49 protein-coding genes and 1 pseudogene are annotated in these 53,268 nt (G+C 72.7%); 27 read left to right on the top strand and 23 right to left on the bottom strand.

All coding sequences use genetic code 11. The features are described from left to right. Window positions 1-277: 277 nt before the first annotated feature. A complete protein-coding gene (locus tag AC07AL_RS32145) occupies window positions 278-904 on the top strand; it encodes a class I SAM-dependent methyltransferase (RefSeq protein ID WP_363586902.1) in 627 nt (208 codons plus the stop codon). A 421-nt stretch (window positions 905-1,325) separates the two neighbouring features. On the opposite strand, the gene AC07AL_RS32140 is transcribed toward AC07AL_RS32145, so the two are convergent. Next, window positions 1,326-2,084, bottom strand: a complete 759-nt coding sequence (locus AC07AL_RS32140) for a DeoR/GlpR family DNA-binding transcription regulator (protein ID WP_363586944.1) — start codon at window positions 2,082-2,084, stop codon at window positions 1,326-1,328. A gap of 48 nt (window positions 2,085-2,132) precedes the next feature. On the opposite strand from AC07AL_RS32140, the gene AC07AL_RS32135 reads away from it, so the two are divergent. After that, a complete protein-coding gene (locus AC07AL_RS32135; RefSeq protein WP_478319125.1) occupies window positions 2,133-2,516 on the top strand; it encodes a DUF4406 domain-containing protein in 384 nt (127 codons plus the stop codon). Further along, window positions 2,513-3,187, top strand: coding sequence for an NUDIX domain-containing protein (locus AC07AL_RS32130; RefSeq protein WP_478319124.1), 675 nt, complete (start codon window positions 2,513-2,515; stop codon window positions 3,185-3,187). The genes AC07AL_RS32135 and AC07AL_RS32130 overlap by 4 nt, the downstream gene beginning before the upstream one ends. A 5-nt stretch (window positions 3,188-3,192) precedes the next feature. Here the strand turns inward: AC07AL_RS32130 and AC07AL_RS32125 are convergent. After that, window positions 3,193-3,336, bottom strand: a pseudogene (locus AC07AL_RS32125) (IS256 family transposase); the annotation flags it as partial. Window positions 3,337-3,448: 112 nt separating this feature from the next. Between AC07AL_RS32125 and AC07AL_RS32120 the strand changes: the two are divergent. The 3 genes from AC07AL_RS32120 to AC07AL_RS32110 all read left to right on the top strand — a co-directional run bounded on the left by AC07AL_RS32120 (window position 3,449) and on the right by AC07AL_RS32110 (window position 5,459). Next, window positions 3,449-3,823: a hypothetical protein gene (locus AC07AL_RS32120; RefSeq protein WP_478319122.1), complete on the top strand. Its 375-nt coding sequence runs from the start codon at window positions 3,449-3,451 to the stop codon at window positions 3,821-3,823. A 215-nt stretch (window positions 3,824-4,038) separates the two neighbouring features. Continuing rightward, window positions 4,039-4,512 carry a hypothetical protein gene (locus tag AC07AL_RS32115; RefSeq protein WP_363627652.1) on the top strand — a complete coding sequence of 158 codons (474 nt, stop codon included), beginning with the start codon at window positions 4,039-4,041 and terminating at the stop codon, window positions 4,510-4,512. 353 nt (window positions 4,513-4,865) lie between these two features. Next, on the top strand, window positions 4,866-5,459 hold the full coding sequence (locus AC07AL_RS32110; RefSeq protein ID WP_478319121.1) for a DUF4291 domain-containing protein: 594 nt from the start codon (window positions 4,866-4,868) through the stop codon (window positions 5,457-5,459). Between the two features lie 138 nt (window positions 5,460-5,597). Here the strand turns inward: AC07AL_RS32110 and AC07AL_RS32105 are convergent, their stop codons facing one another. Then, on the bottom strand, window positions 5,598-6,356 hold the full coding sequence (locus AC07AL_RS32105; RefSeq protein ID WP_400806604.1) for a TetR/AcrR family transcriptional regulator: 759 nt from the start codon (window positions 6,354-6,356) through the stop codon (window positions 5,598-5,600). 98 nt (window positions 6,357-6,454) lie between these two features. Here AC07AL_RS32105 and AC07AL_RS32100 point away from each other — a divergent pair, with 98 nt between their 5' ends. Beyond that, window positions 6,455-7,318 carry an NmrA family NAD(P)-binding protein gene (locus AC07AL_RS32100; RefSeq protein ID WP_400806607.1) on the top strand — a complete coding sequence of 288 codons (864 nt, stop codon included), beginning with the start codon at window positions 6,455-6,457 and terminating at the stop codon, window positions 7,316-7,318. A gap of 192 nt (window positions 7,319-7,510) precedes the next feature. On the opposite strand, the gene AC07AL_RS32095 is transcribed toward AC07AL_RS32100, so the two are convergent. Further along, window positions 7,511-7,876, bottom strand: a complete 366-nt coding sequence (locus tag AC07AL_RS32095) for a hypothetical protein (protein ID WP_363586909.1) — start codon at window positions 7,874-7,876, stop codon at window positions 7,511-7,513. 409 nt (window positions 7,877-8,285) lie between these two features. On the opposite strand from AC07AL_RS32095, the gene AC07AL_RS32090 reads away from it, so the two are divergent. Both AC07AL_RS32090 and AC07AL_RS32085 read left to right on the top strand, forming a co-directional pair. Continuing rightward, complete coding sequence (locus AC07AL_RS32090) at window positions 8,286-11,099, top strand: SdrD B-like domain-containing protein (RefSeq protein WP_478319120.1); 2,814 nt, start codon at window positions 8,286-8,288, stop codon at window positions 11,097-11,099. Between the two features lie 124 nt (window positions 11,100-11,223). Then, window positions 11,224-11,691, top strand: a complete 468-nt coding sequence (locus AC07AL_RS32085; protein ID WP_478319119.1) for a helix-turn-helix domain-containing protein — start codon at window positions 11,224-11,226, stop codon at window positions 11,689-11,691. 71 nt (window positions 11,692-11,762) lie between these two features. Here the strand turns inward: AC07AL_RS32085 and AC07AL_RS32080 are convergent, their stop codons facing one another. The 6 genes from AC07AL_RS32080 to AC07AL_RS32055 all read right to left on the bottom strand — a co-directional run bounded on the left by AC07AL_RS32080 (window position 11,763) and on the right by AC07AL_RS32055 (window position 20,132). Beyond that, window positions 11,763-12,365, bottom strand: a complete 603-nt coding sequence (locus AC07AL_RS32080) for a ClpP family protease (protein WP_331745151.1) — start codon at window positions 12,363-12,365, stop codon at window positions 11,763-11,765. A gap of 1 nt (window position 12,366) precedes the next feature. Further along, a complete protein-coding gene (locus tag AC07AL_RS32075) occupies window positions 12,367-13,005 on the bottom strand; it encodes an ATP-dependent Clp protease proteolytic subunit (RefSeq protein WP_363623848.1) in 639 nt (212 codons plus the stop codon). A 216-nt stretch (window positions 13,006-13,221) separates the two neighbouring features. Then, entirely contained in the window at window positions 13,222-15,156 is a 1,935-nt protein-coding gene (locus tag AC07AL_RS32070) for a DUF8189 domain-containing protein (RefSeq protein ID WP_478319118.1), read from the bottom strand. Window positions 15,157-15,524: 368 nt separating this feature from the next. Further along, window positions 15,525-16,826: a glycosyltransferase gene (locus tag AC07AL_RS32065; protein ID WP_363586914.1), complete on the bottom strand. Its 1,302-nt coding sequence runs from the start codon at window positions 16,824-16,826 to the stop codon at window positions 15,525-15,527. Window positions 16,827-17,104: 278 nt separating this feature from the next. Next, entirely contained in the window at window positions 17,105-19,162 is a 2,058-nt protein-coding gene (locus AC07AL_RS32060; RefSeq protein ID WP_363586915.1) for a glycoside hydrolase, read from the bottom strand. Between the two features lie 223 nt (window positions 19,163-19,385). Further along, complete coding sequence (locus AC07AL_RS32055; RefSeq protein WP_363586916.1) at window positions 19,386-20,132, bottom strand: tRNA-dependent cyclodipeptide synthase; 747 nt, start codon at window positions 20,130-20,132, stop codon at window positions 19,386-19,388. A gap of 454 nt (window positions 20,133-20,586) precedes the next feature. On the opposite strand from AC07AL_RS32055, the gene AC07AL_RS32050 reads away from it, so the two are divergent. The 9 genes from AC07AL_RS32050 (at window position 20,587) to AC07AL_RS32010 (ending at window position 31,592) form a co-directional block, all read left to right on the top strand. Beyond that, window positions 20,587-21,555, top strand: a complete 969-nt coding sequence (locus tag AC07AL_RS32050; protein ID WP_478319117.1) for a sensor domain-containing protein — start codon at window positions 20,587-20,589, stop codon at window positions 21,553-21,555. A 59-nt stretch (window positions 21,556-21,614) separates the two neighbouring features. Beyond that, window positions 21,615-23,492, top strand: coding sequence for a DNA/RNA non-specific endonuclease (locus AC07AL_RS32045; RefSeq protein WP_400806623.1), 1,878 nt, complete (start codon window positions 21,615-21,617; stop codon window positions 23,490-23,492). A 52-nt stretch (window positions 23,493-23,544) separates the two neighbouring features. After that, window positions 23,545-24,594: a hypothetical protein gene (locus AC07AL_RS32040; protein WP_363586918.1), complete on the top strand. Its 1,050-nt coding sequence runs from the start codon at window positions 23,545-23,547 to the stop codon at window positions 24,592-24,594. A gap of 230 nt (window positions 24,595-24,824) precedes the next feature. Beyond that, window positions 24,825-25,088, top strand: coding sequence for a co-chaperone GroES (locus AC07AL_RS32035; RefSeq protein ID WP_363586919.1), 264 nt, complete (start codon window positions 24,825-24,827; stop codon window positions 25,086-25,088). 70 nt (window positions 25,089-25,158) lie between these two features. Further along, window positions 25,159-26,604, top strand: coding sequence for an NADP-dependent phosphogluconate dehydrogenase (gndA, locus tag AC07AL_RS32030; RefSeq protein WP_363586920.1), 1,446 nt, complete (start codon window positions 25,159-25,161; stop codon window positions 26,602-26,604). 125 nt (window positions 26,605-26,729) lie between these two features. Further along, entirely contained in the window at window positions 26,730-28,481 is a 1,752-nt protein-coding gene (locus AC07AL_RS32025; protein ID WP_363586921.1) for an amidohydrolase, read from the top strand. Window positions 28,482-28,595: 114 nt separating this feature from the next. Further along, window positions 28,596-29,336 (top strand): SDR family NAD(P)-dependent oxidoreductase, encoded by a 741-nt coding sequence (locus AC07AL_RS32020; RefSeq protein WP_363586922.1) that lies wholly within the window; start codon window positions 28,596-28,598, stop codon window positions 29,334-29,336. Window positions 29,337-29,580: 244 nt separating this feature from the next. Continuing rightward, entirely contained in the window at window positions 29,581-30,144 is a 564-nt protein-coding gene (locus AC07AL_RS32015) for a hypothetical protein (protein WP_363586923.1), read from the top strand. 767 nt (window positions 30,145-30,911) lie between these two features. Then, the gene (locus AC07AL_RS32010) at window positions 30,912-31,592 is read left to right on the top strand and encodes a hypothetical protein (RefSeq protein WP_478319116.1); all 681 of its coding nucleotides are present in this window, start codon (window positions 30,912-30,914) and stop codon (window positions 31,590-31,592) included. Between the two features lie 428 nt (window positions 31,593-32,020). On the opposite strand, the gene AC07AL_RS32005 is transcribed toward AC07AL_RS32010, so the two are convergent. Further along, complete coding sequence (locus AC07AL_RS32005; RefSeq protein ID WP_363627665.1) at window positions 32,021-33,409, bottom strand: protoporphyrinogen/coproporphyrinogen oxidase; 1,389 nt, start codon at window positions 33,407-33,409, stop codon at window positions 32,021-32,023. Window positions 33,410-33,807: 398 nt separating this feature from the next. Between AC07AL_RS32005 and AC07AL_RS32000 the strand changes: the two genes are divergently transcribed. Genes AC07AL_RS32000 through AC07AL_RS31990 form a run of 3 tightly spaced genes read left to right on the top strand, consistent with a single transcriptional unit; the run spans window position 33,808 to window position 36,987 of the window. Further along, window positions 33,808-34,674, top strand: coding sequence for a methyltransferase domain-containing protein (locus AC07AL_RS32000; RefSeq protein WP_363586926.1), 867 nt, complete (start codon window positions 33,808-33,810; stop codon window positions 34,672-34,674). Beyond that, a complete protein-coding gene (locus AC07AL_RS31995) occupies window positions 34,671-35,684 on the top strand; it encodes a (-)-delta-cadinene synthase (protein WP_478319114.1) in 1,014 nt (337 codons plus the stop codon). Before AC07AL_RS32000 ends, AC07AL_RS31995 begins: the two co-directional genes overlap by 4 nt. Continuing rightward, a complete protein-coding gene (locus tag AC07AL_RS31990; RefSeq protein WP_363627667.1) occupies window positions 35,668-36,987 on the top strand; it encodes a cytochrome P450 in 1,320 nt (439 codons plus the stop codon). The genes AC07AL_RS31995 and AC07AL_RS31990 overlap by 17 nt, the downstream gene beginning before the upstream one ends. A 57-nt stretch (window positions 36,988-37,044) precedes the next feature. Here AC07AL_RS31990 and AC07AL_RS31985 read toward each other — a convergent pair whose 3' ends face one another. Then, complete coding sequence (locus tag AC07AL_RS31985) at window positions 37,045-37,695, bottom strand: dihydrofolate reductase family protein (protein ID WP_478319112.1); 651 nt, start codon at window positions 37,693-37,695, stop codon at window positions 37,045-37,047. Between the two features lie 144 nt (window positions 37,696-37,839). Then, the gene (locus AC07AL_RS31980; RefSeq protein WP_478319128.1) at window positions 37,840-38,652 is read right to left on the bottom strand and encodes an EamA family transporter; all 813 of its coding nucleotides are present in this window, start codon (window positions 38,650-38,652) and stop codon (window positions 37,840-37,842) included. A gap of 138 nt (window positions 38,653-38,790) precedes the next feature. On the opposite strand from AC07AL_RS31980, the gene AC07AL_RS31975 reads away from it, so the two are divergent. Continuing rightward, window positions 38,791-39,696 carry a LysR family transcriptional regulator gene (locus tag AC07AL_RS31975; RefSeq protein WP_478319111.1) on the top strand — a complete coding sequence of 302 codons (906 nt, stop codon included), beginning with the start codon at window positions 38,791-38,793 and terminating at the stop codon, window positions 39,694-39,696. Between the two features lie 58 nt (window positions 39,697-39,754). Here the strand turns inward: AC07AL_RS31975 and AC07AL_RS31970 are convergent, their stop codons facing one another. Further along, window positions 39,755-40,993 (bottom strand): SMI1/KNR4 family protein, encoded by a 1,239-nt coding sequence (locus AC07AL_RS31970; protein ID WP_478319109.1) that lies wholly within the window; start codon window positions 40,991-40,993, stop codon window positions 39,755-39,757. Here AC07AL_RS31970 and AC07AL_RS31965 point away from each other — a divergent pair. Further along, the gene (locus AC07AL_RS31965; RefSeq protein WP_478319107.1) at window positions 40,992-41,222 is read left to right on the top strand and encodes a hypothetical protein; all 231 of its coding nucleotides are present in this window, start codon (window positions 40,992-40,994) and stop codon (window positions 41,220-41,222) included. The genes AC07AL_RS31970 and AC07AL_RS31965 overlap by 2 nt on opposite strands. 72 nt (window positions 41,223-41,294) lie before the next feature. On the opposite strand, the gene AC07AL_RS31960 is transcribed toward AC07AL_RS31965, so the two are convergent. Further along, window positions 41,295-41,924 (bottom strand): TetR family transcriptional regulator, encoded by a 630-nt coding sequence (locus AC07AL_RS31960; RefSeq protein ID WP_363586931.1) that lies wholly within the window; start codon window positions 41,922-41,924, stop codon window positions 41,295-41,297. A gap of 68 nt (window positions 41,925-41,992) precedes the next feature. Between AC07AL_RS31960 and AC07AL_RS31955 the strand changes: the two genes are divergently transcribed. From AC07AL_RS31955 to AC07AL_RS31945, 3 genes are all read left to right on the top strand, one after another. Then, window positions 41,993-43,516, top strand: coding sequence for an FAD-dependent monooxygenase (locus AC07AL_RS31955; RefSeq protein ID WP_478319105.1), 1,524 nt, complete (start codon window positions 41,993-41,995; stop codon window positions 43,514-43,516). 173 nt (window positions 43,517-43,689) lie between these two features. Beyond that, window positions 43,690-44,268 (top strand): TetR/AcrR family transcriptional regulator, encoded by a 579-nt coding sequence (locus AC07AL_RS31950; RefSeq protein WP_478319104.1) that lies wholly within the window; start codon window positions 43,690-43,692, stop codon window positions 44,266-44,268. A gap of 143 nt (window positions 44,269-44,411) precedes the next feature. Continuing rightward, window positions 44,412-45,788, top strand: coding sequence for a hypothetical protein (locus AC07AL_RS31945; protein WP_400806652.1), 1,377 nt, complete (start codon window positions 44,412-44,414; stop codon window positions 45,786-45,788). A gap of 69 nt (window positions 45,789-45,857) precedes the next feature. Here the strand turns inward: AC07AL_RS31945 and AC07AL_RS31940 are convergent, their stop codons facing one another. The 8 genes from AC07AL_RS31940 to AC07AL_RS31905 form a co-directional block, all read right to left on the bottom strand. Next, a complete protein-coding gene (locus tag AC07AL_RS31940; RefSeq protein WP_400806654.1) occupies window positions 45,858-46,637 on the bottom strand; it encodes an SDR family NAD(P)-dependent oxidoreductase in 780 nt (259 codons plus the stop codon). Window positions 46,638-46,726: 89 nt separating this feature from the next. Continuing rightward, window positions 46,727-46,924: a hypothetical protein gene (locus AC07AL_RS31935; RefSeq protein ID WP_363586936.1), complete on the bottom strand. Its 198-nt coding sequence runs from the start codon at window positions 46,922-46,924 to the stop codon at window positions 46,727-46,729. 99 nt (window positions 46,925-47,023) lie between these two features. Continuing rightward, a complete protein-coding gene (locus AC07AL_RS31930; protein WP_400806658.1) occupies window positions 47,024-47,716 on the bottom strand; it encodes an SDR family NAD(P)-dependent oxidoreductase in 693 nt (230 codons plus the stop codon). A gap of 100 nt (window positions 47,717-47,816) precedes the next feature. Next, window positions 47,817-48,653, bottom strand: coding sequence for a helix-turn-helix transcriptional regulator (locus AC07AL_RS31925; RefSeq protein WP_363627676.1), 837 nt, complete (start codon window positions 48,651-48,653; stop codon window positions 47,817-47,819). A 191-nt stretch (window positions 48,654-48,844) separates the two neighbouring features. Then, entirely contained in the window at window positions 48,845-49,081 is a 237-nt protein-coding gene (locus AC07AL_RS31920; RefSeq protein WP_363586939.1) for a DUF6296 family protein, read from the bottom strand. 40 nt (window positions 49,082-49,121) lie between these two features. Then, entirely contained in the window at window positions 49,122-49,502 is a 381-nt protein-coding gene (locus tag AC07AL_RS31915) for an STAS domain-containing protein (RefSeq protein ID WP_363586940.1), read from the bottom strand. A gap of 324 nt (window positions 49,503-49,826) precedes the next feature. Next, window positions 49,827-50,156: a helix-turn-helix transcriptional regulator gene (locus tag AC07AL_RS31910; RefSeq protein ID WP_363586941.1), complete on the bottom strand. Its 330-nt coding sequence runs from the start codon at window positions 50,154-50,156 to the stop codon at window positions 49,827-49,829. Window positions 50,157-50,211: 55 nt separating this feature from the next. Then, window positions 50,212-50,730 (bottom strand): hemerythrin domain-containing protein, encoded by a 519-nt coding sequence (locus AC07AL_RS31905; RefSeq protein WP_400806662.1) that lies wholly within the window; start codon window positions 50,728-50,730, stop codon window positions 50,212-50,214. A 255-nt stretch (window positions 50,731-50,985) separates the two neighbouring features. On the opposite strand from AC07AL_RS31905, the gene AC07AL_RS31900 reads away from it, so the two are divergent. Then, window positions 50,986-53,157: a catalase gene (locus tag AC07AL_RS31900; protein WP_478319100.1), complete on the top strand. Its 2,172-nt coding sequence runs from the start codon at window positions 50,986-50,988 to the stop codon at window positions 53,155-53,157. Window positions 53,158-53,268 lie beyond the last annotated feature (111 nt).

The raw sequence follows: 53,268 nt of genomic DNA, 5'->3' as shown, positions 1-53,268 counted from the left end.
ATCCGCATATCGCATGCGAGACGGTCTACGCCGACAGGTGACCGTCCGTCAGTAAAACGGCAGATCCATCACCCCAAAGAGCAAATGTCAGTAAGTGCCTATTCCTAAAGATTCCAGCGACGTTTGCCCAGGTCAGAAATCGAACGCCGAAGTCAGGGGTTGTCGGCGAGCCGAACCCTCACCTTGATCTGTGGGGCCAGAGGTGGCCGCCGGACCCGGCCGGAGGCAGCCGGAATGGAGTCGCTCCGCCGGCCAGAGACCGTTACGGTGCGCCATTGTGGATGCTGAAGATCCGAAGGACTTGGTCCGGCGTGGGTACGATCTGCTGTCCGCGCATTACGAGCGGGTGTTCAACAGCGAGACGAAGTACGGATCGTGGATCGAGGAGTTGCTCGGGCGGCTCCCGGAGGCGGGCGTGGTTCTGGATGTGGGGTGCGGGACAGGAGTCCCCGTGGTCCGGTCGCTCGCCGCAGCGGGGCACCGTGTCACGGGCGTCGACATCAGCGACGTCCAGGTCCAACGGGCTCGGGAGCTGGCGCCGGAGGCCGAGTTCATTCGAGCGGACGCCACGACCCTGGCGTTCCCGTCGGGGACCTTCGACGCTGTGATCTGCTTGTACGCGCTGATCCACATTCCTGTCGAGGAACAGCCTGCCCTGCTGGGGCGGATCGCATCGTGGCTGCGGCCGGGAGGCTGGCTTGTGGTCACCACCGGGCATCAAACCTGGACCGGGACCGACGAGAACTGGCTCGGTGGCGGGGCTGCGATGTGGTGGAGTCAAGCGGACGCGGACACGAACCGGTCCTGGCTGCTGCAAGCCGGTTTGGAGGTATCGCACGAGGAGTTCGTCCCCGAGGGCGACAGCGGCCATATCCTGTTCTGGGCACGGCGACCCGGGAGCTGACGGGCCGTGCGGGGCCTGACAGAGTGGTCGCGGGGATGTGCGCCGCGGACGAGACCGGGCCCTGGTGGTGGACGTAACCGTGAGAACGATCAGTCCCGCTGGGCTTCGCGGGACGCCGGCTGGCCTGCCCGCCGGGGCAGAACCACGAAACCCTAGAACACGGCCCGGCCGGGATTCGAGCGGGGCAGGAGAGGGTCGGTTCATCCCGTCTGAGGCAGTGAGGCGATCCAGCGGCGAACAGGATGACATCCAGCGCCAGCAGACACGCCACCACGATCGACGTGCCGTTCGAACGATCCGACCGACCAGCCCGTCGAAGGAGTGATCGTCAATTCCTGTGGATCGCTGAGCCGTGGTGGTGGCGGGATGGTGCTCTGGACACGTGCCGGCCGGTCCGCGATCCCGTGTTGGCTCGTAGCTGTCAGTCGGCTGGCAGGACTTCCAGGCCGAGCGCTTTGAGTTGCTCGACGACCGCGTCGTGAGGGTCGGCGTCGGTGATCAGTCCGCTGACTTTCTCCCAGGGCAGGACGCGGAACCGCGAAGCGGTGCCGATCTTCTCGGAGGAGGCGAGGATGTAGGTGTCCGCGGCCCGTGCGGCCAGGGCGCGCTTCATTGCGGCCTCCTCTGCGTCTGCGGTGGTCAGTCCCGCTTCGGGGTGCACGCCGGTGACGCCGAGCAGGCAGAGGTCGGCGGAGATGTTCTGCGCGGCCTCGACCGCGGCGGCACCGCAGGCGACCGCCGAGTGCTTGAAGATCCGGCCTCCGAGCAGGAAGAGTTCCGCCTGCGGATGGTCGAGCAGGGCCGCGGCGATCGTCGGGCTGTGGGTGATCACGGTGCAGGCCAGGTGTTGCGGGAGTGCGTGGGCGACGGCGAGGGCGGTGGTGCCGCCGTCGAGGATCAGGGTGTTGCCCGGCCGCACCAGGGCGGCGGCCGCCGAGGCGACCTTCCGTTTGCCGTCTGGGGCCACGCTCTGTCGGGCGGCGTAGTCCACCACCGCCGGCGAGACAGGCAACGCGCCGCCGTAGACCCGCTGGCAGAGTCCTTCGGCGGCAAGATCGCGCAGGTCACGTCGCACACTGTCCTCGGAGATCCCCAGGTCGGCGGCGACGTCCTTGGCGACGATCTTGCCCTCGCGGGCGAGCAGACCGAGCAGGTGGTCGCGCCGTTCAGCAGCCAGCATTCGTAATCTCTCCTGTTCTTGCACGTTTCTGCATGTATCGTAGCGCGTATGCCCGACAAGCCCATGCTCATCCTCATCGCCGGCCCCTACCGCTCCGGCACCGACGGCGATCCGCAGGCCATGGCCGTCAACCTCGCCCGCCTCGAAGCCGCCGCCTGGCCCGTCTTCGCCGCCGGCCACCTGCCCGTGATCGGGGAGTGGATCGCCCTGCCCGTCCTGCGCTCAGCCGGCGCGGGCCCCACCGACCCCCTCGCCGACCAGGTCCTCTACCCGACCGCCGACCGCCTGCTCACACACTGCGACGCTGTACTGCGCCTGCCCGGCGACTCCGCCGGAGCCGACCAGGACGTCGCCACCGCCCGCCGCCTCGGCCTGCCCGTCTACCACGACGCGGCCGAGATCCCCCGCCGCACCCCGCGGGAGACCGCGTGAGCAGCCGCCCGGGCATCTACACCCCCGACCACCGCGGCCGCACCGGCCTCGACCAGGCCGGACGCGGCCTGGACCGCAACCCCGACATCCGGGTCCGCGACGTCGAGCTCACCTCCCAGGGCTGGCACGTCCTGCGGCGCACCACCTTCGACTACCGCCGCCGCGACGGACGCTGGGAGACCCAGCAGCGCGAGACCTACGACCGCGGCAACGGCGCCGTCGTCCTGCCCTACGACACCGAACGCGGCCGAGTCCTGCTCACCCGCCAGTTCCGCTACCCGGCCTACGTCAACGACCACCCCGACGGCATGCTCATCGAAGCCGCCGCAGGCCTGCTCGACGCGGACGACCCGCCCACAGCCATCCGCCGCGAGAGCGCCGAAGAACTCGGCGTCACCCTCGGACCGCTCACCCACATCCTCGACGCCTACATGAGTCCCGGCTCCGTCACCGAACGCCTCCACTTCTTCGCCGCCCCCTACACACCGGCCGACCGGACCGGAACCGGCGGCGGACTCGAGGAGGACGGCGAGGACATCGAGGTCCTCGAACTGCCCTTCGCCCAGGCCCTCGCCATGACCCGCGAGGGACGCATCACCGACGGAAAGACCATCCTGCTCCTGCAATGGGCAGCCCTGGACGGGCCCTTCGCCCCAACGAGCGAGCGCTGACAACGCCGCCACTGCCTGGCCAGCCGGGTCACGGTGGCCGGTGACAGGCCGGCCGCCGAGCCGAGGAACTGGTCCAGCGCAGGCACGAAGCCCCCCGAGGACAAACCGTGCAGGTAGAGCAGCGGCAGCACCTCGCTCACCTTCGGAGACGGCGGAGGCTCTGTCGCCGAGGATCTTGCACCGTGACGCGACCGCGGATAATGGCCGTGGCCGCGGGCCGGCGGCGCCGGCGGCCTCGATCGATGGAGAGGCAGAGGACGGATGACCCTGAAGGAAGGCCAGCGCGTCAGGTTGGCCGAGGACCTCGGGATCGGTGAGGCGGTCGCCGGGGAGCCCGGGGCCGTCGTCGGGTTCCTCTCACTGGGATCCGGGATGGAGGGCACCGTCGAGCGGGTGGACGGGGAACTCCCGGAGAGCCATGAGGTTCGCGAGTACCAGCGGCTCAAAGCGCTGTTCGAGGACTACGGGCACACCATGCCGGTGGCGAGCCGCGAGCGCCTGGAGGCGGAGATCGCCGCGCTGGAGCCGCAGTGGACCGCGCACCGGGAACGGGGGAACCGGGTGACGGTCCGGGTCCGGCTGGACAACGGCTTCGTCCTCGACAGGGCGGACCAGGACATCCTCACTCCACTGTGAGGGAGGACGTCTCCGGGGCCTTCGTCGGGACGGGCGGCCGCCCGGGTGCTCGTACGCCACGCCAACTGACAAACGATGGACGGGCGTTGCGAACGGTGCGGTGAACGGCGCGAGCCGCACCGTCCATCGTTTGTCTGTCGGCGCGGCGCATCGTTCACCACGGCGCGGGACACCGCCCGCGCCACCCACCGAAGGCACACGGAATCGAGGGAACCATGCGTACCTCCGCACGCTTCGCGGCGCTGGCTGCGGTAAGCGCCATCGGGCTCGGCACCATCGCCACCGGCACCGCCCAGGCCGCCCCGGCCACCACCCAGGCGGCCCGGAGCACCACGGTCCACCTGCACAACGGGACCGGCTGCTCGCTCTACCGGACCGGCTACGCTCTGGCCCACGGCATCTGGACGCAGGGCCAGGAGCCGCCGCAGACCCTGGGGAACACCGGCGACGCCACCTTCCAGTCGGAGAGCAACGGGTTCCTGACCGGCACCGAGGGCTGGGCGACGTTCAGCACGTACGGCTGCGAGGAAGGCTGGCGCAACAACAACACCGTCCAGCTGCACTGGGCCAACCCCTACACCGGTTCCAACAGCTACGACGAGAATGGCACCAGCAGCGTCTTCCGCACCACCCGTGAGAGCGGCTCCGGCGACAACGCCGACGTCTACTGGGGCGTGTGGAAGAACTGATCCCGGCCGTCGGGCACCGCCAGGGTCGCGCAAGCGCCGCCAGATAGTCCAGGATCTGTCCGGCCCCCGCCCCCCGGCGCCTGTATCGGGTGATCCGGCGCCTGTACCGCCGCACCGCTCGCCGCACGCCGCCGCATGAAAAGCATGAGAAGACGGTGCCCCGCCACTGGGTGCCGAACGGCCCGGGCCGTTCGGCACCCGCCGGCCGGCACCGCCGGGAAGCGGAGGAACCCGGGAACACCTCCACCACGCGCTCACCGCAGGTGCCGCAGCGACCGCCGAGCGCCGCACCAGCCCCCTCCGGCCCGGTAATTCGATGGCGCGCTGCGCGCCGAACCCCGAGCCTGGTCACCGTGTCAGAACCCAAGCATCGGATCCGCGCCCTCCACACGGCCACCACGGTGACCGTCTACCAGGCGTACCCTCCGGAGATCGGCCTGCCCGCCGCACAGGACGGCCTCTTCCCGGCTGCCTGGAAGAGGGACCGAATGACGTGGATCAAACCGTCGTTCCTGTGGATGATGTACCGCTGCGGATGGGCGGGCAAGGAGGGCCAGGAGACCGTCCTCGCGGTCGAGATCACCCGCGAGGGCTTCGAATGGGCCCTGGCGAACGCCTGCCTGGCCCACTACGAACACGGGCTGCACCCCGACCGCGCCACCTGGAAGCGCCAGCTGAAGCGGGCCCCGGCCCGGGTGCAGTGGGATCCCGAACGCGATCTGCACCTACAGCCGCTCCCCCACCGCTCCCTCCAACTCGGCCTCGCCGGCGAGGCCGCCGAGCGCTACGCGGAGCAGTGGATCGTCTCGATCGACGACGTCACCGCACTCGCGCACACGGTCCAGGCCCAGGTGAGGGACGGGGCTCTGGATGCCGCCCGGCAGCTCCTTCCCGTCGAGCGCCCCTATCCGGCGGACGACGCGCTGCTGAACCACCTGTGCGGTTGAGCCGGTCCCGAGCGCTCGGGGCCACGGGCTGCTCGTTCCGTCGCCGTCCACCAGGGCAGCTCGCGACGGTCCGAGACGTGGTGCACCATCAGTTGACACCGGGGCCGGGGTAGCGTTGCCCGGTCCAGCCGCCGGTGGTCAGCCGTCGGCGGCGAGGCGGTTCAGCCACTCCCCCAGCAGATGCTGCTCGGCGCCGCTGAGCGTCGTCTGTTCGGGCAGTGCGGCGCGCAGGGCGCGGGCTGCGCCGGCCGGGCCCGGCTCGTTCACGGCCGGCTGCCGGTTGGTGACGGCGGCGACCATGCACTCCCGAAGGGTGGTCAACAGGGCCGGGTCGCGCCGGTCCCGGGGCAGGGACAGCCAGGTGAGCACGGCGCCGCGCGCCGTGGCGTGGATGATCTGGGCCGCGAGTTCCTCGTCGACGCGGAGCCAGCCGCCGACGGCGAGGCGTCGGATGCGGCCCATCAGGATCTCCATGCCGGCCTTGAAGGCGGCCGAGGTGGTCCCGGTGGGTTCGGTGTACATCAGCGTGTACAGCGCGGGGTTGGCCAGACCGAACTCGACCGCGACGTCCCAGCCGGCTCTCAGGTCCTCGATCGGGTCCCGGGGGTCGGGGTCGACGTGCTTGGTGGCGAGGAACGCGGCGAAACCGTGCTCGGCCACGGCGTCGAGCAGCCCGTCCTTGTCGCCGAACAGCCGGTAGATGGCCGGCGGCTGCAGGCCCGCCGCATCGGCGACCGCGCGGGTGGTGACCGCGTCGCGGCCCCCGCGCGTCAGCAGTCCGATGGCGGCCTCGATGACCCGCTGCCTGGTCTGCTCCCGGCCCGGGGAGGCGGGGGCGGACTCAATGGTGGACGCGGTGGCGGTGGCGCCGTCCCTGTCGCGTGAAGGCGATGGCATGAATCAACGATACCGCACCACTGGTTCCATCGTTATTATCAGTGATACCTTTAAAGTGTTTCCACTGGAACCACCTCGTCGCGACACGGGAGCACATCATGATCATCGTGACCGGAGCCACCGGACAGCTGGGGCGTCAGATCGTCGAGAGGCTGCTGACGCGCGTACCGGCGGCACGCATCGGCGTCAGCGTCCGCGACCCGCAGAAGGCGCAGGACTTCGCCGACCAAGGGGTACGGGTGCGCCAGGGCAACTTCACCGACGCCGCCGGCCTCGCGCACGCCTTCGAGGACGCCGCGCAGGTCCTCGTCGTCTCCGTCGACAAGATGGGCGAGGAGTGCGTCAGGCAGCACCGCACCGCGATCGAAGCGGCCGTCACGGCGGGCGCCCGTCGCATCCTCTACACCAGCCAGATGGGGGCCGGCGCGACGTCGCGCTTCCAGGCCTGCCGCGACCACGCCGCCACCGAGGAGGCCCTGCGCACCTGCGGCGTGCCGTTCACCTCGCTGCGCAACGGCTTCCACGCCACCAGCGCGGCGCACTTCCTCGGCAACGCGGCACAGTCCGGCCGGCTCGCGCTCCCCGCGGACGGGCCGGTCGCCTGGACCGCGCACGCCGACCTCGCGGACGCAGCCGCCGCCATCCTGGCCGACGAAGGCCGCTTCGACGGCCCCACGCCGCCGCTCACGGGCCGACAGGCGCTCACCTTCGACGACATCGCCGCCATCACCACCGAGCTCACCGGCCGCACCGTCACGCGGACCACCGCCCCCGACGACCAGTTCCGCACGCAGCTGACGGGCCAAGGCGTCCCCGCGGAAACCGCCGACCGGTTGCTCGGCATCTTCGCCGCCAGCCGCGCCGGCGAGTTCGCCGCCACCGACCCCACCCTGGCCGACCTGCTCGGCCGCGATCCCGTCACCCTGCGCACGGTGCTGCGCGAGCAGCTGTCCGAAAGCTGATCCACCGAGGGCGCCGGGTGCCGGATGCCGGTGCCCGGTCCTGGCCGCTCGGCGGCGGTCGGGCTTCGGGCCGCCGTCCGCGCCCCGCCTACACCGCCGTCCGGGACCACCTCCCGGACGGCGGCCCGGACGGCAGGGCACCCCGCTCCTGAGGGAGCGCCCCGGGTGTGCCGGCCCAGCGGAGTCGCCCGGTCAGGAGACGCGCTTCAGCTGCCAGGCGTTGTTGTTGAGGCTCGGGTTCGACCAGGCGACGCAGCTGCTGGTGTAGTACGAGCCGGTCTGGACCCAGCCCGCCGGCGGGTAGGTGGTGGAGCAGGCCTGGACCACGGTGCCGACGGGCAGTCCGGTGAGCTGCTTCATCTGCTTGATGTTCGGGCTGAAGCTCTGCGTGCCGCAACTGCTGCTGTAGCCCCAGCTCACGTCGACGTAGCCGGCCGGGGTGAGAACGCTTCCGCACGAGGTCGTGACGTCGCCCGGGGCGGCCTGGGCGGGCGCGGCGGTCAGGGCGAACGTCGCCGCGGCGCCGGCGATGGCCATACAGGTGCGAAGACGGATCATGGGCGAAAGCTCCTTCTGATCACGGGTGGGTGGCCGATCAGGCCGTGGAGCCATTCCTACGGTTTGATCACCGGCTTCGGATAGCGGCTTTCAGGCCTAAAGGCCCCCCGGGCAGGACGGCGTCCGGGCACCGGAACGGCGGCGTGGCAGGGGCGGCGTTGTGGTAAAGGGCGTTGTGGTCGACGCCGTCGGGCGGGACTGCGGGGAGTTGCGGATCCGCTCCGCCGCGGGGGTCCGGACGCTCCGGGCATCGGGATTTCTCCTGCGGTATGCGAACTTGTGCGGTCGTATCCGAACTTGATGCGATTTCCGGCCCTTCACCTGTCACACACACCAGTGAATGCGCCCCGAAACCAGGACGTGGACGACCGGTTGTCGCTCTCCTGGGGGTCCTGTCCGGATCGGGCAGATGTCCGCCGACCATGAGAGTGGGGATCAGGTGGGGACGAGAAGGAGAAGGAAGGGCGTCGCGCGGGCCGCGGTGCTCGCCGCCGCGCTGTGCGGCGGCGGGGCGCTGACGGCGCCGGCGGCGTTCTCGCAGACGGAGGACGGGACGGTGACGGTCCGGGTGATCCGGGCCGTGGACTCCTCCGGGGTGTGGACGCCCGCGCTGGAGCCGGGGCTGGCGGGCGTGAAGGTGACGCTCACCGGCGAGGCGCGGGCCCACGTCGAGGGCACCACCGGGGCCGACGGGACGGTGACGCTGGCGCCGCCGCGGAGCCGGGAGCACGGCGGCACGTACCGGGTGCAGGTGGTGAATCCGAAGCCGGGCGTGCTGTTCCCGGCGTTCGCCTCGCGGCAGGGGCTGGACGGCGCGCCGAACCAGCTGAGCTCCAACGAGGAGTTCGTCGACCTCTCCGACGGCAAGAACGTCTCGTACACCACCGGGCTGTGGTACCCGGGGGACTACTGCCAGCAGAACGCGCCGCTGGTGACGACCTGCCAGAACACCACCTGGGGAGGCGGCGCGCAGCGCACGCTGGTGTCGTTCCCGTACCGCGCGCGCGGCCAGGACGGCGTGGACGTCAACGTCACGAACCTCGCCACCGACGCGCAGACGGGCACGCTCTACGGCATCGCGTGGAACAAGGCCGACCGGCGGATCTTCTCCTCGGCGGCGGCCAAGCGCACCACGGACTACGGCCCCGGCGGCGCCGGCGGCATCTACGTGACCGACCCGGCGCAGGGGCGGACCACGCTGTTCACCACCGTCCCGGACGCCGGCAGCACGGCGCACGGACCGGGGACGGACGACGCGTTCCTCGTCGCGCCGGGCAAGGAGAGCCTCGGCGGCCTCAAGGTGACGAACGACGGCAGGGACCTGTTCGTCGTCAACCTCAACACCCGCACGCTGTACCGCTACGACGCGACCGCGCCGACGGCCGCGCAGCCGAGGGGCGTCTACCCGGTCCCGGACCCGGGCTGCGCCTCGGCCGGGGACTGGCGGCCGTTCGGCCTGGGCCTCCAGGACGGCGTCGGCTACCTCGGCGGGGTCTGCTCGGGCGAGTCGACGGGCAAGGCCTCGGACCTGCGGGCGGTCGTGCTGCCCTTCGACCTGGCCACCGGCCGGTTCCGCGCGGCCGTGCTGGACCAGCCGCTGGACTACCCGCGCCAGTCGACCGTCGGATCGGGCCCGTGCGACGGCGCGGGCTGGTTCCCGTGGACGAACACCTACCCGACCACGCAGAACGGCCAGACCTGCGCCGGTTTCCGCGCGCAGCCGGAGCCGGAGCTGGGCGAGGTCGGATTCGAGACGGACGGCTCGATGCTGCTGGCCTTCCGCGACCGCATGGCCGACCGGGCGACGGGCCAGTCGGGGTCGGGCGCGGCGGTGGGCGAGGTGCTGTCGGGCGGTGACCTGAACAAGGCCTGCCTGAGCGGCGGCACCTACGTGCTGGACGCCAACACCGGCTGCGGGCTCTCGCCCCGGGGCGCCCGCTTCTTCGACACCAGCCGGATGGGCGTCCACCACAACGCGGCCTACGCCGGGATGGCGCTGTCCAAGGTCGAGAACACCATCGGGACCTCCGGGTTCGACCCCAACAGCACGGCCTTCGGCTACGGCACGTCGTTCGTCCAGCGCGACGGCAGGCAGGACCCGGCGTTCGGCCTGCGGCTCAACCCGGCGAACGTGCCCGCGCCGTTCGGCAAGGGCGCCTCGATGGGGGACCTGGAGGTGCTCTGCGACCAGGCGCCGCTGCAGATCGGTAACCGGGTCTGGTACGACGCCGAGCACAAGGGCATCCAGAAGCCGGGCCAGCGCCCGGTAGAGGGCGCCACCGTCCACCTGTACGACGGGCCGGGGAAGCTCGTCGGCACGGCGCGGACGACGGCGCGCGGCGAGTACTACTTCGACGACTCGAACGTGGACGGCGGGCTCAAGCCGCACACCAAGTACACGATCCGGCTGGACAACCCCGCCGACTTCGCCGAGGGTGGCCCGCTGTACCAGTGGGTGCCCACCCGGCACGACGTCGGCGACAACCCGTTCATCAACTCCAAGGGCGTCGTCCCGCCGGGCGGAACGTACGCCGAGCGGGAACTGACCACCGGCGGGCCGGGCCAGGACGACCACACCTTCGACTTCGGCTTCCGGCCGCAGGAGGGCGCGCTGACGCTGGTCAAGCACGACCAGGACGGCAGGCCGCTGGCCGGGGCGACGTTCCAGCTGTGGCGCTGGAACGGCGGGCCCAGCTGGCCGCAGACCGCCGGCGGGCACCAGGACTCGCCGGTCGGCGATCCCTGCACCACCGGGGCGGACGGCATCTGCCGGATCGTCGTCGGACCGGGGACGTACTACTGGGTGGAGGTGAGCCCGCCCGACGGCTACGCGGCGCCGGCCGTCACGGTCTTCGGGCCGCTGGTGCTCACCTGCGAGACCCTGGACGACGGGATCACGGTGACGGTCGTCAACCGGCTGCTCCCGTCGGCCGGTTCGGGCGCGGCCCCGTCGTCGCCGGATGCGGTCTCGACCCCGACCCCGGCACCGACCCCGGCACCGAGCCCGTCGTCCTCGGTGGCGGCGGTGGCGTCCTTGTCGCCGCCGTCGCCGCCGTCGCCGAGCGCCTGGCCGTCCCGGCCCGATGAGCGGCCCGGCGGCGCGCTGCCGACCACCGGGGCCGGCAGCGTGCTGCCGCTCGGCGTGACCGGTGCGGCGGCGCTGCTGGGTGCGGGCGGCGTGCTGGTCGTGGTCGCGCGCCGGCGCGGGGCGCGGCACGCGTAGTGGAACCAGGCCGGGCCCGTGGCGAGTTCGACGGCCACGGGCCCGGCCGGGCGGCCCGTACGGCTTCACCCAGGGCAGAACGCCACTCCCTTCCCCTGGTGCCCCGGATCCCTAGGCTGGAGGGGTGAGCACTCATGCGCCGAACGAAGCCCGCGTCATCCCCCTGCGCCCGCACACCTCGTCGCCCGGTTCCGGCGGGGCGACCCGCGCCCCGCAGCGGCCGGCGGGAGCGTCACCGGCGCCCGCGCCCGCGCCGAGGGAACCCCTGTGGCGCGACCTCGTCGGCGACGCGTTGCGCCGCGAACGGCTCGCCCAGGAAAGGACGTTGAAGGACGTGGCGGAGGCGGCCCGGATCTCGATCCCGTACCTGTCGGAGCTGGAGCGCGGGCGCAAGGAGGCCTCCTCCGAGGTCCTCGCGGCCGCCGCCCGGGCCCTCGGGTTCGGCCTCGCCGACCTGCTCTCGCTCGCGCAGGACGAACTGACCCGGCACACCCGGAGCCAGGTGGGCCTGGGCGCGGTAGGCCGAAGCCGGTTGGACCGGAGCCGCACGTCGCCCACGGCGCAGTACGACGGGCTCTGCCTCGCCGCCTGATCGGACCTGCCCCGACCGACGGCCGGTACGACGGTGGCGCGCCCCGCCGTACCGGCCACGCCCGCGCGGAGTCAGCCGAACGCGAGCCGTCGGCTCAGCACCTCGTCGGCGAGCCCGTAGGCGACGGCCTCCTCGGCGGTGAACACCTTGTCCCGGTCCATGTCCGCGCGCAACGTCGCCACGTCGTGGTGCGTGTGCCGGGACAACACCTCCTCCACCTGCGAGCGGGTGCGGACCATCTCCTTCGCCGCGAGGCTGAGGTCGGACACCGTCCCCTGCCGGCCGCCGCTGGCCGGCTGGCCGAGCAGCACCCGCGCGTGCTGGAGCACGAACCGCCGCCCGGGGTCTCCGCCGGCCAGCAGCACCGCCGCCGTCGACGCCGCCTGACCGACGCAGAACGTGGAGATCGGCGCCTGCACGAACGTCATCGTGTCGTAGATCGCCATCAGCGAAGTGAACGATCCACCGGGCGAGTTGAGGTAGATCGAGATCTCGCGTTCCGGGCTCTCCGACTCCAGGTGCAGGAGCTGCGCGATGACCACGTTGGCGACCCCGTCGTCGATCTCGGTGCCGAGGAAGATGATCCGCTCGTTCAGCAGCCGGCTGAAGACGTCGTAGGAGCGCTCGCCCTGCGCGGTCCGCTCGATGACGTAGGGAACCGTGTACGACCCCATGTCACAGCCCCATCCGTCGGCGCGACGCGGCCGGGCGGATGTCGGCGACCGACTCCACCACCCGGTCCACGATCCCGTACTCCCTGGCCTGCTCGGCCGTGAACCAGCGGTCCCGGTCGCCGTCCCGCGCGATCGTCTCCTCGCTCTGCCCGGTGTGCTCGGCGGTGATCCGCTCGATGGCCTTCTTGGTGAACTGGAGGTTCTCCGCCTGGATCTCGATGTCGGCGGCGGTGCCGCCGATGCCCGCCGAGGGCTGGTGCATCATGATCCGCGCGTTCGGCAGCGCGAACCGCTTGCCGGGCGCCCCCACGGTGACCAGGAACTGGCCCATGCTGGCGGCGAACCCCATCACCAGCGTCGAGACGTCGTTCGGGATGAGCCGCATGGTGTCGTAGATGGCGAGCCCCGCGGTGACCGACCCGCCGGGGCTGTTGACGTACAGGCTGATGTCGGTGCGCGGGTCCTCCGCCGACAGCAGGAGCAGCTGCGCGCACACCCGGTTGGCCGACACGTCGTCGACCTGGGTGCCGAGGAGGACGATCCGCTGGGCGAGCAACTGCGCCGCGAGGTGGTCGTCGAAGCGGCTGGGCGGCGTGCCGCCCTCCTCCGCGCGGGGCGCGAGCGTGGTGAGGGGAGTCATCCGGTCTCCTTGTCGAGATGCCGAGGTGTCGAAGTGTCGAGTCGAGGTGTTGAGGCGGGCTTGCCCTCGACTCCACTCTTGACCCCGGGAGACCTCCGGATGCGTTTTCTCTGCCCGCCGCAGATTCGCCACGGGCAGAGGCGACGGCCCGGGCCCGGCGGCGCACGGCCCGGCAGCCGGCCGGGAGAGCCCCCGACCGGCCGCCGGGCGGGACGGTCAGAGCGGCAGGCCCTGCCAGCCGCCGAAGGTGGTGGGCGTCGTGCCCGCGCGGTAGTAGACGCGGCCGTCCGAACCGATCGCGAACACGTGGAGGACGCCGCCGCCGTCGACGAGTGCGGCCGGGTAGTCGAGGACGGTGCCGCCGAGGTCCTGCCAGGTGCCGTAGCCGGAGTTCGGGGCGGTCTGGGCGGTGGTGCTCACGCCGCCGCCGCGGTTGCGCTCGAACAGGACGACCCGTCCGCCGACGGTGGCCGCCGCCGGCTCGCCCACTCCCCCGTCTCCGCCGAGGGGGGCCGGGGACTGGCTCCACTCGCCGCCGGGCCGGGTCTGGTAGCTGACCAGCATCGCGCCGGTGCCGGCCTCGCGGTAGGCGAGTTCGATGCGGCCGTCCTGGTCGAGCGCGGCCTTGGGCGGGCTGGCCGGACGGGCGCCCGGAATCGGGCCCGGGCCGCCGAAGGCTCCGTTCGGGGCGCCCTGCCACCAGCCGAGGATTCCGGTGCGGGTGCTGGCGAACACCTCGATCGCCCCGACGCCGTTGCGGATCGCGGTGACCGGGTCCTGGAGGTCGGTGCCGCCCAGGTCCGTCCACGTGCCCGTCCACACCCCGCCCGAGGTGGTCTGCCAGATGCTGCTGAGACCGCCCCCGCCGTTCTTGACGAACAGTTCCAGCCGCCCGTCCTGGTTACCGGCCACCACGGGCACGCCGACCTGGTCCTCGTTGCCGAGTCCGGTGTTGGGGTTGCCGTGGTCGGCCCAGCTGTTCCACCACCAGCCGTTGGGCGCACCCTGGGGCAGGGAGATGATGTGGTGATCGGTCAGGCGGCGGGCGAAAACCTCCAGCCGGCCGTCGGCGTTGGTCCCGACCGCGATGCCCGGCGCCAGTCGCCCGCCCGGGTCGGCCATCCGCACCGGACCGCCCCAACTGCCGTCCGCCTGGCGCCAGTAGGTGTAGAGGACGCCGGCCCGGACGACGAAGACCTGAGGCCGGCCGTCCTGGTTCAGCCCGGCCCAGGAGGTGCCCCGCGACCAGCGGTAGTACATCCGGGAGAACCAGGCGTCGGAGTAGTTCCCCGAGTGGTCGTGGCTGGCGTACTCGGAGACGAACACGCCCTTGGCGCCGGTCGTCGCCGGGTCGAGGTTCACCGGGGAGTCGCTGATGTTGTAGTCCCGGTAGTTCACCTGGATCAGCGGGCCGCCGTACAGCAGGGCCGCCTGGCCGGCGAACTTCGCGGCGGAGACGTGGTCCGAGTGGTCGCCCGAGTAGCGGCTGTCCGGGAGTTCGTCCTGGGCCCGGAGCACGGTCGGCTGGTACGTCACCATCAGCTGCCGCAGCACCTCGACGACGTCCGCCGCCGTGTAGGTCGACGGCCCGGACAGCGGGCTGCCGACCGGGACGACCGTGGTGTCGGTGCCGCCGGCCAGGACTGCGCCGAGCCCGGCGTCGTGCAGGTTGAGGAAGATCAGGTGCACCGGGCGGCCCTTGAGGACGTACCGTTCGACCTGCTTGCCCGCGACCGTCCACGCCTCGGCCGTCCAGTGCCCGACCTCGTCGGTCGCCGGGTCGGTGTCGCCGACCCCGGTCATCCGGGAGTAGGCGTTGATGGCGCCCATCTGCCGGTTCCAGGTGCGCAGCGGCTCGCCGGCCGTGTCCCAGCAGGACGTGGCGCACGGGTCGCCGGTCGCGTTGCCCGCGGTGACGAACACCGTGACGGACGGGGTGCCGATGGCGAGCGCGTTGGACAGGTCCGGGTTCATGAACAGGATGTCGTCGTCCTCGTGCGCGACGACCTGCATGAACAGCGGCCCGGAGGGGGCGGCCGGGGCCGCCCCCACGGCCGCGGCCGCGCGGGTCGCGGTCCCCTTGGCCAGGACGGGCGCGGCGAGGGCGGTGAGCGCGACGGAGGCGAGGAGTTGCCGTCGTCCGATTGCCATGTGATTCCCCCCAATTCGAGATCGGCATGTGATCACGCCAGGACGAGGTTAGCGCATGCCGGGAAGGCAATACCCTGGACCGCGTCGCGCAAATTGCCAGCGGGGGAAGTCAATTGACGCATCATCAAATTACTTCAACCGCTCCCCGCCCCATCGGACCCCTTTCCGGACGAGCCCGTTCCTTTCGGAGATGGAATCGGCCCAGCGAGCGATAAGACGACAAGCCGAGTCCAACCCGTGCGGCCGGGTGGGGTAGGAGACCGGTCCGTGCGGCCGGGTGGGGCAGGAGGCCGGTCGCGCGAGGTGACGGCGTGTCGGCAGATCCCGCCGGTCGGTCCTCCCGAGCACCCGGCGGCGCCCCGCGGCGGTCAGCCGAGCGAGTCCACCAGTTCGGCGATCGCCGTCAGCGGCTGGTGGGCCGCGAGTTCGGCGGCCAGGTCGGCGGCGTTGGCGCGGTAGGCCGGGTCGGCCAGGACCAGGTCGACGGCCTCGCGCAGCTCCGGCTCGCCCGGGCGCCCGGTGCGCAGGTCGATGCCCACACCGCGCCAGGCCACCCGGGCGGCCACCTCGGGCTTGTCCTCGCTGCCGCCCGCGACCACCAGCGGCACCCCGAAGGCCAGCGCGGTGTGGACACCGCCGTAGCCGCCGTTGCTGATCAACACGTCGGCGTGCGGCAGGAGCCGGTCGAACGGCAGGTAGCCGGCGGCCCGCACGTTGTCCGGCAGGCCGCCGAGCGCCTGCGCCAGCAGCTCGGGCCCGTCCGGGCGGACCGTGGCCGCAACCACCAGCAGGTCGGGGCGGTCGGCCAGCGCCCGCACCGCGGGGACCAGCAGCTCGGTCAGGTCGTCATTGGCCAGGGTGCCCTGGGTGACCACCACGACCGGGCGGTCGGAGGCCAACTCCGGCCACCACTGCGGCAGTTCCACCTCGTTCCGGTTCTGCGGCGCCAGCGCGCCGATGTAGCGCAGCGAGGCCGGCGCGTCGCTGCGCGGGTACTCGAACCCCGGGACGGTCAGCTGCAGGTAGTGGTCGGGCCCGGTGACGGCGGCGTTCGCCCGTGGCCCCGGCGGCAGTTCGGCCCCGACCCCGGCGAAGACCTCGGCCGCGTACTGCCGCAGCGGCTCACCGCGCAGCGCCGCCTCGGCGTTCAACTCCCGGTTGCGGGCCAGCCCCTCCGGTCCCGCCTGGGGCGCCAGCGCAAGCCCGAAGGGCGCGGTGTCGACACTCTGCAGCATCGGCGGGGACACCCCGATGCCCACCACGGCCGGCCGCTCGCCGCGCGGATGGGCCAGCGCCAGAGCCACCGCGCCGTGGAAGAAGCAGTCACCGAGCACGACCGTGGCCGGGAACTCCGCCAGCAACGCGCGCAGCGCCCGGTACTGCGCGGGCACCGGGTCGATGAAGATGTTCCGGGCGTCGAAGGCCAACCGCTGTGGCCCGGGCGGCAGTTCGGCCCGCCCCGGGAAGGAGTCGTTGATCCGGCGGTCGTCGAAATCCGCCTCCGGCGGCAGGGCGACGAAGCGCGCCCCGGTCTCCTCGGCGGCCCCGGCGAACCGCGCCCCGCCGAGGAAGACCACCTCGTGCCCGCGCGCCACCAGGTCGGCGGTGATCGCCAGCATCGGCGCGGTGTGCCCGTGCGCGGGCATGGCGGCAGTGATGATCCTGGACATGTGAAACCCCCCATAGTCGTTCGTCGGCCGGTCCGTACGCACCCCGTGGTCGCCCCCGCGCACCCGGCCCACAGCGCAGGCTAACCCACCACGCCGCGTCCGCCCGGCACCGACACCGGCGGCGGGACGGCGGGGCGGCGGGGCCAGGCGGGGCGGCGGGGCGGCGGGGCCAGGCGGGACGGGCGGGACGGGCGGGGGTGCCCGTCCCGCCGGCTCGTCAGGCAGTCAGGCAGTCAGGTCCTCAGGTCGTCAGCTGGCCGGCTCGTCAGCCCCGGTCGTCAGGAGACCACGTCAGCCGGGCAGAGCCGCTGGGTGCCAGGGCGTCCGCGCACGGTGGCGTCCACGCAGCCGCCCGGCAGGCCGTCGTGGACGGTGGTGCCGAAGTTGGCGGTGACGGTCAGCGTGCCGTCGCCGAAGACGGTCCGCTGCACCAGGTGGTCGCCGGTCAGCCAACGGAAGGAGGTCAGCTGCTGGGCGCCGGCCGCCTGGTGCAGCGGCGCGAAGTACTGCTGCAGGGCGGCCAGTTCCCGAAGGTTCTGCCCGTCGTGCGGGTCCTTGTCGCTGAGCACGAAGTTGAGCGGGGTGTTGTCGAGCATCGCCAGCAGCGCACGCGTGGTCTTCTGCTCCGGCAGCTTGCTGAAGGGCAGTTCCCAGCGTTCGACGTTGACCAGCGAACCGTGCAGCGCCGTCTCGTACAGCGGCACCCGGTACCGCGGGTCGTACATCGCCTTCAGGGCGGCGGCCACCCGGGCCTGGTGCTCGGGCTTGAAGTCCGTGGTGCGCACCGGCTTGAAGAAGGTGGCGGCGGCCTGTTCCGGGGCGTAGCCGCCCCAGGCGCCGTCGTCCTTGGGGTCCTGCGGCCCGTTGTCGAAGTGCCCGGACTCCATCGCCCACAGCCGCCCGTCCACCGGGGTGCCCGAGCCGTGGTCGAAGGCCAGCACCTGGTTGGCCCAGGAGCCGGCGGACTCCGAGCCCAGGACCAGCGGGGCGGGCCGGCCCGTGGACGCGTCGTACGAGCCGTCCGTCAGGCGCCGCATCCGGGCGAGCCGGTTGGCGCGGTCCTCGTCCATGGTCATCGCGTGGCCGGGGTCGAAGTCCTGGAAGAGCTCGCCCGCCGCGTCCACGTCGAGGAAGTAGCTGTCGGCCCCGTTGGCGACCAGCGAGCGGGTGCGGTCCGCGAGGTAGTGCTGCTGCGGCTCGGCCTGCTCGAACGCCTGCGAGCTGAGGTAGCAGCCCTTCTTGTGGAAGCCGGGTTGCGGCGTTCCGTCGGCCCTGAGGACGCAGAACCGGGGGTAGACGTCGTCCGGCCAGACGGAGTTGGGGGACGAGTCGTCCGTCTTCTGCTGGCCGTTGGCGAAGGAGTCGTACGGCCCGACCAGGTAGCCGGCGGCCTCGGCGGCCTTGACGTCCTCGCCCGTCATCGGGGAGTCGTCGGAGTCGTAGCCGAGCCAGAGCCGGGAGACGCCCAGTTCCTTGAGCCGGTCGAGGTAGGCGGGCCGGCGGGCGCCGCCCCAGGCGTAGGCGTGGAAGGCGCCGAGCAGCTTCGCGGTCTGCGGGTTCTGCTTGATCTTCTCGCTCAGGCTGCCCAACTGCCCGTGCTCCGAAAGCCAGTTGCGGTAGTCCACGGCCGGGGCCACCGGGGAGCCGTCGGTGAGGGAGAAGGCCACGGTGTACGCGCCGGTGCCGTTCCCGGCGGAGAATCCGTGCTCGGCCGTGGCCCGCAGCCGCCCGTCCTGGGAGGCGAACGTCAGCGACGTGCCGATGTCGGTGGGGACGATGTAGCTGACGCCGGCCCGGCCGGAGCGGAGCGTGTAGCCCCACATCGGCATGGACAGCTGCGAGCTCAGCTCCTGCTCCTCGCCGACCAGCGCCCCGTCGGAGGAGTTCCAGAACGGGTCGTCGACGGGAACGGACAGCCCCTCGCCGCGCGGGAGCTGGACCTCGGCGGCGGCCGGATCGGTGGCGGTCACCGGCCACCGCACCGAGGTGTCGCCACCGCTCCCGGTGAGGGCGGTCCCGGTGAGGGTGACCAGCAACCGGCCGTGATCGGCGCGGACTTCGGCCCGCAGGCCCTTCTCCGGATACGACCAGGCGGCGCCGCTCGCCGTCCTGACCGGGGCGCTCGCCCTGCCCAGTCCCTGGGCTGCCGGAGCGGACAGCAGGACCACCCGCCCGTCCTCGGTCCGGGCCTCGGCCCGCAGCGTGGCCGCGTCGATGGTGGCGGTGCCGCCGCGTACCGGCACGTCGACGCGCCCGTCATGGACCCGCACCCGCATCGGCGAGGCGGAGCTGCCGGTGGCGCTCGCCACGGTTGCGGACACCAGCGCGGTGGCCATGGCGAGGACGAGAACGGCGCGCGGAACGTGCCGGCGGGCGGGGCCCGCAAGGGATGACGTATGAGTACCGGTGTGCATGACACAGTGATACGGAGGACTCCTAAGAAGTCCTTAAGAAACGACCATTGACCACCGGTCATGCTGACGCGGCACCCGAGCTTGGACCTGCTGGTCCGGCGGTCCGGCGGTCCGGCAGAGCGCTCGGTGGGGCGAGGGACGGCCGTCAACGCCTCCGCAGATCGAGCGAGACGACGGTCAGCCGACGCAGTTCCTCCGGGGCGTCCGGGTGCCTCCCGTCGGTGACCTCCGAAAGGGTTCCGAACGAACCGGGGTAGACCATGACAGAAAGGCCTTCCTGGACAAGACACGCGAATATTGCGGACTCCTCCAGAAAGTACTGTGCGGACATTTCGACCCGCCTCTCCAGGTCGGCCTCGGCAAGTTGGCCGGAATGCCTGGTGTGGAAGCTCCGCCCGAACGCGTCCACGGACTCCCGGAAGTTCCGGTCGGCCCGGTGGTAGTCGGTGAGGCTTCGATGGTGCTTTGCGTAGGAATCCCACCGCTGTACTTCGGAGCAGCGCAGGAACGTGAATTCGGTCTGCTCGCGTTCGGCCGCGAACAGGGCCCGGGTGTCGGCGATGAAGCGGTCGCCCAGGGCCAGCGCCCGGGAGAGCGCCTCGTCCTCCGGCAGGCCCCGGGTGGACGCCAGGGTGATCCGGTGGATGCTGTCCCCGACCAGCACCGTGCAGCGGGGGAACCGCCTGGCTATCCAGCGGAGCATCGCGGCGATCTTGCCCGGAGCGAAATTGCCGTTCTCCAGACTGACGCCGAGGAAGCACTGCCCCTGATCCGCCAGTCCGGTCCGCCGGGCCGGAGGGGAGACTGAGTCAACACTCGCCTTGTAGGAGGTTTTCGGTTGATTCTCGGAAATTCCTGATATGCCGACAGGAGTCTGTTCGTAAGGAGGCATGCGAAAACCCCTCCGGGCCATCGAACGAGTGAGCGACGATCGGTACGGGGTCGACGTTAGATTTTGTCTGACTGATCGTCAAATTGCTTCAACTCACCTACGAAACAAGGGCGGTGGGGCATGGGCGTGACAGAGGCCCTGACCTTGACAGACAGCCGATGACAACGGGGACGACCGTCGCGGGGAAGCCGGCGGCCCGTCAGCGCGCGGCGTGTCCGAGGCCGTCGAGGATTCGGCAGACTGGCACTCACCCTGCCCGACGAATGATGTCCACGGCCGCCGCCGACAGCGCACCACCCACCGGCAGCCCCTGGGAGCTCCGATCCTTCGGCTCTGCGCGGCACGACACGGGTGATCCAACTTCGGGGTCCCGGCTGGCAGTTCTCGATTTCGGCGAAATGCTCAGACGGTCCTCAAATCCGACCGGAAGGTCTTGCCCCGCCGCGTCGGATGAGTGACGGTATGTACCGGCTTCGTTTACAGAACGCAACCTGAGTCGCCCGGATGGCGGCGTGTCGTGGGGGAGATCAGCGTGGCCGAAGACGCCGACTACATCATTTCGCCGCCGACGGGCCCGGGCGGTGGTGGCCCGGCAGGCGCTGGGGCCCGTCCTGCTGGGCCGCCTTCGGCATCCGGCGCGGCGCCGTCGCCGTCGCCGCAGTCGCAGTCGCAGTCGCAGCCGCAGCCGCCGGTTCCGCAGCACGCGCCGACGGCAGGCCCGGGCAGACCCCGGCTCGCTCGGGTACCGCGCCACTGGCAGCTGATCGTGGCCGCGGTCGTGCCCTGCCTCGTCCTGGCCGGCGTCGGGTGGTGGCTCTGGCCGCAGCAGCCGACGAGCCTGCCGCCGCACGTGGCCGCGGGTACGGTCCAAGCGGACCTCGTGAGCCCTGACAGCGTCAGTCGGCTGGCCGGGACGACGCTGGTCGCCGGCCCGCAGTCGAACCGTCCGCACGCCCCGCTCGCCGTGTCGCCGTCGGAATGCGCCGTCGCGGCGGGACCGACGACCCAGTCGGTCTACGGCCAGGCGTGGACCGCGTTCCTGTCGGCGACCTACCAGGACGCGGGGGCCACGGGCGCCTACACCGTGAACCAGGTCATCGGCGTGTTCCCGGACAGCGAGAAGACCGGCGCGGCCTTCCAGGCGCTCACCGACGGTCTCACCAAGTGCCCGTCCTCGACGGTCACCGACCAGGCAGGTCGTACCGCGAAGTGGGCCTACACGGCCCACCCTCCCACCGAGGTCGCCGTGGCGTGGACGGCGGCGCAGGACGGCGCACAGGACGGCGGCGCGCAGTGGGCCTGCCACCACCAGGCGCGGGTGAAGGGCACGAGTCTGGTCCAGGTCGCCGTCTGCCAGGCGGGCGACGGCCAGCCGACCACCGCGAAGCTCGCCGACGAGCTCACCGAGAAGGTGAGCGGATGACCGCGTCCCCGTACGGCCCGGCCGCTCGCGGCCGGCGAACCGTACGGACGACTGTGCGGATGACCGTACGGACGACCGTACGGCGATTCGTTCTCCTGGCGCTGGCGGCCGTGCTGGTGCCGGTCGTCGGCGCGGGAGCGCCCGCGTTCGCGGCCACCGGCGCTGCGGCCGTCCTGGCCCAGTCGGGCGGCGTCGCCCTCCTGGTCCCGTCCGGGGACGTCGCGGCCGCCTCGGCGCAGCTCATCCGGGAGGTCGAGGACTTCAACCGGCAGGAGGCGGAGATCGCGCAGCAGGAGAAGGCCGTGGTCGCCGAGGCGGAACAGATCACCAAGGATGCCGCAGCCCTGCGCAACGACACCGCGGCGTTCGAGAGCAAGGCCGCCGCCGCGAAGCAGAAGGCCGGCAGCTTCGGGACGCGCGCGGCGGCCCTGGCCTCCAGGATCGATGCCCACAACAACAAGCCGCACACCTTCGAACTGCCCGCGCAGGCCGCCGCGTCCAGCGCGTACGACGCCGAGGCGAGCGAACTGAGGACCGAACAGGCGCAGCTCCAGGCCGAGAAGGGCAGCCTGGAGAACGAGCAGTCCCAGCTCGGGCAGGAGGAGTCCAAGCTCAGTTCCAGGCAGTCCCAGCTCAGCGCCGCCGCCAAGGCCCAGGAGGCGAAGGCCAAGGAGCTCCAGGCCAAGGAGCAGCAGCTCCAGCCCCGGGCCCAGCAGTTGCTCCAGCAGATGGCCCAGGCCACCCAGAGCCTCGCCGACAATCCACCGGACCCGGCGGCGGCGATGGACCAGGGCGGTGACGCGGCCGCCCCTCCACAGCACCGCGCTCACGCCCCGTCCCAGAGCCAGAACCGGAGCCAGAACCAGGGTCAGAGTCAGAGCCAGTCCCAGAGCCGGAGGCGGGGGGTCGACACCGTCGACACGGCCGACGCCGCCGGCACCGCCGACAGCCCGTACCAGCAGCCGCGAACCTCCGCCCTGAAGGCCTACGCGAAACAGGCCGGCACCACCGTCGACATGCGCCCGGGCACGGCGTACCTGCTGCCCGAGGCCGTCGGGCAGCTTCCCGCCGCCCAGGCGGCGCAGCTCGGCAGCCCGTCCATCGCCTACGACGGGCTGGTCCGCAAGCCCGACGGGAACTACACGGCCCTCCAGGTGCAGATGCCGGGGGCTGCCGCGGCCCCCGCCCTGGAGGTCTTCAGAACCGCCATGGACCGCCGGGGCCGGCTCGTCGCGTACAAGGCCGGCGTGAAACTCGTCATCGACGAGATCAAGACCGTCCAGCCGGCGCCGGAGCCCCCGGAGACCGGCCCCGGGAGCCCGTCGCCCTCTCCTTCCGGCAAGGCCGCCTGCCTGACGCAACCCCGGGGCAGGCCGAGCGGCAGCGGATGGATCCTCAACACCGAGCAGCCCGTGCCCAGTCGCAACCGGACCGCGGGCCCGAGCCCCTCCGGCTCCCGGGCCCCCGCGCCGGCCACCAGGGCCGGCAAGGCGGAGGCCTGCCTGACGAACCCCCTGGTCAAGGGTGACGAGGCCGGCGGCGACATCACGGGCTGGGAGGACGCGAACGCGCAGTCCCCCGGCGGCGGCCTCGCCCGCTGCCACCTGATCGCCAACGTCCTCGGGGGAAGGGGCAGCCACAAGGAGGACTGGATCAACCTCGTCCCGTGCTACCAGCTCGGGATGAACATCAAGGGGATCAGCATGAGGATGTTCGAGGCCAGGGTCCAGAAGGAGGTGAACGCGCTGTCCGCGGACGGGGACGCCGCCGTGTACTACGTGGTGACGCCCCTCTACCGGGACGACGGCAGCACCATCCCGTGGGGCGCGAGCATGAGCGCCACGGTTCAGCTGCCCGACGGCGCGTCATGGCCCGTCTTCAACGAGCAGACCCTCCTGAACGTCCCCGGGGACGGCGGGCCCAGTCTGGGGAACTGAGACCGGGAGACCGGGACAGGGGAACCGAGACCGGTACGGCTGGGAGGCCGGAATGACCCGCACCACCCCGCCGAGGCCGGATGACATCGTGGCGGCCTTCCCACGGCTGGCCCCGCTGGCCCGGACGGCGACCCGGCTGCACCCGCGGCCCGGATCGCCGTCCCCGCGGGAGAGCTCGGTCGGAGGTCCGCTGCTGTGGCCCGCCGCCGAGCCGTGGCCGCACTGTGAGAGCACGCACCGGGTGCCGGCCGTGCTGCCGGCGACCTCCCCGGCGGATGTCCGGCTGTTGCGCGAGATCCGGGCGGCCGCCCGGGCCCGGCCACCGGGCGCCCGCTCCTACACCCCGCAGGAGCGCGCCGTGCTGGCTCGGGCCGGCGCCGGCCGCCCGTGCCCGCCGGGGCCGGTCGCGATGCTGGCCGTGGCCCAGCTGTACGTCCGCGAGGTGCCCGACCTGCGTCCGCCCGAAGGCGCGGACCTGCTCCAGGTGCTGTGGTGCCCCTTCGACCACCCCTTCGACCACCCCTGGGGGAACATGCCGAGGACCGAGCTGTTCTGGCGGTCCGCCACCGCGGTCGGCGAGGTCCTCACCGCGCCTCCGCAGCCGCCCGCGATCCAGTACGAGGACTACCTGCCGCAGCCGTGCCTGGTCTCCCCCGAGCAGGTCACCGAGTACCCGCTGGCGGTGGAGCTCGACCCGGACCTGCGCGCGCAGGTCCGGGCGTGGAGCGCGCGGCGGAAGACCGGCGCGGAGCCGGGCAGCGCCTACGACGGGGCGGAGGACGGCTACTACGACCGGGAGTTGTCCGTCGCCCCCGGTTGGAAGGCCGGCGGCTGGGCTCCCTGGAGCTTCACCGATCCCGCTCCGCAGTACTGCCGCGCCTGCGGCTGCCGGATGGACCCGATGCTGACCATCGCCACGAAGGAGCACCGCGCGGACGTCCACAGCTGGATCCCGTACGAAAACCGGGCCGCCGCGAACCGGGACGCCGTCCACCCCGACCCGGCGGCACCGACCATGATCACCGTCGGCGACGGGTACAACCAGCAGATCTACGCGTGCCCGGCGGCCCCGGACCACCCGCACGCCGCACTGCTGCAGTAGCCGGCCGGAGCCGCCGCGCTGCGCCCGGGCCGACGCCCCGCGACCCGAACGGAGTATGCCGCGCCCGGAAACTCGGCAGCGCCCGCCGCAGGCGACGGGCAGCGGGAACGGCCGCGCCGGTGCGTGGACGTCGAGCGGCTGGTGGGGCGGTCGCGGACGCGGATCGGCAGAATCGAGGCGTGGGGGCGGCCCCGGCTGCGCCGCAGGCGGCTACGTGAGAGGACCATGCCATGCCCGACTTCCACCCGAAGCACGATCATCTGATCGTCAAGCCGATCGGGGTTCCGACCCCGCAGGACCCGGAGACGTGGACGGGCGAGGTGGTGGCGGTGGGGCCCGGCCGACAGCTGGGGAGCGGCAAGCCGCACCCGGTGGACGTCAAGGTCGGCGAGAAGATCCTCTTCAACAGGCTCTCCGGTTCGGAGATCCGGGTGGAGGGCGAGGAGTACGTCGAGCTTCCCGAGGACGAGATCCTCGCGCTCTCCGCCGAGTAGTCCCGACAGCCCTGACAGTCCCGAGTCGCTGTACCACCGTGCCCCCGAGACCCCCTTGGAGATTCCCGCCATGACCGAGCAGGCACCGGCCCGGATCGGCGTCACCGGATTGGCCGTGATGGGCCGCAACCTGGCCAGGAACTTCGCCCGCCACGGCTATCGGGTGGCCGTGCACAACCGCACGCTGGCGCGGACCACGGCGCTGCTGGAGGAGTTCGGGCACGAGGGCGAGTTCGTGGCCGCCGAGACCACGGAGAAGTTCGTCGCGGCCCTGGAACGCCCCCGCCTGATCGTGATCATGGTCAAGGCCGGGGCGCCGACCGACGCGGTCATCGACGAGCTGGTGCCGCTGCTCGACGAGGGCGACGTGGTGGTGGACGGCGGGAACGCGCACTTCCTCGACACCAGGAGGCGGGAGGCGGCCCTGCGCCAACGCGGCCTGCACTTCGTGGGCAGCGGCATCTCCGGCGGCGAGCAGGGCGCCCTGGAGGGGCCGAGCATCATGCCCGGCGGCACCCCGGAGGCCTACCGGGTCCTGGGACCGCTGCTGGAGGACATCGCGGCCAAGGTCGACGGCAAGCCCTGCTGCACCCACGTCGGACCGGACGGCGCCGGCCACTTCGTCAAGATGGTCCACAACGGCATCGAGTACGCCGACATGCAGCTCATCGCCGAGGCGTACGACCTGCTGCGGCACGGCGCCGGACTGCAACCCGACGCGATCGCCGAGGTCTTCCGGACCTGGAACGGCGGGCGCCTGGAGTCCTACCTGATCGAGATCACCGCCGAGATCCTCGCCCACACCGATGCGGCGACCGGGAAGCCCTTCGTCGACATCGTGCTGGACCAGGCCGAGCAGAAGGGCACCGGCCGCTGGACGGTGCAGAGCGCGCTGGAGCTCGGCGTGCCCGTCAGCGGGATCGCCGAGGCGGTCTTCGCCCGGGCGCTGTCCGGCAGCGTGCCGCTCCGGCAGGCCGGCCGGGGACTGCCCGGCCCCACCGAGACCTGGCTCGACAGCGCGGCGGCGGACCGGTTCGCGGACGACGTCGAGCAGGCGCTGTACGCCTCCAAGATGGTGGCCTACGCCCAGGGCTTCAACCAGATCCAGGCCGGCAGCGCGGAGTACTCCTGGCAGATCGACCCCGGTGAGATGGCCGCGATCTGGCGCGGCGGCTGCATCATCAGGGCCCGGTTCCTGGACCGGATCAGGGCCGCGTACGAGGCCGACCGGGAGCGTCCCACGCTGCTGACCGACGCGCACTTCCGGGAGGCGCTCGGCTCCGCGCAGTCGGCCTGGCGGCGGGTCGTCTCGACGGCGGCCCAACTGGGGGTGCCCGCCCCCGGCTTCGCGACCGCGCTCGCCTACTACGACGGCCTGCGGGCGGAGCGCCTCCCGGCCGCACTCGTGCAGGGACAGCGGGACTTCTTCGGCGCGCACACCTACCACCGTGTCGACCGGGAGGGGACCTTCCACACCCGTTGGGAGCTGGAGAGGCGCCCGGAGGAACAGCGCTGAGACACCTGAGACACCCGCAACCACCGTGCGGGAGCGACATACGGACAGACCGGCGCCACAGAAGGTGATTCCGCGGTCACCATGGGTAGGAGCGTGGCGCAAACCCCTACCTCCAGGAGACCCGCATGGCCCAGCAGGCCGACCTCATCCTCCACGGCGGCGAGATCGTCACCGTCGCCGAGAGCACCGGAAGCACCGCGAGCAGCGAAAGTGACGCCCGGCGCCCCGAGGCCGAGGCCGTGGCCGTCAAGGACGGCACGATCGTCTTCGTCGGCCCCCGGCAGGAGGCGCTGGACCAGTGGCGCGGCCCGCACACCGTCGTACGGGACCTCGAGGGCCGCGCCCTGCTGCCCGGCTTCGTCGACGCGCACGGGCACCTCGGCGGCATCGGCCTCCAGGCCACCATCGCCAACCTGCTGGCCGCGCCGGACGGCGACGTCACCGACCTCGACTCGCTGAAGGACAAGCTGCGCGACTGGGCCGGGAGCACGGTGGGCGCGGACTCCGAGTGGATCGTCGGGTTCGGGTACGACGACGCGATGCTCGCCGAGGGCCGCCACCCCACCCGCGACGACCTCGACGAGGTCTCCACGGACCGCCCGGTGCTCGCCATCCACCAGTCCTTCCACCTCGGCGCGGTGAACAGCCTCGGCCTGGAACGGCTCGGCTACTCGGCCGCCACGCCCGACCCCGAGGGCGGGGTGATCCGGCGGCGCGAACTCGCCGTCCCGCCCGCGCACGGCGAGCCCGACGGGGTCCTGGAGGAGAAGGCGTTCACCCCGGCCTCGGACCTGGCGCTCGCGGGGCTGCCGGAACGGGCACAGCTGATGCTGTTCATCACCGGCGCGGCCACGGCGGCGAGCTTCGGCTTCACCACCGTCCAGGAGGGCGGCACCACCCTCGCCAACCTCAAGGCGCTGCGGGACACGGCCGCCGCCGTGCCGTTCGCGGTCGACGTGGTCGCGTACGTGAAGGCCGGCGAGGCGACCTCCTCCGCACTGGACGACCCGATCGGGGTGAGCGACGAGTACGTGGACGGCGTCCGCGCGGCCGGGGTGAAGCTGGTGCTGGACGGCTCGCCGCAGGGCCGCACGGCGTGGCTCACCTCGCCGTACCTGACGCCGCCGGCCGGTCAGCCCGAGGACTACTGCGGGTACCCGGCGGAGCGGGACGACGCGGTGGTGGCCAAGCAGGTCAGCACGGCGGTCGAGCGGGGCTGGCAGGTCCTGGCGCACGTCAACGGCGACGCGGCGATCGACCAGTTCCTCCGGGCGGTCGAGGCGGCCGGGCCGGGCCGGCGCCCGACCGTGGCCATCCACGCGCAGACCGCCCGCGAGGACCAGGTCGAGGCGTTCGCCCGGCTGGGGATCGTGCCGTCCTTCTTCTCCATGCACACCTACTACTGGGGCGACTGGTACCGCGGGACCGTCCTCGGCGAGGAGCGGGCGGCCGCCATCTCCCCCGCCCGCTGGGCGCTCGACCGCGGCCTGCGCTACACCTCGCACCACGACGCGCCGGTGGCGCTGCCCGACTCGATCGCCGTGCTGTCCAGCCAGGTGACCCGGCGCACCCGAACCGACGGGGTCGTCCTCGGACCGGAGCAGCGGGTGTCGGCCCTGGAGGCGGTCCGCGCGATCACCCTCGACGCCGCCCACCAGTACGGCGAGCAGGACCGCAAGGGCAGCATCGAGGTCGGCAAGCTCGCGGACCTGGTGATCCTCAGTGCCAATCCGCTGACGGTCGACCCGGAGGCGATCCGCGACATCGAGGTCGTCGAGACGATCAAGGCCGGAACGACCGTCCACCCGCCGGCACCCGCCGCCCGGGCCTCCGCGACCCCGGCCACCGCGCCCACCCCGCAGTGGGGCTGCTGCTGAGCGTCCGGAGCCGGGCCGGGGAGCTTCCGACACACGCATTCCGACACTAGACGAGGGCGTAGAGCAATGGTGTCAACCACGCAGCAGGGACGGTTCGCAGGCAAGGCGGCCGTCGTGACCGGTGGGAGCCGCGGGATCGGCGCGGCCGTCGCCCGGCGGTTGGCGGGCGAGGGCGCGGCCGTGGCGATCGGCTACCGGGGCAACCAGGAGGCCGCGGACGCACTGGTGGCCGAACTCGCCGCCGCGGGCGGCCGGGCGATCGCCGTCCGGGCCGACGTCGCGGAGCCGGAGCAGATCGCGGCGCTGATCGAGCGGACGGTGGCCGAGTTCGGGCAGTTGGACGTGGTCGCCTCCTGCGCGGGCATCGAGTACTTCGGCGCACTGGAGACCATCACGCCGGCCGACTTCGACCGGGTCTTCGCGGTGAACACGCGCGGGCAGCTGTTCACCGTGCAGCACGCCGCGCCGCATCTGCGCGAGGGCGGCCGGATCGTGCTGACCTCCTCGGTGAGCGCCGGCAAGGCCGTCTTCCACCACACCTTGTACGCGGCCAGCAAGGCCGCCGTGGAGTCGATGGTCCTGAACCTCTCCGCCGAGCTGGGCACGAGGGGTATCACCGTCAACGCCATCGCCCCGGGCGGGACCGACACGGACATGGCCGCCGAGAGCGCGCCGCACTACGTGCACCCCGACCTGGCCGGCACGCAGGACCTGGCGCGGCTGCTCGGCACGCTGACCGCACTGCGGCGGCTGGCCCGGCCCGAGGAGGTGGCGGCGGGCTACGCCTTCCTCGCCTCCGACGACGCCGCCTACATGACCGGCCGCACCCTCCAACTGGACGGCGGGACGTTCTGAGCACCCCGCGCGGACCTTCTCCAGGGAACCGGGGCCAGCCGGCGCGGGCCAGCCGGCGCGGGCGGGCAGGCGCGGGCGGGCAGGCGGGGGCGGGCAGGCGGGAAGCTGCCGGTGGATCTGCCGATCGGCGGCGCGGCGCGGACCTAACGTTCGGTGCGGCGCCGGACGCAGCGGGGCGGGCGCCGCAGGAATCCCCCGCTGGCTCGTCAACTCCGCTGTCCCCGGAAGGACTTCAAGCCCACCCATGTCCAGACTCCGCTCCCGGGTCGCCGCCCTGGCCGCCCTCGCCACGATCGGGTTCGGCGCCCTCACCACGGGTACCGCCGACGCCGCCCAGGCCGCCGCCCCCGCCGCGGCTCCGACCGCCGTGACCGCCGCGCCGTCCGAGCCCACCCACATCCCGATGAACAGCCTGCTGAACCGCGACCAGGCCTGGTACTCGCCGAACGGCCACATCATGCTGGCCATGCAGGGCGACGGCAACGTCGTCCTGTACCGCGACACCACCCCGATCTGGGTCGCCAAGGGCGCCGTCCCCAACGGCAATGTCCTGGTCATGCAGGGCGACGGCAACCTCGTCGTGTACTCCGCCGCCAACGCCCCGCTGTGGGCCAGCAACACCGGCGGCAACCCCGGCGCCGAACTGGCCGTCTACAACGAGGGCGCGATCGCCGTCCAGCTGAACGGCAAGATCCTGTGGACCAGCGCCCCGTCGACGCCGACCCTGCCCAAGTGCCCGCCGTGGGGCCCGCCCTACCCGGGCCAGGTCACCTGGCCGTGGTGCCCGACCTGGCCCTTCCCGAGCTGACCCCCACCCCGGACGGTCACGCGACCGGCCCGTGCCCCCGCCGCCCGAACGGCGGCAGGGGCGCGGGCCGGTGCCGTGACGGTCGACCGGCGCACCGGCCGGCGGCCGTCCGCGCCTACGCGTCGGGCCCGTGGATGTCCTGGAGCGCGAGCCGCAGCAGCACGTGGTCGGCGACGGAGCGCCAGCCGCTGTCGACGGTCAGCGAGTGCGCACGGTCGGGGAAGTGTTGAGGTCGCTCGTCGCCGTCGAGTCGTCGTACAGCTTGTACACCGAGCGGGTGACACTGTCGGGCACCATGCGGTCCTCCTGGCCGGAGATGAGCAGCAGGGCGCCCGCCGTGCGTTCCCGGTGTCCACCCTCCGGCGCGGGTGTGCCGCGCCGTCCGCACAACGCGTGCAGTCAGGCACCGTGGATGAGGACGACGGGGGTTCGGGTCACGGAACAGTCCCTCCGCGGGGCGTCGGTGGGTACCCGGCACAGGTGTGTGCGGGAGCGGAAGGGACCAGGGTCGTCCATCGGTGCCCACGGCGGAAACAGTCGAATGACGTAACGTCACCGAACAATGTCCCCGACCATGTCGCCGACCGTGCGATGCCCTGTCGGCGCCGCCCCGCCGTGTCGGCGCTCCCTGCCCGCCCGTCGGGGATGGTCGGGAATGGTACTGCACGGCCCCGGGGGAATGCCGCACACTGCCGGCACCCTCCTCCACGGAAGCTCCGGCGTGGGTACCATGCGCAACGTCATCCATTACTAGGGAGTGAACGGTTGTGACCAGCCAACCAGCCAGCACGCTCCGTACGCGGCTCGTCGATCAGGCCGCATCGGATCTGGAAGAGAACCGTCGGCGTCAGCAGGAACTGGCCGAGGAGGCCAGGATGCTGAAGCAGGAGGAAGCCCTCCTGGTCGACATCCTCCGCCTCGCCGAACGGTACGAGGGCCTGTCGGAGCCCGCGCCCCTGCCCGAGCAGGCACAGGACGAGCCCGTGCTCACCGGGGCGAAGCGACGCCGGGCGTCCGCTTCGGCCCCCGCCCGCACACCCGCGCCGCGCTCGCCGCGCTCGGCACGGACGGGAAAGACCGCGAAGACCGGGAAGACGGGGAAGAGCGGGGCCACGGCGCGGACGGCGCGGACGGTGCGGACGGTGCGGACGGGGAAGCCGGCACAGGCCGCCGCGGCCGGGACGTCGCGGCAACCCCTGCTCGGAGAGCTCCTGTTGTCCCTGCTCAGCGGTCACGACGAACCGCGCCTGGCGAAGGAGCTGCGGGAGGAACTGCTGGCGAAGCACCCGGACCGCGCCCCCACCCCGCAGGTCGTGCGCAACACCCTGGAGTCGCTCGTGGCCAAGGGGAACATCCAGCGCCACAAGCAGCAGCGGTCCGTGCTGTACACCCTCGCCGAGTCCGGCCGGCACGCGCTCGCGGCGCAGGAGGACGCTCAACGGCCTTGACCTCAACTGCCGTTGAGTACGGGAGGCCCCCGATCCCGGGCTTCTCCTCGCTCGGCGCCCAGGGACGCGTATGTGTGTCCAACGGCCTCGCGTATGACAGTCATGTGTCTCGCCGATGCGGTCACGTGACTGTCATACGTGTGAGAGAGCCGGCCGGACGTCGCTCCATCCGTGCCTCCGGGGCGGGCGCTCTCCGCCGCCCCGTCCTCATCGCGGACCGGCCGTCGCCACCCCCTCGCGCCGGAGCGGACGCTGCCAGCCCGTCGCCCGTGCCGTCTCGGACGCGGCAGGGGCATGCTCCTCCAGCCTGTTCAGGGCGTCCCTGAGGGCGACCCACGTCGTGATGCCCGGCTTGGGGAAGACGCGGTACAGGTGGGCGCTGACGGTACGCGGGGATGCCGCCCGCCGGGGAAAGGGCGTTGGTCGCCTCAGGTCGCGAGGGGCAGGTCCAGGACCCGGCGCGCGGCGCGTTCGCCGGTGGCGAGCGCGGCGTTGGTGGTGCTGTAGGCGAAGTGGTCCCCGGCCAGTTGGACGGGGGAGGCCGGATCCAGGCTCGCGGTGAAGGCGGCGAGGTCCCGGTACCCGCCGGCCGGGCGGGCGAGGACCGCGTTCTCCCAGCGCTGGACGACGGCCATCTCCCGGTGGTCGTCGATGTGGGCGGCCAGACCCGGCATCACCTCGCCCACGGCCGCGCGGGCGTCGGCGATCACCGTGTCGTCGTCGAGGGCCATCCGGGCGGCGTTCCAGTGGTGCCGGAAGACCAGGGTGACCAGGCCCCGGCCGGCGGGGGCCCGGCCGGGGCCGAGGTTGTGCTCGTACAGCGCGACGCACAGGTCCGGGTGCTCCCGGCGCGGCACGGCGACGCCCAGGGCCGTCTCGGCGGGAGGCCGACGCAGCCCGAAGGTGACGTGGACGTCGCTGGTGTACCGGACCCCGTCGAGGTAGCGGCGCTGGTCGTCGTCGAGGGTGGTGACGATCCGGGCCGCGACCGGGGCGGGCACGGCCACGACGCAGGCGCGGGCCCGCTCCGTCCGGACCTCGCCGTCCCGCTCCCACACCACCACGGCGCCGCCCCCGTTCCCGTCCCGGCGGACCTCGGTCACGTGGGCGCCCAGTTCGACACGGGTGCCCGGGGCGCGCATCACGGGGGTGTCGAGGAGGTGTCCGGGGAGGCTCCCGACGCCGCCGTCGAAGGTGAAGCTCGCGGCCCCGAACGTGCCCCACATGATGCAGAAGGCGCCGACGGCGGCGACCTCCTCGGCGGGTACGAGGAACTGGGTGCTGCACAGGGGCTCGATCAGGTAGTCCAGGAGCTCCCGGTCGAGCCTGCGCAGGGCGTGCTCCCGAGCGCTCTCCCCGTCGATCCCGGCGGCGCCGGACATGTCCTCCCAGCGCAGCCGGCGGCGGGCGGCCGCCAGGTCGCGCAGCAGGTTCAGCGCCTTGAACTTGGCGCGCCACCCGAGCAGTCCGGTCCGCAGGAGTCCCGAGGCCTGGACGAGTGAGAGCCGGTGCACCCGGCCCTCGCGCAGCACGCCCAGCTCGTCCGAACACGGGAGCATGCGCGTGGCGAGCCCCGCGTCCTCCAACAGTCGGATCATGGGCGCGTAATTCCGGGAAAGCCAGCTCGCGCCGCGGTCGACGCGATATCGGACGTCTCCGACCGGCACTTCGCGGGTGGACATCCGGCCTCCGACGTGGTCCTCCTTTTCGAACAGAGTGACATCGCAACCGGCCTGGCGCAGCCGAAAAGCGGCGGCCGCTCCCGCGATTCCGGATCCGACCACGATCACGCGGTCCTCACGGTCCTTTTCGGCCATGTGGCGCCTCCTCGGACATCCCGGTTCCCCGGGTTTCTTTTCGCCTGGGCAGAAACACTCTGGGACGACGCGGAGTTGTCCGTCAACCCCACCGGACCTCCTGCGGCACGACCACCATGGCGCTCGTGCCAGCACCTTGACGCCCCGTTGACACCCGTGGACACCGGTGTTGAGATCGATGCGAATCGAGGGCGGCGGCGGTGCGCCGCCGTCACCGTCGCCGTGTTCACGGCCTCCCACGCCAGAAACCGCGAGAAACCGCGAGAAACCACGAGAAACCGCGAGAAGCCACAAGAAGCGAAGCACGAAATCCGGTGCGCCGCACCGAACGGACTGGCGTGTCGCCAGGGGGCGGTACAACGGCACTGATCCAATCGGCGAGGAAAAGGAGGTACCGCATGCGGAAGGAACCGCCGACGGAACGCGAACTCCCGGCGTACGGGGACGAAGTCCTCGCCTTCGCCCACCCCGCGCAAATGGAACGTCTGAACGCCCTGGCCGATTTGTGCGATCCCGCGACGACCGGCGATCTGGCGCGTTGGGAATTACCGGCCGGGGCCCGTTGTCTGGAAATCGGGGCGGGGGCCGGGACCTTGGCCCTGTGGCTCGCCCGCCGTCACCCCGAGGGCGAGGTGACGGCCACCGACACGGACCTCCGCTTCCTCGCGGGCCCGCGCCACCCGGCCCTGCGGGTGCTGCGACACGACGTGCGCACCGAAGGGTTCCCGCCCGACACCTTCGACCTCATCGTCGCCCGCAGTGTCCTGTGCCACCTGCCCGATCGCGCCTCGCTGCCGGGGCGCATGGCGTCCTGGCTGAAGCCGGGCGGCCGCCTGTACATCGAGGACCCCTCGTTCTTCCCCTCCGCCTCCTCCCCCGATCCGGTCGTGCGGCGCCTCGGGGCCGCCGTCACCACCACCCTGGCCACGACGCTCGGCAGCGACGTGGCGGCCTGGGCCCGGTCGTTCCCCGCCCCGCTGCGGGGCCTGGGGCTCGGCGAGGTGGGGATGCGGGTCCACTGCCCGACGCTGACGGCGACCAACGCGGCGGGGCGGGCCTGGGCGCTCTCGATCGCCGATCTCCTGCCCGCGATGGCACGCTCCGGCGCCCTCGGGGAGGCGGAAGGCGCCGAGGCGCTGGCCCACCTGCGCCGCCCCGGGTTCGTCGACACGGCGCACGCGATGATCGCCATGTGGGGCGTGCGCCCGGCGCGACGCCAGCCGGAACGACAAATGGCGCGACAACCGAAGGCGGGGGCCGCATGACGATCGACGTGCTCAAGGGCTCCGCGATCCGGGACGTCCCGGCCCGCCACGGCGACCACGCCGGGACCGCCGACGCGCAGACCCTGCGGTGGGTGGAGGCCGCCGGCCTCTGCGAGACGTCGGCGGAGCTGCGCAACCTCGCGCGGATCCGTCCCGGGCTGTTGGCGGCGTGGTGCCATCCGCGGGCCGACCGGTCGGACAGCGCCCTGGTGGCGATGTGGATGGCCTGGCTGTTCCTCCTCGACGACCGGATCGACGAGGGCGACCTGGGGCGTGACGCCGATCGCCTGGAGGAACACCTGCACGAGCCGCTCGGCATCGTCTCGTACGGGTCGGTTCCCACCTCGCCCATGGGGCGGGCCCTCGCGGAGATCGTCGAGCGGGCCTCGGACGCCATGCCCGACGCCTGGGTCCTGAGGTTCCGTCGTCACGTGGCCGACTACCTGTCCGGCTGCGTCTGGCAGGCCGCCCACCGGCAGGCCGGCCACGTCCCGTACCCGGACGGGTTTCCCGCCTGGCGCCGGGCCTTCGGAGCGATCATGCCCTCGTTCGACCTCGTCGAGCGAACGGACGGCTGCTTCCTGCCCCCGTCCCTGTACTACTCCCGCCCCTTCCAGGAACTCCTCGTCGCGGCGGCGGACCTGGTGTGCTGGACCAACGACCTGATGACCGTGGAGAAGGAGGCCGCCCAGGGCGACCCCCACAACCTGGTGCTCGTCACCGCCCACCACGGCGGCATGGACCGGCACGCCGCCGCCCTCCTCGTGACGGACGCCTTCGAGGACCGCCTGCGCGCCCACGCCCGGGCCCGCCGCGAACTCACCGGCCTCGCCCGCGCGCTCGCCACGCCACCCGCCCTCCGGCGGCAGGCCGACCACTGCGCCGAGGCGCTCCTCGACTGGGCCCGGGGCCACCTGGAATGGGGCCTGAGCACGCCCCGGTACCGCACCGGAACGACAACAACCGCGCCTGCGCCCACGGGAGAGGACCACCATGCCGACACCCCCTGACCCCACCGGCCGCCGCCCGGCCCGGGTGCCGGGCGGCGTCCCGCTCCTCGGGCACGCGATCCGGCTGGCCAGAGCGCCCCTGGCCTTCCTCGACGCCCAACGCCGCTACGGGGACGTGGTCGAGTTCCGCATCGGCCCCCGGCCCGCCTACCTCCTCAACCACCCCGACCTCGTCATGGCCCTGCTGACCGGACCCGGGGGACGCTTCGACCGCGGCGAGATCTTCACCAAGTCCCGCCCCCTGTTCGGAACCGGCATCGCCGTGGCCGACGGCACCCACCACCGGGACCGCCGCCGCGTCGTCCAACCCCTGCTGAGCGCCGCCCGCCTGCCCGGATACCTCGACACCATGGCCGAACTCGCCACCGCCCGGGCCGACTCGTGGCACCACGGCCAACGGATCGACCTCAACGCCGAGATGGCCGAACTGACCCTGAACGTGGTCGCCGCGACCCTCTTCGGCCGTCCGCTCCCCGCCGGCGCCGCCTCCGTCGTCCACCACGCCCTGCCGGTCGTCGTGGCCGGACTGGGCCGCAGGGCCTACGGGCCCGCCGCCGCGTTCCTCGACCGGCTGCCCGGCCCGGAGCGGCGCAGCTACCACACCGCCCTGAACGACCTCCACGGCGTCGTCGACGCCCTCATCGACGCGGACCCGCACAACGCCGCCCTGACGCACCTGTCGGTCGGCGCCGACCGGCGGCAGGTCCACGACGACGTGACCTCCCTGCTGGTCGGCGGCTCCCACACCAGCGGCGCGGCCGCCGCCTGGCTGTTCATCCTCCTCGCCCGCCACCCCGAGCTCCGCCGCCGGGTCCGCGAGGAGGTCCGCCGGGTCGTCGGCGACCGCCCCGTCGAGCCGGCGGACCTCCCCGCGCTCGTCCTCACCCACCGCGTCGTCCAGGAGACCCTCCGGCTCTACCCGCCGATCTGGCTGTTCCCCCGCCGTACGGGCAGTGCGGTGGAACTGGGTGGCCACCGACTCCCGCCCGGGGCCCAGATCTTCTACAGCCCCTACGCCCTGCACCGGGACCCGCGCTGGTACCGCAACCCCGGCGCGTTCGACCCCGACCGCTGGGACCCGCAACGGCACCCCGCTCCCCCGCGCGGCGCCTACCTGCCCTTCGCCGCCGGTGTGCACGGCTGCCCCGGCGGCGACTTCGCCCTGGCGGAGCTCACCCTCCTGACGGCGGCGGTCACGGCCGCCTGGCACGTGGACCCGGTCCCGGGCAGCCGCCCCCGCCCGATGGCGGCGGCCACCCTCGGCCCCGCGCCCCTCACCGCGACCGTGACCGCTCACTCCTGAGCCCGCCCCTGAGCGGCCGGTCACCCGGGCGTCGGCCTCCCAGCGCGGGCCCTCACGTCACCTCCGCCAGAACAGGTGGTGCGTCACCCCGCTCGGGCTGGGCACCACCTCCAGGTGGAACCGGTCCAGCAGTTCGTCGGGGGACTCCCAGAGCCGTAGCCCGGGGCCGAGCTCCACCGGCGACACCGCCACGTGCAGGGTGTCGACGAGGTCGGCGGCGAGGAACTGCCGGATGGTGCCGACCCCGCCACCGAGCCGCACGTCCTTGCCCTCCGCGGCCTCCCGCGCGCGGGCCAGGACCGTGGCCGGGTCGCCGTCGACGAAGTGGAACGTGGTGTCGGAGAGCGTGAACGACGGACGCTCGTGGTGGGTCATGACGAACACCGGGGTGTGGAACGGGGGTTCGTCACCCCACCAGCCGCGCCACTCGTCGTCCTGCCAGGGCCCGCGCTGGGGCCCGAACTTGTTGCGGCCCATGATCTCGGCACCGATGTTGCGCGCGAAGTCCCGCGTGAAGTAGTCGTCGAGGCCCCGGCTCCCCCCGGGAGCCGTCCGCATGGGCCAGCTCGCCGTGGCCCCGGCCCAGGCGAACAGCTTCTCGGGGTGGTCGTGGCCGAACGGCCGCTCGAAGCTCTGGTGCTCACCGGCACCGGCACCGACGCCGTCACTGGAGACGTTGAAGTTCATGACTCTGAGCAGTTGGTCCACGTGTTCCCTCGTCAGGTCTCGTCGTCGCGTCACCGTGCGGCGAGGCGTCGCGTCACCGTGCGGCGGGGCGCCGCACATCATGACGTCGCAGCGGACGCGGCCGAATCGACATCGGCCCGAAACTTCTTCTCGGGGCCCTGCTCATCACGCGGGGTTGGTGGGGGCGGTGGTGACGGCGACCGCGTTCGCTCCGACGATCACCAGCACGGCGAGCCAGGCCGCCGCGCCGAGGTGCTGGCCGAGCACGACGAGGCCGATCAGCGCGGCGAAGACCGGGTTGACGCTCATGAACACGCCGAAGAACTGCGTGGGCACCCGCCGCAGCGCCAGCAGATCGGCCAGGAAGGGTACGGCCGAGGACAGCACGCCGGCGGCCAGCGCGCAGGCCAGGGCGGCGGCGGTCGGGGGACGGAGCCACAGCACCACGATCCCGACGGGAAGGTAGAGCACCCCCGAGAGCGCGGCGGCGGCGGCCGAGCCCTCCAGCCCGGGCAGGCGGCGGCCGACGACACGGTTGAGCAGGATGTAGCCGGCCCAGCACACCGCCGCGAGCAGGGCCAGGGCGATGCCCGGGTAGTCGGTGGAGGGCGAGGGCCGGACCAGGACGACCACCGCGGCCGCGGCGGCCACCGCGCACAGGGCGTCGAGGCGCCGGCGCGAGCCGACCAGGGCCACCGCGAGCGGACCGAGGAACTCCAGGGTGACGGCCAGCCCGAGCCCGATGCGGTCGATGGCCGTGTAGAGGGACAGGTTCATCACGGCGAACACCACCGCGAGCCCGAGGACCGGACGCCACTGCGCCGCCGTGAACGACCGCGGCCGCGGCCTGCCGACCGCCCACAGCACCCCGGCGGCCACCCACTGACGGACGGCCACCACACCCGCGGGGCCGATCACCGGGAAGGCGAGCGCCGCCATCGAGGCTCCGGCCTGGTTGGACAGGCCGGAGCCCAGCATCAGCGCCACCCCGGCCAGGCGCCCGTCACCCCGGGCGGTAGCGGCGTCGTGAGAGCTCTTCAGCACCATGCCCTCCACAGTGGAGCCGACGTAGTCATACGCAAAATGCATTCACCGGCCCATTGATACGCTGGGCGTATGGATGAGCGACGACAAAGTCCCGCCGATCTGGAACTGAAGCACCTGCGCTGCCTGGTCGCCATCATCGACACCGGCAGCTTCACCGACGCCGGCCCCGAGCTGGGCATCTCCCAGGCCGCCGTCTCCCGCAACCTGCACGCCCTGGAACAGTTCCTCGGGGTGCGGCTGCTGCACCGCACCAGCCGCACGATCGCGCCCACGCCGGCCGGCGTGCGGGTCCTCGCCCGCGCCCGCGTCCTGCTCGCCGGCGCCGACGACCTGGTCGAGGAAGCGACCGCCGGCCACGCCCGGCTCCACCTCGGCCACGCCTGGTCCGCCTTCGGCCGCCACACCACCGACTTCCAGCGCCGCTGGCACGAGCGCCACCCCGAGGTCGAGCTGCGCCTCGTCCGCCACAACTCCCCCACCGGCGGGCTGGCCGAAGGCATGTGCGACCTCGCCGTCGTCCGCGCCCCGCTCGACCTGAAGCCCTGGTCACACGCCCTGGTCGGCCACGAACACCGCATCGTCGCACTTGCCTCCGACGACCCGTGGGCCCGCCGGCGCAGCATCCGCCTCGACGAGATCCCCGCCCGCACCCTCGCCATCGACCGCCGAACCGGCACCACCGCCCTGAACCTGTGGCCCGAGGAGCAGCGGCCCGCCGTCATCTACACCCACGACATCGACGACTGGCTCGCCGCCATCGCCACCAGCCGCTGCATCGGCGTCACCCCCCAGGCCACCGCCGCCCAGTACCGCCGCGACGGCATCGTCTACCGCCCCCTGCGCAACGCCGCCCCCGTCCCCGTCCACCTCATCTGGCGCCGCCAGGACCCCCACCCCGCGACCCACGCCGCAGTCGCCCTCGCCATCGACCTCTACCGCGAGAAGCCCGACTCCCCGCCGCCCCCGCGAAAGTGACAGCGGCACCCCAGCAGGGCCGCCTCGCTCTCCCGGGCACACGAGATCCGTGACAGGGCTACGGCAGCGGGCCGAGGTCGCCTTCGACGACGGTCTCCGTGATCAGGGGGCGCTCCCAGAGGGTCAGGAGTTCGTTCGCGAGGGCCATGATCGGGCGCAGGTCGTGATCGCTCGGGGCCTCGATGGCGGCGGCCGACAGGCCGCGCGGGACGGCGCCGGCGTCGAGGAGGCAGCGCCAGTCCTCCGGGGTCAGCTCCAGGAACTCCAGTCCGGTCAGCCGGGCGACCTCCCGGGGGTCGGTGAGCGCCCCGGGGCCGGCGTAGAGGGTGCGGAGCCGGGGCAGCCCGACGAGAGGGTTCAGACTGACCGGTTCGCCGCGCCACCCTCCGAGGGTCAGGACCTCCAGGTCGGGGTGGGCCGCCGCCTCGACGCTGTCGGGGACCTCGCCGTGGAGCCTTGCCACCACCGACGTCAGGGCCAGGTTCCGACCGGAGTACCAGGTCCGGTCCGGGTCCAGCACCAGGTCGGTGAGGGACTCGGCGAGCAGGCAAGCGCCGACGCTCCGCTCGTGGTCGAGCACGATGAGCTGCCCGAGGTGGCCGCCAGGGCCGGGGGTCAGGTCGACGACCACCAGGTCCCCGCCGCCGGTGTCGCCGATGACGATCCACCCGGGCGAACCGACCAGGTCCTGCACGGCGGCGTCGGGCGAGGTGACGCACGCCTCCGTCGCCGCGTGCTCCCAACGGAACGAGGAGCGCGAGCGGTCGGCGATGGCGAGCCCGTCCAGGGAGCTCAGCTCGAAGCCGAGCGCGTCGCCGACGCGGTCGGACGCCTCGCAGCGCTCCTCCACCGTGTAGTAGTCCTCCGTGTGCTCCCACCACCGCGCGGAGGTCACCCGGTAGAGCACCTTGATCTCCTCGGGCAGCGCCACACCCAGGCGGGCCTCCGCGGCGGCGATCTCCTCCTCGGTGGCGCCGGTCTCGTCGGACATCCGCTCGCGCAGCGTCCGCTCCAGCACCTCCAGGTCCACGAACGGGGCCGGCCTCGCCCCGGGCACCGGCTCGGGCAGGCGCCGCCACGGCTCGGGCACCGCGCCCTCGACCAGAGTGAGCGCGCCCGGGTGGGCGTTGCCGATGCCCGGGTCGACAGCCGGGCCGTGGTCGAACAGATGGAGCACCGCCTTCCCGCTCGGCGGGATCTCCGCGGCGAAGGCGACATCGCCGATCCCGGCCTCGGTGAGCGCGGCCCGGACGCGGTCGATCGCGTCGTGCGCCTCCTGGTTGTCGGACACCAGCATGGCGCGCCCGGCCTCCGGGAACCGCATCCTCACCGGCACGCTCCACCCCTGCCGGCCGATCAGCCCCGCCACCTCGCCGCCCGGCGCGGCGAGCGCCTGCGCGTGGTCAGCCCGCAGGAGCCGCAGCAGGGGCTCCCAGGTCGCGAAGTCGTGCAGCGAGGACGACGAGGGCGACGAGGGCGGCAAGGACGACGACGAGGACAACGAGGGCCTCCAGCAGGTCCGGTGATCACGGCAGTGGCGATTATGACGCCCGCCCCCGACAGTTCGGAGTGCTCCGGGAGGCCGATGCACCCGGGCCCTACCCGTGCTGCCCCAGTCCGTCGCGCAGCAGGGCGAAGGCCCGCTCGGCGGCGCGGACGGCCTCCGGGTAGTGGTCGTCGGCGGACGTGCCGTCGGCCAGGCGTTCCTGGTTCATGACCGCCAGTTCCCGCTGCACCACGATCACCTGGGTGGCCACGAGACGGGCGTCGAGCGGGTCGACGTCGGCCTCCAGCAGTGCCTCGGCCAGCTCGTCGCTGCCGCGTGCCGCGTAGCGGATGATCCGTGCCGCCAGGCTCTCGGTCTCGACGATCATGCGGAGGAAGGCCATCACCTCGGGGTCGTCGCACAGGCCGGTGTTCGGGTCGCGACGGGCCAGGGCGTCGAGCATGGCCGCGCGCAGCGCCTCCAGCGGCGGCTGGCCGGCCGGGCGGGCGCGCACCGTCCGGGCCGCTTCGCTCTCGTGGTCGGCGAACCGCTGGAGTACGAGGTCTTCTTTCGTCGGGAAGTACGCGAAGAGGGTCCGCCGGGAGACCTCCGCCGCCTCCGCGATCTCGGTGATCGAGACCTGGTCGAAGCCCCGGTCGAGGAAGAGGCGGATCGCCGTCGCCGCGATCGTCTCCCGGGTGCGTTCCTTCTTGCGTTCCCGCAGGCCCATCTGCTGATTCATGCACTCAGTCTACCTTGTGGTAGACTGAGTGCAGAATTGCACCCAGTTTCTTCTTTCGGGAGGTCATCGTGCGAACCGAGGTCATCGTGGTGGGGGCGGGCCCGACCGGGCTGATGCTGGCGTACGAGCTGACGCTGGCCGGAGTGCCGGCCGTCGTCGTCGAGAAGCAGCGCACCCACAGCACCCAGTCCCGGGCGGGCGGACTCCAGCCGCGCACCGCCGAGGTGCTCGACCTGCGCGGGCTGCTGGAGCCGCTGCTCGCGCAGGAGCCGTCCGACAGCACCACCGGCGGGCACTTCGCCACCCTGCCGGTCGAGCTGGACTGCCGGCCCTGGCGCACCCGGTACCCCCACCCGGTCAACGTTCCGCAGATCCGGCTGGAGGCCCACCTCGAACGGCTCCTCGGCGAGCAGGGCGTGCCCGTGCTCCGCGGCCACGAGGTGACGGCGGTCGCGCAGGACGCGGAGGGGATCACGGTCACGTGGCACGCCGACGGCACCCCGGGCGGCGGTGACGCCCCCGACGGCGGTGAGATCCGGGGCGACGGTGAGGTCCGGGGCGGCGACGGTGAGATCCGCGGCCGCTACCTCGTCGCGTGCGACGGCGGGCACAGCACGGTCCGCCGGCTGCTGGGCGTCCCGTTCCCCGGCCGGGAGCGCCGGATGTCCGCCGTGGCGGCCGACATCACCCTCGCCTCCCGGTCCGAGACGGTCCCCACCGAGCGCAAGCACTTCAGCCAGTACACCCGCGTGGCCGGCGGCTTCCACTCGATCCTGCACCCCATCGGCCCGGACCTGTACCGGATACTGTTCGGCAGGCTCTCCGGACAGGGCCCGGACCGCGAGACGCCGGTCTCGGCCGACGAGGTCCGCGAGGCGCTGCACGCCGTGTACGGCCCCGACACCGAACTGGGTGAACTGCGCGCCGCCTCCCGGTTCGGCGACGCCGTCCGCCAGGTCGAGCGCTACCGCGAGGGCCGGGTGTTCTTCGCCGGGGACGCGGCGCACATCCACATGCCGATCGGCGGCCAGGGCGTGAACCTGGGCCTCCAGGACGCGGTCAACCTGGGCTGGAAGCTCGCCGGCACGATCCGCGGCTGGGCGCCCGCCGGCCTGCTCGACAGCTACCACGAGGAGCGGCACCCCGTCGCCGCGCGCGTGCTGCGCCACACCCGGGCCCAAGCCGTGATCATGAATCCCGGCCGGGACGAGGAACTCGGCACGGTCCGCGAGCTCGTGACCGAGCTGCTGGGCCTGCCCGACACCAACCGGTACGTCTCGGGCATGATGTCCGGCCTGGACCTCCGGTACCCCGGTGTCGGCCCCCGGCTGATCGACCTGGACCTGACCACCGAGGACGGCCCGGCCCGGGCGAGCCGGCTGATGCGCTCCGGCCGGGGCCTGCTGCTCTCCCTCGACGGCAGGCGGCGGTCGGTCGGCGACCGGTCCGACCGGGTCGAGCACGTCATGGCGAAGACCGACGAGGACGTGGACGGCGCCGGCGCCCTCCTGGTCCGCCCCGACGGCTACCTCGCCTGGACCGACACCGACGGCACCCCGCTCGACACGGCCCTCGCCCGCTGGTTCGGCTGAGGCCCCGGGCGGTTCGTCGGTGCGCCACGATCCACGGCGCGCCGACGGACCGCCCGTCGCGCTGTCGTCACCTGCCGCACGGGGCGTCCGCCGGTTCTGCGGAGCCCTCGCCCCGGGAGGAGCGCGGCTCGCTCTATCTGGAGCATCCGATCCAGATAGGCTACGGTGAAACCATGGCAAGGACCCGGGAGTTCGACACCGAGGCGGCGGTGAGCCGCGCCATGGAGCTGTTCTGGACGCGCGGCTACGAGGCGACCTCGGTGCGCGACCTGACCCAGCACCTGGGGATCGGGCAGGGCTCCCTGTACGCGGCGTTCGGCGACAAGGCCGGCCTGTACCGGGCCGCGCTGGACCACTACCGCGCCACCCTCGCGGCGGATGCCCTGCGCAGCCTGGAGGAGGGGGCGGACGCCCGCTCGGCGATCCGCACGATGCTGATGGAGCGGGTCCACATCGCCGCCGAGCACGGCGGCCGGGGCTGTCTGGCGGTCAATGCCGCCTGCGAGCGCCTACCGGGGGACGCGTCGATCCGGCGTACCGTACGGGACATGCAGGATGTCAGCCGGGACGCGCTCGCCGAGGTGCTGCGGGTCGCGGCGGAACGGGGTGAGATCGCGGCGCGGCACGACCCGCAGAGCCTCGCCGCCTTCTTCGTCACCTTCCTCAACGGGCTGCTGGTCTCCTCGAAGATCACACCGGACCCCGAAGCCCTCTCACCCGTCGTGGAGGTCGCGCTGACCGCCCTCGACTGATTTTTTCATGTCCGCAATCTGTATCGCACGATCCAGATAAGGGCCGGGCCCCGCACCCGCGGAATCCGCCGCTCCATCCCTGCTTCATCGAAACGCTCCACCTCTGCTCGATCGCAACGCTCCATCGACACTTCGGAGGACCCGTGCCCATCGCACCCACCCCGAGTACGCCCGCCCTCGGCGGCAGCCGCTGGAACACCTTCCCCGCGGCCGGCACCGCCCTGACCGCCCGTGAGTTCTTCACGGCCACGGAGCCGCTGCTCCAGGGCGTCATCGATGACAACGCCCTCACCACCGCCGACGGCGAGGTGCTGGAGGCGCAGATCCGCGCGACCCTCGCCCTCGGGACCCGGGAGACCTCCCTGCCGCTGGCCGTCGGACCGGGCAGCGCCCCGGCCGCTCGCGAACTGGGCGCGCAGGCCGAGGAGATCGGCCATGAGCTCGCCTCCTGGGCCGCCGCGGCCCTGGAGCGCCTGCTCGCCGACCGGATCGCGCTGCCCGCCGGCCCGCTGGTCGTCCGCAGCCACTGCTACGGCCACCTGCTCACCCCTCCCGCGACCGACCTGCTCCTCGGCCGCCGTGGCGGACCCGTCACGATGCAGCTCTACAACGAGTGGCTGCACCAGGTCGTCCTGCTGCGCGACGCCCTGCTGCCCTTCACCAACTGGCAGGACGTCCCGCTGCTGATCACTCCGACCGGGCTGCGGCACATCGAACCGGCCCGGGACGCGTTCCTCACCGAACTCCTGGTCCGCCGGATCCGGCACGCCAGCATCGTGGCCTTCGCCCGCCACGCCGTCACCGGCACCTCCGGCAGCTCCGGCTCGTCCGGCACCCTCGGCGCCCCCAACCCCTCCGGCCCGGCCGGCTACGGCTTCGAGGCGAGCGGCGGCACCGTCCTGCCGGCCGTCCTCGACCAGCCGCCCCTGACCGCCCCCCGGTACCTGCTGACCTGGCGTCCCGACCCGGCCGCCGACGAAACCGTCACGCACGTCGCCGAGTTGCGGGACTACTACGCCGCGCCGCGCACCCTCGTCGAGCACCTGCCGCCCGCCACCGCCGCACCGGGGCCGCTCACCGGCCGCATCACCGGCCGCATCGTCGCCGGGCCGGTCGCCGGCGGGGCCCGCACCGCCGCCATCGAGCTCACCCACGACGGCGCCACCGCCCGCGTCGACCTCGGCCAGGCCCTGCGCGGCCACCGCTTCGCCCACCGGCCGGACGGCGCCACGGGCGACGTGCCCGCCGACGCACCGGTCGCCGACCCGCCCGCCGCCGCGGACGTGTGGACGGCCCTGCGCGCATCGGGGCTGGTGTGGACGCAGGCGGGTGACGCCGTCCTGGACGCCACCGGCCAGGGCGACCTCGTCGTCCTGGCCCTGCTCGGCCGGCTCTACCCGGAGAACGTCACCCTGCACCCCGCCGACCGCCCCGTCACCCACCCCGCCGAGCGGGCAACCGCCTCCGGCAACGGCCCGAGCCGGCTGGTGGTCCGGATAGATCCGCCGCAGGCCGACTGACGCCCGCGCCACGAAAGGAAGCACCGCCCCTCGGTAGCCGACGCCCGGCCACCGAGGGGCGGGTACGGGTCAGCCGGCCCGGTAGCGGGTGGCGAGTTCGGGGCTCTGCGCGCCGAACGCCGCCAGCTCGGCCCGGAAGACGGCATCGAGCAGGCTCGCGTCCTCGACACCGGGCGCGCAGACGACCTCGCCGAGTTGCAGGCCGCGCAGGGCCGCGGTGACGACGTCCTCGGCACTCATCCTGGGTACGGCGCTGAGATCGAGGCCCTGGCGCTCGTGGAACTCGGTGGCCACCACCCCCGGACAGACGACCTCGACCTGGACGCCGGTGCCTTCGAGCTCGGCGGACAGGGTCTGGCTCATCGCGACCAGGTGGGCCAGGGCACCGGCGTAGACGGCGCGGCGGGGCAGCTGGGACTGCGGGGCGGGTCCGCTGAAGGCGATCATGCCGGCCACGTTGATGATCGCGCCCCGGCCGCGTTCCTGCATGCCCGCGACGGCGGCACGGGTGAGCAGGGTGGGGGCGAGAACCTTGACGTCGACCAGTTCGCGGGCCAGATCCGCAGGCAGGTCGGCGAGCCGCATGTAGTGGGCGACTCCCGCGTTGTTGACCAGCAGTGTCAGCGGTTCGGCCGCGCAGATCCGCGCCACGGTGTCGATGCCCTCGCCGGTGGAGAGGTCGGCGGCCACGGATCGCACCTCGACCCCGGTGTGGGCGGCGGCGAACTCCTCCAGCCGCTCCCGGCGCCGGCCGACCAGCACCAGGTCGTAGCCGTCGCCGGCCAGCCGCTCGGCGAATGCCCTGCCGATTCCGGAGGTGGCGCCGGTGACGAGTGCGAGGTTGCTCATGGGCGTCGTTCCCTGTCGGTAGTCGGCCGAGGCGGCCGGAGTGCGGGTCTCGCGGCGTCACGAGGGTGCTGTCCGTGGCTGATCGATCGTCAGTGGGTCGGGGGCCCGTACCGGGTGGCGACTGCGGTGATCGCGATGAGGACGGTCGCCGTGACCGCGATCGTGGCCCAGGCGGGGAGCAGCGGTCCTGCGGGGAGGACTGCGGACACCAGGTCGAAGAAGAGCTCGAACCAGCTCGCCCGGTACCCGTGTCCGGCCGGGGCCGGCATCCCGGTGGAGTCGTTCACCGCTCCAGGGTGGTGATCGTGCCCCGGCCACGGGGTGCGGCACGCCGTGGCCGGGGCGAGACCCCACCGGTCAACCGTGTGACCCCGCGGTCACCACGGTCACCACGGGACGGGGCCCTCCTCCTCGAAGAACCCTCCGGTGGGGCCGTCGGGGGCGACGGTGGCCATCCGGACGATGATCTTGGCGCACTGCTCGGCCGACACGGTGCCGCGGGGGTTGAAATCGGTGGCGGCGGATCCCGGGTGGACGGCGTTGATCCGCATGTCCGGGAAGGCGTTGGCGTACTGGACGGTGATCATGTTGACCGCGCTCTTGGACGAGCAGTAGGCCACCATCGGGAAGGTCGCCTCAAGGCCGGCGGGGTCACTGCACCGGGCGAGGGAGCCGCCGCTGCTGCTGACGTTCACGATGACGGGGTGGTCGGCGGCCTCCAGCAGCGGCAGGAAGGCGTGGGTGACGCGGACGAGGCCGAAGACGTTGGTGGCGTAGACCGTCTCCATGTCGTCGGCGGTGATCTCGGCAGGCGGGTTCCACCTGCCCGGGACGCCGGCGTTGTTGACCAGGACCTCGAGCCGGCCGGCCTCCTCGCGGATCAGCCGCGCGGCGGCCTGGACGGACTCCTCGCTGGTGACGTCGAGCTGCACCGCGCGGGCGCCGATCCGCTCGGCGGTTTCCCGGCCCCGTTCCAGGTCGCGCGCACCGAGGTAGACGGTGTGTCCGGCCCCGGCCAGCTGGCGGGCGGCCTCCAGGCCGATCCCGCGGGTGGCTCCGGTGATGAGTGTGGTCGTCATGGCGTGCTGTGAAGGCGTCGGGCCCTCGTGATCCGGGGCTCCTCGCGCCTTCACCTCCTTTCCGGGTGGGTGGGACCGCACGGTCGCGCCGTGCGCGTTCCTACGGTGTGCTCAGGGCTGTGAGCCGTTGCCTGCTCTCCTCGTCGGCGGCGGGCATGACCGCGAGGAACTGGTCGCGTTCCTGGGCGACGGTGAGGACCTGCCAGTCCAGCCGGACCTCGCCGACGACCGGGTGCAGGATGCGCTTGCTCCCGAAGCTCCTGCCGGAGACCCGGTACGTGGTCCACCAGTGCTGGAAGTCGGAGTCCCCGGCGCTCAGCTCGGCGACCAGTTCGGCGAGCCTGGGGTCGCTGGGGTAGCGGCCGGCGTCCATCCGCAGGTAGGCGACGCACTCGCCCGCCGACAGGTCCCAGTCCGGCACGCGCTCGCGCGTCCGCGGGTCGAGGAACGTCAGCCACAGGTAGTTGCGGTGTTCCTCGGGAACCGCGGCGAAGTCGAGCAGCAGCTCGGCCGCGAGGTCGTTCCAGGCCAGGATGTCCATGAACCGGCCCAGGACCACGGCGGGCGTGGTCCGCAGATCGGCCAGTACGGCCAGCACCGCGGCGGGCACGACCTGGTGCTGTGAACGCCGCTGTCGGCGGGCCGGGGCCAGGTCGGCCAGCTGGCGCAGGTAGTCACGCTGGTCGTCGTCCAGCAGCAGGGCGCGGGCCAGCGCGTCCAGGACACTGCCGGACGGTGCGGGCAGCCGGCCCTGTTCGAGGCGGGTGTAGTAGTCCACGCTGATCCCGGCCCGCCCGGCCACCTCCTCCCGGCGCAGCCCGGCCACCTTGCGCGACCGTTCGTACGCGGGAAGTCCGGCCTGTCGGGGGGAGACCTCCGCGCGCCGGGCACGCAGGAACGTGGCGAACTCCCGGCGCTTGTCGTTGTCCGTGCTCACACCGGCCACTGTGCCAGGGCGCCGCGCGAGCTGGGAGGACATGTTTTTCCCTGGAAGAACGTGTCCTCCCGGCCCCGGCCCGCGGCAGCGACCATGGGTGGAACGGCCTGCGGCAGGACGGTTTCAGGCGCGACGGACGCCCCCACGCCTGCCGGGGTGGCCAGCGGGTCCACCAGCGGCCCGGAGTGCGGTCAGGGCATGGGAACGGCTTCCAGGCAGGGGTGGATGGTTCCGTACTCGGCCGGTGCGGCGAGGACTTCCGCGATGGTGCCCCGGATCTGGACGCGGAACAGGCCGGTGGCGTCCTCGTAGACGGGCTCGCGCGCGGGGCCCAGTTGGTCGGTGAGGTGCACGATGACGGTGTGCGCTGCGGCGTGGGCGCCGGGCGCGCCGGGCAGGGCGATGGCGTAGCGGCGGACGGGGTCCATGGTTCTCGGCTTGCGGTGGTGCGGGGTGGCCCGCGAGCGGTCAGGGGTCTGCGTTCTCGGTGTGCGGGGGGCCGGCGGGGCGTTCGGTGGCGGCGGGGGTGAAGAGGCCGGTCGTCTCGGTGATCGCGAGCAGGCGCTCGACCTGGGTGCTGGCCGCGGTGATCGCGAGGGTACGGTCGGTACGGTGCGCGGTGCTGCGCAGGCCCAGCAGGAGGTTGAGGCCGGAGCTGTCGCAGAAGGGGACGCCGGACAGGTCGACGTCGAGCCCGGTGCCGCTGGCCTGCAACGCGCGTCCGAGGGTCTCGTCCAGGCCGCCGGCGACGTCGAGGTCGATCTCGCCGCGGACCGTCGCACGGACCCGGTCCCCTTCGACGGCGAGCCGGACCAGCAGGCCCTCGGCGACGTGCAGGTCTGTGGGCACGCTCCCATTGACCGGGGGCGGCGCGGGGGGTGGAGGAGTCGGGGTCGGGGCAGCGGAACGCGCCACGGGCGGCTTACCGCGCATGGTCTCTTCTCCTGCCTGTGAGCCGTGGGACGACATCTCCAGCGTCTGCCGAATCCCTTCTCACGTCAACCGATACGTGAACGGAAATTCGTCAATGGCAATGCGTGCAATCGGGTTCGGCCATGCGTGTCATCGGCATGCCCTCGGCGTGCCCTCGGCGTGCCCTCGGCGTGCCCTCGGGTTCCTACGAGAGACCGAGCACGCCGTGCCGGCCGAGGAGCGGGTGGGCGGGCGGAGCGGTCAGCGCAGCAGGACGGCCAGCAGTTCCGCCAGCGTCGGGCCGCTGTCGGCGGGGTGGCGCAGCTGCTTGCCGTCGAGGACGCGGTAGACGTTGGAGCGTCCGACGCGGTGGTGGCTGAGATAGCCCGCCGCTTCGAGGTCGGCGATGATCCGCTGGACCGCTCGTTCGGTCAGCAGGCAGCTGGTCGCTATGTCGCGCACCCTGATGCCCGGGTCCCGGGCGATCTGCACCAGGACGCGCGCGTGATTGGTCAGGAACGTCCACTGGCGCCCGATTGCCGGCTGTTCTTCCACGCCCTCAGGATAGGACGGTCGCGTTGGCTGAGACATGAGAGGAATTCGCGTGCTCCTTCCCGCTTTTCGTGGTCGCGGCGTCGCACCGTCGTCAGCCCTCGATCGCGTTGGCGATGCGGTGGAGCACGCCGCCACTGGACGGGCGGCGCGGCGCGGTCTCGCGCATGGCCTGCATCCGCTCGCCGATCTCCTGGAGTTCCCTGCGGCCGAGTGCGGCCCGGACCATCGGGAACCAGGAGCCTTCCTCCTGCTCGATGTGCCGGTCGACCGCGTCGATCAGGACGGCGGTCTTGGCGTCGTAGCCCTCGTCGCCGGGGCTCATCCGGCTCAGCTCCTCACAGAGCAGGTCGGCGACGTGGTGTTCCTGCCGGGCGCGGTCCATGTCCTCGGCGAGGCCGGGAACCTCCTGACGGATCCTGGGGTAGACCAGTTCGTCCTCCAGGTAGGTGTGGACGGTGAGCGCCTCCACGATCCGCTCGACCGTCTCGTGCCGCGCGTCGCCCCCACCGTCTCCGTCCCCGTCCCCGGCGGCGAGTTCCCGGTACTGGCGGAACAGGCGGCGGACTTCCTTGTGGTCCTCCCTCAACAGGACGATGGCATCGTTCGACATTGCTCGTCTCCTCACTCAGAGGCTTCCCCTCCCGACCCAGGCGTGTCCCCCGAGGCTCCTTCGTCAAACACCGCACTGAAACACCGCACTGAAACACCGCGCGCCTCTGCCCAGCACCGCTGACCTCCTGCTGCGGCACCGACGGCCGCTCGCGCGCGGTTTGCCGGGCCACCCACCGGGCAGCCGCCCCGCCGACACGAGCCGGGGGCCGCCGGCCCGGCCGCCCCGCGCCGTTCCCAGGACGGAGATCGCGACATGCCCATCAACCCCGAAACCCCCCAGCCCGAGCCGCCCGCCGACCCCGGACCCGACGCCAAGAACGCCACGGACGCCACGGACGCCAAGAACACCACCGACGCCAAGGACGCCGCACTCGACGCCTTCCGCGCCCCCGACCCGGACGGCCCGCTCACCACCGACCAGGGTGTGCGCGTCGACGACACCGACAACTCGCTCATCGTCGGCGACCGCGGCCCCACCCTGCTGGAGGACTTCCACCTCCGCGAGAAGCTCACCCACTTCGACCACGAGCGCATCCCCGAACGCGTGGTGCACGCCCGCGGCGCCGGCGCCTACGGCTTCTTCGAACCGTACGAGTCGCTCGCCGGGTTCACCTGCGCCGACTTCCTCCAGGAGGCCGGGCGCCGCACCCCGGTGTTCGTGCGCTTCTCGACCGTGCAGGGCCCGCGCGGCTCCGCCGACACCGTACGGGACGTCCGCGGCTTCGCCACCAAGTTCTACACCCGGCACGGGAATTACGACCTGGTGGGCAACAACATGCCGGTGTTCTTCATCCAGGACGCCGTCAAGTTCCCGGACTTCGTCCACGCGGTGAAGCCCGAACCGCAGAACGAGATCCCCACCGGCGCCTCCGCGCACGACACCTTCTGGGACTTCTGCTCGCTCCAGCCCGAGTCCACCCACATGCTGATGTGGGTGATGTCCGACCGGGCCATCCCGCGCAGCTACCGGATGATGCAGGGCTTCGGTGTGCACACCTTCCGCCTGGTGAACCGGGACGGGCGCGGCACGTTCGTCAAGTTCCACTGGCGACCGCGGCTCGGCGTCTGCTCCCAGGTGTGGGACGAGGCCCAGATCACCGCCGGGCGGGATCCGGACTTCCACCGCCGGGACCTGTGGGAGGCGATCGCGGCGGGGGACTTCCCCGAATGGGAGCTCGGTGTCCAACTGGTCACGGCGAAGGACGAGTTCGCCTTCCCCTTCGACCTGCTGGATCCCACGAAGCTGATCCCGGAGGAACTGGTGCCGGTGCGCCCGGTGGGGCGGATGGTCCTCGACCGCAACCCGCAGAACTTCTTCGCCGAGACCGAGCAGGTGGCCTTCCACACCGCCAACGTCGTGCCCGGGATCGACTTCACCAACGACCCGCTGCTCCAGGGCCGCAACTTCTCCTACCTGGACACCCAGCTGATCCGCCTGGGCGGCCCCAACTTCGGCCAACTGCCCGTCAACCGCCCGCTGGCCGACGTGCGGACCAACCACCGCGACGGCTACGGCCAGCAGGTCGTCCACCCGGGGACGAGTTACGCACCGAACTCGGTGGGCGGCGGCTGCCCGTTCACCATGGGCGGCGGCCACCTTCCGGAAGGGGTGTTCCAGCACTACCAGGAACGGGTCAACGGCAGGGCGATCCGGCGGCGCAGCCCCAGCTTCGCCGACCACTACAGCCAGGCCGCGCTGTTCTGGCGCAGCATGGCGGGCTGGGAGCAGCGGCACATCACCGCCGCGTTCGCGTTCGAGCTCGGCAAGGTGGGCGACGAGGAGGTACGGCGCCGGATGGTCGGCAACCTGGTGCGCGTGGACCCCGACCTGGCGGCGGAGGTCGCCCGGCGCATCGGCGTGCCCGAGCCGCAGCCGGCGCCCGAGGACCGGGCGGCGGCGAAGGGCGGCGAGGCGGCGGGCTCCCGGGTCTCCCCGGCGCTCAGCCTGGAGAATCTGCGCGGCAGCGGCATCCGTACCCGCAAGGTCGCCGTGCTGACCGCGCCCGGGGTCGACGGAGGCCAGGTGCGGGCCGCGCACGAGCGGCTGGGTGCGCAGGGCGCCGTCGTGGAGACGCTGGCCGCGCACGGCGGTCACGTGGCCGCCCGTGGCGGTGACCCTCTGCCGGTGGACCGCCCGCTGCCCACCACCGCCTCGGTGCTGTACGACGCGGTGGTGGTTCCGGACGGCGCCGGGCCCGCGCTGGCCGCCGATCCGGACGCCGTCCGCTTCCTCGCCGAGGCGCTGCGCCACGGCAAGCCGGCGGCGCTGCTCGGCTCCGGCGTCGAACTGGCCCGGGCGGGCGGTTGCGACGCGCCCGGGGGCCTGGCCGGCGTCACGCTCCACGACCTGCGTGAGCCGGCGGATCCGGCCCTGTGGGACGGCTTCGCCCGGCTGGTCGAGCAGCACCGCTTCCCGGAGCGCTGACGCCGCAGCGGCGCCACGGACGTGGGGGGGGGGGGGGGGGGGGGGGGGGGGGGGGGGGGGGGGGGGGGGGGGGGGGGGGGGGGGGGGGGGGGGGGGGGGGGGGGGGGGGGG

It is taken from the genome of Kitasatospora sp. NPDC043949 (genome assembly GCF_056435365.1).
The sequence above is the reverse complement of the archived record's forward strand: the minus strand, read 5'-3'. Positions and strand labels throughout refer to the sequence as shown.

What these genes read in the sequence shown, in the direction of transcription:
- AC07AL_RS32115 (WP_363627652.1), top strand. Translation starts at nt 4,039, where the DNA reads ATGCGTACCTCCGCACGCTTCGCGGCGCTGGCTGCGGTAAGCGCCATC.
- AC07AL_RS32095 (WP_363586909.1), bottom strand. Translation starts at nt 7,876, where the DNA reads ATGATCCGTCTTCGCACCTGTATGGCCATCGCCGGCGCCGCGGCGACG.
- AC07AL_RS31930 (WP_400806658.1), bottom strand. Translation starts at nt 47,716, where the DNA reads ATGACGACCACACTCATCACCGGAGCCACCCGCGGGATCGGCCTGGAG.
- AC07AL_RS32120 (WP_478319122.1), top strand. Translation starts at nt 3,449, where the DNA reads ATGACCCTGAAGGAAGGCCAGCGCGTCAGGTTGGCCGAGGACCTCGGG.
- AC07AL_RS32055 (WP_363586916.1), bottom strand. Translation starts at nt 20,132, where the DNA reads ATGCCTCCTTACGAACAGACTCCTGTCGGCATATCAGGAATTTCCGAG.
- AC07AL_RS32140 (WP_363586944.1), bottom strand. Translation starts at nt 2,084, where the DNA reads ATGCTGGCTGCTGAACGGCGCGACCACCTGCTCGGTCTGCTCGCCCGC.
- AC07AL_RS31940 (WP_400806654.1), bottom strand. Translation starts at nt 46,637, where the DNA reads ATGAGCAACCTCGCACTCGTCACCGGCGCCACCTCCGGAATCGGCAGG.
- gndA (WP_363586920.1), top strand. Translation starts at nt 25,159, where the DNA reads ATGACCGAGCAGGCACCGGCCCGGATCGGCGTCACCGGATTGGCCGTG.
- AC07AL_RS32075 (WP_363623848.1), bottom strand. Translation starts at nt 13,005, where the DNA reads ATGACTCCCCTCACCACGCTCGCGCCCCGCGCGGAGGAGGGCGGCACG.
- AC07AL_RS32135 (WP_478319125.1), top strand. Translation starts at nt 2,133, where the DNA reads ATGCCCGACAAGCCCATGCTCATCCTCATCGCCGGCCCCTACCGCTCC.
- AC07AL_RS31980 (WP_478319128.1), bottom strand. Translation starts at nt 38,652, where the DNA reads ATGCTGGGCTCCGGCCTGTCCAACCAGGCCGGAGCCTCGATGGCGGCG.
- AC07AL_RS32105 (WP_400806604.1), bottom strand. Translation starts at nt 6,356, where the DNA reads ATGCCATCGCCTTCACGCGACAGGGACGGCGCCACCGCCACCGCGTCC.
- AC07AL_RS31960 (WP_363586931.1), bottom strand. Translation starts at nt 41,924, where the DNA reads ATGAATCAGCAGATGGGCCTGCGGGAACGCAAGAAGGAACGCACCCGG.
- AC07AL_RS31920 (WP_363586939.1), bottom strand. Translation starts at nt 49,081, where the DNA reads ATGGACCCCGTCCGCCGCTACGCCATCGCCCTGCCCGGCGCGCCCGGC.
- AC07AL_RS31970 (WP_478319109.1), bottom strand. Translation starts at nt 40,993, where the DNA reads ATGCTGGTGTCCGACAACCAGGAGGCGCACGACGCGATCGACCGCGTC.
- AC07AL_RS32025 (WP_363586921.1), top strand. Translation starts at nt 26,730, where the DNA reads ATGGCCCAGCAGGCCGACCTCATCCTCCACGGCGGCGAGATCGTCACC.
- AC07AL_RS31950 (WP_478319104.1), top strand. Translation starts at nt 43,690, where the DNA reads ATGGCAAGGACCCGGGAGTTCGACACCGAGGCGGCGGTGAGCCGCGCC.
- AC07AL_RS31990 (WP_363627667.1), top strand. Translation starts at nt 35,668, where the DNA reads ATGCCGACACCCCCTGACCCCACCGGCCGCCGCCCGGCCCGGGTGCCG.
- AC07AL_RS32090 (WP_478319120.1), top strand. Translation starts at nt 8,286, where the DNA reads ATGTCCGCCGACCATGAGAGTGGGGATCAGGTGGGGACGAGAAGGAGA.
- AC07AL_RS32015 (WP_363586923.1), top strand. Translation starts at nt 29,581, where the DNA reads ATGTCCAGACTCCGCTCCCGGGTCGCCGCCCTGGCCGCCCTCGCCACG.
- AC07AL_RS32065 (WP_363586914.1), bottom strand. Translation starts at nt 16,826, where the DNA reads ATGTCCAGGATCATCACTGCCGCCATGCCCGCGCACGGGCACACCGCG.
- AC07AL_RS31905 (WP_400806662.1), bottom strand. Translation starts at nt 50,730, where the DNA reads ATGTCGAACGATGCCATCGTCCTGTTGAGGGAGGACCACAAGGAAGTC.
- AC07AL_RS31965 (WP_478319107.1), top strand. Translation starts at nt 40,992, where the DNA reads ATGGCGCGCCCGGCCTCCGGGAACCGCATCCTCACCGGCACGCTCCAC.
- AC07AL_RS31975 (WP_478319111.1), top strand. Translation starts at nt 38,791, where the DNA reads ATGGATGAGCGACGACAAAGTCCCGCCGATCTGGAACTGAAGCACCTG.
- AC07AL_RS32070 (WP_478319118.1), bottom strand. Translation starts at nt 15,156, where the DNA reads ATGGCAATCGGACGACGGCAACTCCTCGCCTCCGTCGCGCTCACCGCC.
- AC07AL_RS32000 (WP_363586926.1), top strand. Translation starts at nt 33,808, where the DNA reads ATGCGGAAGGAACCGCCGACGGAACGCGAACTCCCGGCGTACGGGGAC.
- AC07AL_RS32005 (WP_363627665.1), bottom strand. Translation starts at nt 33,409, where the DNA reads ATGGCCGAAAAGGACCGTGAGGACCGCGTGATCGTGGTCGGATCCGGA.
- AC07AL_RS31910 (WP_363586941.1), bottom strand. Translation starts at nt 50,156, where the DNA reads ATGTCTCAGCCAACGCGACCGTCCTATCCTGAGGGCGTGGAAGAACAG.
- AC07AL_RS32100 (WP_400806607.1), top strand. Translation starts at nt 6,455, where the DNA reads ATGATCATCGTGACCGGAGCCACCGGACAGCTGGGGCGTCAGATCGTC.
- AC07AL_RS32080 (WP_331745151.1), bottom strand. Translation starts at nt 12,365, where the DNA reads ATGGGGTCGTACACGGTTCCCTACGTCATCGAGCGGACCGCGCAGGGC.
- AC07AL_RS32045 (WP_400806623.1), top strand. Translation starts at nt 21,615, where the DNA reads ATGACCGTACGGACGACCGTACGGCGATTCGTTCTCCTGGCGCTGGCG.
- AC07AL_RS32060 (WP_363586915.1), bottom strand. Translation starts at nt 19,162, where the DNA reads ATGGCCACCGCGCTGGTGTCCGCAACCGTGGCGAGCGCCACCGGCAGC.
- AC07AL_RS31995 (WP_478319114.1), top strand. Translation starts at nt 34,671, where the DNA reads ATGACGATCGACGTGCTCAAGGGCTCCGCGATCCGGGACGTCCCGGCC.
- AC07AL_RS32040 (WP_363586918.1), top strand. Translation starts at nt 23,545, where the DNA reads ATGACCCGCACCACCCCGCCGAGGCCGGATGACATCGTGGCGGCCTTC.
- AC07AL_RS32035 (WP_363586919.1), top strand. Translation starts at nt 24,825, where the DNA reads ATGCCCGACTTCCACCCGAAGCACGATCATCTGATCGTCAAGCCGATC.
- AC07AL_RS31900 (WP_478319100.1), top strand. Translation starts at nt 50,986, where the DNA reads ATGCCCATCAACCCCGAAACCCCCCAGCCCGAGCCGCCCGCCGACCCC.